This window comes from Atlanticothrix silvestris CENA357, assembly GCF_016056295.1.
GTDB classification, from domain to species: domain Bacteria; phylum Cyanobacteriota; class Cyanobacteriia; order Cyanobacteriales; family Nostocaceae; genus Atlanticothrix; species Atlanticothrix silvestris.
Genome location: NZ_JAECZB010000002.1, coordinates 1 through 57671, shown reverse-complemented (window position 1 = coordinate 57671; position 57671 = coordinate 1). Strand labels below are relative to the sequence as shown.

The window sequence follows — 57671 nt, the reverse complement described above, 5'->3', positions numbered from 1 at the left end:
ACGTTAGAGTTTACGGTCAAGATTATGAGCAACGTCTAATTGATACTGGATTTAATGTAAAACGTATTGAAGTAAAAGACATTGTCAGTAAAGAGGAAATAGAAAAGATGAGGCTTAGGGAAAATGAAGATATTTTCTTGTGTACTAAATCATAGATCATGGTATTCATAACCTAATTTTAGGTTAGAGTAACTCTCTTTTGAGTAAGTATTAAACATTATTTCTTAAACATGGAATCACCGAAAAAACCATCAAGCTTACAACAAAAGACTGTTAAAGGTTTAATTTGGTCTGCACTTGACAGCTGGGGTCGTCAAGTCATTTCCTTAGGTGTTTTCTTTATACTTGCTCGTTTATTAGGACCTGAAGCTTTTGGCTTGGTTGCGCTGTCTAGCGTATTTTTAGCTTTTTTGCAGGTTTTTTTAGATCAAGGGTTTTCGACAGCAATTGTCCAACGTCAAAAACTAGACGCAGAACACTTAGATACCGCATTCTGGATAACCTTAGGAATTAGTTTAATCTTAACTGTATCCAGTGTAGCTTGTGCTGGATTAGCTGCTGATTTATTTCATCAACCACAATTAGTACCCATTATTCGCTGCTTATCAATAGGCTTCATCTTCAGTGGTTTGAACAGTGTACAGCAAGCAATTCTTCAGCGTCAGTTTGCTTTCAAAAGTTTAGCTATACGTTCATTAATAGCAGTATTAGTTGGAGGCACAGTTGGTGTAGTTATGGCTTTTCTAAACTTTGGCGTTTGGAGTATAGTGGGTCAACAACTATCCAATAGTTTTGTTCAAGTTTTAGTTTTGTGGCGAGTTAGTAATTGGCGACCAGGATTAAGATTTTCAACTATACATGCCAAAGAACTTTTTTCTTTTGGAATTCATGTGTCTGGATTCAATATACTCAATTTTTTTAATCGACGATCAGATGACTTATTGATTGGTTACTTTCTTGGACCAATTGCGTTGGGTTATTACTCTGTTGCTTACCGGATATTGTTAGTAATGACAGAAGTTTTAATCAGCACCACAACCAAGGTTACTATACCAATATTTTCTAGATTGCAGGCAGAGCCAGAACGATTAATAAAAGCTTTTTATAAAGCAACTCAGTTTGCTGGACTCATTGCTTTTCCTATGTTTATTATTGTACCAGTCTTGGCACCCGAATTAGTAAAAATTTTATTCGGTGATCAATGGAATCAAAGCGTTCCAGTAATGCAAATTCTATCGTTGATAGGTCCTATTCACCTAATTATTTTCTATAACAGTTCTGTACTCACGGCATTAGGCAAGCCTTCTTGGAGGCTAGGGATACATGTGATAAATACAGTTACTAATGTCATAGGTTTTGCTTTAGTAGTCCAATGGGGTATTGTAGCTGTTGCATCTTTTTATGTAATTCGTAGCTACTTGCTTTCACCTATTTCTTTACTAGCTATTAATAAACTAGTTAATATTAATATAATTAAATATCTAAATTTGTATGTAGTTCCTTTAATAGCTTCTGTAATAATGGTTGCAACAATGTTATCAATAAAATATTTAGCAATACAATTAATCGACATACGATTGCTAACAGCAATTTTAGTTTTGCTTGGTATTTTGACTTATGTTTTGGCTATTTCGTTAATATCACCCAGTTTGTTAGCAGAAATTGTTGATTTAGCTAAAAGCGTGAAATTAAAAGTAGCAGAAAAATCATAAAATTATTAAATGTTTTTATCTAAATTTTAAGTCTTAATATTACCTGATTAACTTTTCTAACTTAACTATCATTAAAGTAGCATTGAAATGAAATATAAAACAGACATGTATTTGTATTAAAGTGATTAAAATCCATAATTGATTCAAAGGAAGTAAATATGAAAATCGGAATTATGACTTTTCACCACATAGATAATTATGGAGCAACACTTCAAGCTTATGCTCTATGGAGCTTTCTCAGAGATCAAGGTTATGAGGTTGAAATAATAGATTATCGTCCTTATAAAGCAATACGCTATTATACTAAGGGTTTTAGCCCAATAACTGAAAATTTTCGTATTAACTTAAAGGTATTCACAAACATTTTAAGAAGTTGGAAAATGAGAAAATTTTTACTTTCTCATATAAAATTAAGTACGAAAAAGTTTTATTTGAAAAAAGCATTACAGCAAGTTTCTACCAAATATGATGTGATTATATGTGGCAGCGATCAAATCTGGTGTCTTGATTCTTTTAGAGGATTTAATTCTGCATTTTTCTTGGATTTTGCTAGTAATAAAACTACTCGTAAAGTTAGTTATGCAGCTAGTTTTGGGCATACTAAGACTTTAGGTAGTAATAGAGATAAAGTATGCAAATTAATAGAACAATTTCAAACTATTTTAGTGCGTGATTCGAATAGTTTACAAATCATTAAAAATCAGTGTAATAGAGAGGCAAAAAAAGTTCTTGATCCTACTTTTTTAATTCAGTACGATACGATTAACCAAGCTCCACAATTAAAAGATAACTATCTTCTAATTTATAACCAAGCTCCATTAAAGCAATCGGAAATAGATTTTATTAAATCAGTTGTAAGAGTCCGAAACTTAAATATAGTTGCGGTTGGTAAATACAATAAACTAGCACAAATAAACGTGGAAACTGCAAGTTTAAAAGAATGGATTGGATTATATAGTCAAGCATCCTACATTGTAACTAATACTTATCATGGAACTATCTTTTCAATTATATTTAAAAAGCCGTTCAATGTATTTATTGCTGGTAACAAAATAAATAAAATCAATGATTTGCTTGAGGACTTAGGATTAGAAAATCGTATTTTTTTGGCTGATTTAAAACCACAACTAGTGAGCGAACAAATATTTGATATTGATTATGATTCAGTCTTTAAAATTTTAGAATCGAAAATTAGGGAATCAAAAAAATACTTATTAGAAGCGATCATGCAGGAGCAAAAAGCCGATAGTTTTAAATAAAAAAGTAATAGTTATAAAGGATCATCATGTCTAATTCTCTAGTATCTACATCTAATAGTCCTAAAGTTTACTCTTTAACATCTAATAAATTTTCACATTTTAGAACTTTACATAACTTTAAGCAAGTAGCAGAGATTAACAATGTAGATGATCTACAGTACTACTGTAGTTGGGCTAAAGAAAATAAATCCAGTATTTATATTCTTGGAAATGGCTCCAACACATTGTTCGTAAGAAAGAATATAAAATCATTGATACTGAAAAATAAATTACCTAAGTATATCAACCCTCTATCTACTACGAGATTAGAAGTGTCTTCTTCAGTTTTAATTGTAGAGGTATTAAAGTATTGTTACCAAAACTCTTTAAATTCTTTTTATTATCTTGCATCTGTACCAGCAACTATTGGTGGTGCATTAGCAATGAATGCTGGTCGAGGTAAACAATATGAATGTACGATATATGACTTTATTGAAAAGATAACTTACTTTGAAGATGGATATATAAAAACACTTCAAAATAATCAAATTTTACGAAGTTATCGACAAACAATATTTACTGGCAAGCACTCAAAATTGATATTGAGTGCAGTTTTTAAGTTTGAAAAAATAAACTTCGATGAAAATCCCTTAACTACAAGACAAACTTGGGCTAAAGAACATCAAGATAATACAGCACCAAATTGCGGAACTGTATTTAAATTTGCTAATTCTAAAATCCTTGAAAGTCTCAAAGGAGTTTCAATTGGTAAAGCTATGTTTTCTACAAAAACAAGTAATTGGATACTCAATAAGTCACAAAGCCCATATTTTATAATTTTTCTGATTAACTTAGCTAAAATTTTACATCTTATAAGTTTCCAAAAAATTGCTGTCGAATTAATTACAATTGATTGACTACTATCAAGCAAGTAAATTTAGTATTTTGCTAGTGAATGTTAAACGTAATGAATAATCAGCCAAACAAATTTATAACCGTAATAGTTCCGGTGTTTAATGATTCCAAAAAACTAAAATTATGTTTGAACGCTTTAGAGAACCAAACTTATCCTAAGCACCTTTATGAAGTTATTGTTGTTGATAATGCATCCGAAGAAGATATTAAAAGTGTAAGTGTTTGTTTTGCACAAACTAAATTTTGTTACGAAGGTTGTCCTGGTTCATATACGGCTCGGAATAAAGGAATTTCACTTGCAAAAGGCGAAATTTTAGCTTTCACTGACTCAGATTGTATTCCTGCTTCTGATTGGATTGAAAAAGGTGTGAACAGTTTACTTAATATTCCTAACTGTGGATTAGTAGCTGGAAAAATAGATCTCTTTTTCCAAAATCCAGATAGACCAACATCTGTAGAAATATTTGAAAGTATTTATCTGAATTTCCCGCAACAAGAAAAATTACAGAATCTTCACTATGGTATGACAGCAAACATTTTCACGTTTAGACATATCTTTGATGATGTCGGTTACTTTGATGGTACTCTTAAATCTGGTGGCGATCGCCAATGGGGACAACGAGTTTTTGCAGCTGGTTATAAGCAAGTCTATGCAGACGATGTTCGTGTAGCACATCCTGCAAGACATTCACTTTCCCAGCTACGTAAAAGAGTTGCACGTCTTACTGGTGGAAAGTTTGACAGAATGATGAGCCACAATCCTTCAACAACAGAAATCGTAGGGGATTTAGTAGAAACTTTTAAGCCTCCTTTTAGAAGCTTGTATCATGCTTGGACTATTGAAGAGTTAAAAAATATTCAGCAAAAACTGCAATTTATTTTCATTATGTTGTTTGTTAGGTACGTAGTGATTGTAGAAAAACTACGTCTTTATTTAGGCGGTAATTCTCAAAGAGGATAGTACTAAACTAATAGTTTTTTGGTTTTAGTTAAACATTTTATTTACAAGTAGTAAAAATTGCTTTGAAAGTGATTGAAATTATATTAATGACTTATATCTAAAAAACTATAGTAATTATTCAATTAATTATCATGTCATTATCTACACCCGTTGCTTTATTAATATTCAATCGACCGGATACTACTGAGAAAGTATTTGAAGCAATTCGCCAAGCTCAGCCCTCTAAACTTTTAGTCGTTGCAGATGGTCCTCGCACAAACAAACCAGGAGAAGCAGAAAAATGTGCTGCTGCTCGTGCAATTATCAATCGTATCGATTGGGATTGCCAAGTTTTAACTAACTTTTCTGAAGTCAACCTGGGATGTAAAAAAAGAGTTGCTAGTGGATTGGACTGGGTATTTTCTGAGGTAGAAGAGGCAATTATTTTGGAGGATGATTGTATACCTGCCCAATCTTTTTTCCCTTTTTGTCAAACTTTACTTGATTATTATCGCCATGATGACAGAATTATGCACATTGCTGGCACTAATGTCCAGCCTGTTGTGAGAACAAATTACAGTTATTATTTTTCAAAATATAATACTTATTGGGGTTGGGCTACATGGCGTAGAGCATGGAAACATTTTGATATTGAAATGAAAACATGGGAAGAAATCAAGAAGCTAGATTTACTTGATTCCATCTGTGATGATCCTTATGAAAAGATTTTTTGGCTAGATACCTTTGATAAGGTTTATAGTGATTATGTTAATTCTTGGGCTTACCGATGGACTTACGCTTGTTGGGTTCAAAACGGCTTATCAATAATTCCTAACACTAATCTTGTTTCAAATATCGGCTTTGGACCTGGGGCTACACACACAAAAACTCATACTAGTTATGCAAATTTACCAACAGATGATGCTGGTAGTGAAACACTTAAGCATCCTCCGTTTATAGTCAGACATTATCTAGCTGATAATTATACATTTGACCGTCTAAATGGAGGAGCTTATATGAAAAAATATAGCCCGTTTGTAAGTATGATACGCCTCAAATTATCTCCAATTAAGAGACGTTTATTTTCTTTAATTGGCGATTAGCAAGTACTATATTCATTCTTATTATTTAGAGTTTATTTACTTTACATAAATAAGTTATTTGTAAAAAATTTAAATTACTTCTTAATTTTATGAATTAATCACCTCAAACATTTTAAAGTTTGCCTTTATCCAAATTAATACTATGATTGAGAAATTGACTTCAAAAAACACGTATATTATTATACCTGTCCATAATCGTAAAAATACAACATTGGCATGTTTAGAAAATCTCCAAAAATGTGGGGATCTCCAAAGTTACCATGTAGTGATTGTGGATGATGCTTCAAACGACGGTACAGCAGAGGCAATTTATTCTCTATATCCAAAAACCATAGTTTTACCTGGGAATGGAGACCTTTGGTGGACGGGAGCTATAAGCTTGGGGATGCAGTATGCCTGTGAGCAAGGTGCAGATTACATTTTTTGGCTTAATGATGACTGCTTACCTGAACTCGGTACTCTACCGCTAATGGTTAAATATATGCAGAGCCATCCGGATACGATCGTAGCTCCTACTTGTTACGTTGCGGAGGATAGCTCCTTCATACCTGCCAAAAATGGTTTTCGCGGTAGAACAACCTTGTCTGCTAGCTCTGGTGAGGTTATTCCTGTCGATGGGATGTCTGGTTGGTGTGTCGGTATGCCAGCTGTCGTCTTTCGCAAAATTGGTTTTCCAGACGCAACCAAGTACCCACACTACGCTGGAGATGATATGTATCTGCTTAAAGCAACTCGTTCCGGTTTTAAAGCTTGTCTATTGGGAGATGCAAAAGTCAATTTAGTCGGAGGTGTACGTATGACATCCAACTTTCAACACTACTTTCATCCTAAATTAACTATTACTGAAACTTTCAAACTTTTATTCTGGAGTAAAAAATCTCCCTACCGTTTACCTACACAATTTTTTCGTCATGTAGAAAGATATGGTACAGTTATAGGAATTTTACTGTTTTCAATTAAAGTAATTTCATGGCTGGGACAATGGGGAAAATATCAATTATTAAACTTGCTTCCCCGACCAACAGTTTAAACATCAAATAAAATTTTGAAGCTGGTCACATCTTCAATATAAAAGCCTGAAGGTATCTTTTGTTCATACATAAAGCTTGTATCTAGAGGCAATAAATGAAGATGAAAAGTAGAAAAGTTTTAGTTTCTGCCTACGCCTGTAGACCAAATATGGGATCAGAACCTGGAGTAGGTTGGAACACGGTTTGTGAATTAGGTAAATATCATAAAATATGGGTATTTACTAGAGAAGATAATCGCTCGTATATTGAAGCAGAGTTGAGCAATAATCCAATTCCGGGGCTGGAATTTGTATATGTTGATCTACCTGGGTCAAACTGGTGGAAACGTAGTCTTGGAGCAGTGCATCTTCATCACTATCTCTGGCAGATTAAAGCTTACTTGCTTGCTCGCAAGTTGCATAAAGAAATTGGTTTTGATGTTTCACATCATGTTACTTATGTTAGGTATTCATCGCCGAGTTTTATTTCACTCTTACCAATTCCTTTTATTTGGGGTCCTATAGGAGGTGGAGAATCAGCTCCCAAAGCGTTTTGGAAAGATTTCGGTTTTCGGGGAAAAATATACGAAATTATCCGAATAACGGTTCATAAACTAGGTGAATATGATCCATTTGTCAGGCTTACATTACGAAATAGTACTCTAATCCGAGCAACTACTGAGGATACTGCCAAGCGACTGTGGCAAATGAGTGCAATAAATTTGCAAATTTATTCTGAATCAGGCTTATCAGAACAAGAAATTCAACAACTTGCCCAATGCCCTATTCCTAATAGTGGTCAAATTCGGTTCATTAGTATGGCCAGATTGTTGCATTGGAAGGGTATTCATTTAGGGATCCAAGCTTTTGCCCAAGCCGATTTACCCGATGATACAGAATACTGGATTTTGGGGGACGGGCCGGAACGAAAACGACTACAAATTCTTGCAGAAGAACTCGGTGTTAGTAAACAAGTAAAACTCTGGGGTAGACTATCAAGGCCTGAAACTTTAGATAAGCTGAGTAAGTCCAATGTTCTAGTTCACCCCAGCCTACATGATTCTGGAGGATGGGTTTGCTTAGAAGCAATGGCAGCAGGTTGCCCAGTAATTTGTTTAGATTTAGGAGGTCCAGCTGTTCAGGTTACAGCAGAAACTGGCTTCAAAATCCAGGCATCTACACCTGAAGAAGCAGTTTGTGGACTAGCTGAGGCAATGGCTTGTTTAGCTCAAGATCAAGAATTAAGGTTGAGTATGGGTTATGCAGGACAAAAGCTAGTTGCCCAATCTTTTAACTGGAGTAAAAAAGCAGAACTGTTAGCGCAACTTTATGAAGAAACAGTTCAAGATAATGAATACATTGACAAAGCTTTAGCTTAAAGGCACGGTAACAGAAACCATGTATATACTTAGTATACATAATAACTATCAAATTCGTGGCGGCGAGGATGAATCTCGCGAATCAGAGGAACGCTTATTACGGGAGATGGGTCATGAAGTTGATGTTTACCAAGAGCATAATGATCGAGTAGCAGCTATTGGAGCTATACCAATGGCACTTAGAACCGTTTGGTCAAAAGAGTCTTACAACATAGTTAAACAAAAACTTGAACGTGTTAACTGCGATTTAGTCCATATCCAGAATTTTTTCCCTTTAATTTCTCCATCTGTGTACTATGCAGCCAAGTCAAAAGGCGTACCTGTGGTTCAGACTCTGCGAAATTACCGTCTCCTCTGCCCGAATGGTTTATTTTTTCGTGATGGACAAATCTGTGAAGATTGTATGGGGAAGTTCGTTCCCTATCCTGGAGTCTTACATAGCTGCTACCGCGAAAATCGCCCAGCAACGGTTGCAGTCGCAACAATGTTAACTGCACACCGTGCCATGCGTACTTGGACGGAGATGGTAGATGTTTATATTTCTCTGACTGAGTTTGCGCGACAAAAATTTATCGCAGGTGGTCTGCCAGCAGAAAAAATTGTAGTTAAACCTAATTTTGTAAATCCTGATCCAGGTGTGGGAGGTGGTTCTGGTGGTTATGCCCTGTTTGTGGGCAGACTTTCTACGGAAAAAGGACTAGATACTTTGCTGGCGGCTTGGCAACTTTTAGATGGAAAAGTCCCCTTAAAAATTGTTGGAGATGGCCCACTAGCCTCTGATGTTATGGAGTCTGTAAAAAAACTACCTCAGGTGGAGTGGCTAGGCCGTAGACCAATGTCAGAAGTACATCAATTGATGGGGGAGGCAATGTTTTTAATATTTCCCTCCAAATGGTATGAAACTTTTGGTCGGGTTGCAGTTGAAGCGTTTGCTAAAGGTACTCCTGTAATTGCTGCTAATATCGGGGCGATCGCAGAATTAGTAGATGCTGGTCGAACAGGACTTACTTTCTCTCCTGGTAATCCAGAGGATTTAGCTGCCAAAGTAGAATGGGCTTTAGCAAATCCAACTTTATTAGCTCAGATGCGTCAGCAAGTAAGATTTGAATTTGAGGCTAAGTATACTCATAAGGAAAACTACCGCAGGCTAATGGAAATTTATGAAATTGCTTCTAATTATTAGAGTCTAAACAGGTTAACTAAGACAATTAGAAACTAGAGAAAAAATTATGAATGTAGAAATAGTTTCTCGTAATAAAGTAGAAGGATATATTAAACTTTCAACCTTAATAATAATAACATTTTCTACCGCTTTTTTTGCTCGTCTTCTTGACACTATAGGTTTACCTTCATACATAAATTTTCTGCATTTTGTTACTGTTCCAGTAACTTTTGGGATTGTGCTAGTCACAACCAAAACAAAAAATAGATATCAAATAGTAACTACATGGACTCTTTTATTTGGGCTGGTGATCCTGATAGGGGTAATGTTAGTTAGTGCCCTCTTGAATCAAGCAGGATTAATCAATGTAATCATGGATTTTTTGCTAATAGCAGAATCTTTTTTGCTATTAGTGGCAGTAATTAGTCTTAATATGTCTCCCAAAACCTTGGAGCGGCTGCAAACTTGGATAGTACGTTTTTGTTTTATTAATATCTTTCTTGCTTATTTACAACACTATCTTATAATACCTCTTTTTTATAGTTCTTTAAATACTACCCTTGGTACTTTTGATCTTGTTCAGGGAGTTTTCTATATATCTGGAGGTGGTAACACCTTATCAGCTAGTATTTCAATGTTTTTTGGAGTGTATTACTTTCAGAGTGCTAACAAATCTCCATTGTGGCTGCGGATAGCTGTGATTATGGCCTCATTTTGGCAGGTGATAATTAGCGATTCCAAACAAGTATTAGTGGTATTTATATTAGCATGGACTATTTTGGCACTGACTAAAGTTAGGGACGTTAAAAAATTACTCTTATCTGTTATGGGCATAGTTCTGATCATAGCTATAATTCTTTGGTGTGCTGAAAACTTAGAAGCCTTCCGCCCTTTTAAAACTTACCTCGATCCTGAATGGTACGATCTTGATAGTCGTACTATGCAAATTAAATTAGCCTCAATGCAAATCATACCTTCTTACTATAAGTCGCCCCTGAATTGGTTTTTTGGATTAGGCCCTGGTCATACAGTTGGACGTTTAGGGGGGTGGATGCTTAAGGATTATGATTACATGTTAATCCCCTTGGGAGCTACAGTTCATCCTGCTAGTCAAGCTGTTTGGGATAGGTTCTCCTCACTTGCATTTGGTGGAATTGTAGGCACTATCAGTACCTTTTTCGCTCCTTTTTGGGGATGGGCTGGTATTTGGGGAGATATAGGATTTGTAGGTTTGGGAGCATACCTATATTTAGGATACTTGGTGTGGAGTAGGCTTTGTAGAGATGATTTTTCTAAGTTATTATTGCTTAATGTAGCAATCTTCGGTTTTATTTTCACTCAGTTGGAAGAACCAGCTTATATGCTTTCTATTGCTATGTTCATTGGTCTACGCTGGCATGAAAATAGGCTAAAAAATTATAATCTAAACGAAAATTTATCAGTTTAGCCTATTAATAATGCGTGTAATATGAGAATTCTCATCTCTGCATACGCCTGTGAACCTGGTCAAGGTTCAGAGCCAGGGGTAGGCTGGAATGTCGTTCGGGAAGTAAGCAAATATCATCATGTCTGGGTTTTGACATCAAACTGCCACCGTCAAGGTGACTATTACATTGGAAAGGATTTCATTTAAGATTAGCTGCATTTGCTCAAGCGATGATCTGTTTGGTTCAAAACCCAGAGTCAAGATCATGTATGTGTCATGCTGGTCAAAAAAGGGTCAAAGAGGTCTTGAATTGGGAAATTCAAGGCTTTGTTATCTCCGAACTATATAAGAAAGTTGGCATTTACTAGTATCTGGCGTTTACAACCTCGATCATGTTGATTAAATGTGTGATTACAAGAAAAATTTAGTTATGACTTATGTATCTTTATAACTACGGTAATAAGTAGCATTATTGCTACTACGGTAAAAGTAATTTATCATATCAAGTTATAATGAAGATATTGAAAAAACATTCTGTCATTTTGCGTATAATCAAGGGGTATCTGCTAAGCCTATCCGTTTGAGATTTGTTGCCCCCAATGCTTTTTGTGTGGGTAAAATTTATCAATCGGGCAAAAGCGAAATACGAGCTAATATGGTAATTACCTTCATCTGATTAATTGCAAGATATGCTGCCTATTCTTGACAGAAAAGACGATAAATCTCAATTTAATCCTCTGGAGAAGTGATGTATTTGGCACATTCATTCATGAGTGATGAAAAGAAGCACAGCATTCGGCAACCACTAGTTCTGGCGGTAGAAGATCATGATGATAGTCTACTGTTAATGAGTTATGCTCTTGAGTCACTTGGTTGTAGATTCATTTGTCAATCAGATAGTTATGCGACGGTGTTAGTGGCAAAAGAGTATCAGCCAGACTTGATTATGTTAGATATTTTGTTACCAGGTTTAAGTGGAATTGATGTTGTGCATCATCTCAAGCAAGAACCTCTAACTTGTGAAATTCCAGTAATTGCAGTCACAGCTTTAGCTACTAGAGAAGATAGAGAATGTATCTTGAGGGCAGGTTTTAATGACTATATCAGCAAACCTTATATGATTGAAGATTTAGAGACCATAATTCGTCATCATTTACAGGGTAGATTTCATGCTCAACCGACTTATGAATTGTGTCACGATTAGCAAAGCTAATCAGAGTTGGGAATAGAGAATGAGGAATAGGTGTTTTTATACTTGTTGAAATTGTTGATTAGAAGAAGAACTTAATCGTGCTTTGGTAATCGCACTATGAATGTAGTACCTTGTCCTAGTTCAGAAGTAACTGCGATCGCACCACCATGCGCTTCTACAATTCGGCTCGATAAGTGTAGTCCTAGCCCACTGCCTGAGCGTTTATTTCTACCTTGGCGAAATCGCTCGAAAACGTTGGGCTGATCTTCGGGAGCAATCCCATAACCTGTGTCTTCAACTTCTATAATTACCCAATCTTGAGTTTGAGAATTGCCCGATTTTTCGGAAATCCGAATTTCTATACCTCCTGTATCTGTAAATTTGATGGCGTTGCCAATCAAGTTATTAAACACGCGCCTGATTTCTAGTGCATCTCCCATCATCACACCACCGTTTTTTCCTAGTTGCTCTAACTCACTAGTATTTATTTTCAGAGTCAAACTCTTCTCACTAGCCAAGGGAGATAGTTCACTGACCACTTCTTGAATTATTTCCCGCAAATTGCAGCTTTCCCAATTCAAGGTTTTTTTGCCTGCCTCAAAACGATAAACTTCTAGCAGGGTATTCACCATTTGCATCAAATTTTGGTTACTGCGAATCATAACCGCGATCGCTTGTTTCATTTCTGGGGAAATCTTGCAGAAGGTTTCTTGTTCAAACAAACCCAGCATTCGATCAGCAGCTACTAAAGGAGTGCGTAAATCATGAGTGAGACGCGAAACAAAGTCTTCTCGTTGACGTGCCATCTTTTTTTGTTCGTCAAGACTATGTTTGAGGCGTAGTAGCGATCGCACTCGTGCCAATAATTCATCTGTATCAAATGGCTTGCGAATAAAATCATCAGCACCAGCGTCTAATCCCTCGACAACGCTGGATTCGTGAAAAGCAGTGATTAGCAAAATCGGAATATAGTTGAGAGCAGGGTTCTTGCGAATGCGACGTGTAACTTCGTAACCATCCATCCCTGGCATCATTACATCTAAAAGAATTAGATCTGGTGGTGATTGTTCTACATGCTGTAGAGCTGATATACCATCTGCCGCTAAATCAATCTCATACCCCTCACTTTCTAAAATAGTCTGAACCAAAATGAGATTATCTCTAGTATCATCAACGGCAAGAATGCGATCAATTTTAGAATTTTCTACAACAGACATGATTTATCAATTTTTATCTACTTAATTGAAATTAATTTATAGTTTGCGATGAGGATAACTCATCGATGCTTTGCTGGATTGATGAGGATTTTGAGCAGAACAAACGATGCTATCACCACCCGAATGAAAAGCTGAAATATTTGTGGCTGTGATTGGTAAGGAAATTTGCCGTGGTATTTCAATCTTGAACATTGACCCAGCCCCTAATTGACTTTCTAAAAAAATTTGACCACCCATCATTCGTACCAGCGAATTGATGATTGCCAAACCAAGTCCTGTACCAGGATATTTGCGAGTAATACTTTGATCGACTTGTCGAAAGGCTTCAAAAATATGTTTAAAATCTCTAGAAGCTATACCAATACCTGTATCCCGAACTGCGATCGCCACTCGATTGCCTGGAAGTTCTTTGACTTCAATCCAAATGCTGCCAGATTCTGTAAACTTAATAGCATTTGATAAAAGGTTGACTAAGATCTGACGCACGCGCACTGAGTCATTGTACAATACAGAATTTTGTAAATCAGCTTGAACTATTAAAGATAAATTTTTTGCTTCAGCCAGAGAACGCATTTCTGTGACTGTAGAATTTATGACTTTTAATAAATCAAATAATTCTGGCTTTAATTCTAATCGTCCTGCTTCTAATTTAGAGAAGTCGAGAACTTCGTTTAATAGCATTAATAAATGTTTTCCATTATTGAGGATACGCTCTACCATATCTGCTTGTTGATGGGTAAGTTGAGCAAATTTAGGGCGCAATAATATTTGGGAAAAGCCAATAATGGCATTCATAGGAGTCCGCAATTCATGAGACATAGTTGCCAGAAACTGGGATTTGAGCCGCGACGCTTCTGATAACTTTAAATTTTGTAACTGAATTTGTTGTCTTTGTTTCTCCAGTTCTTGATTTTTGCGAATCAGCTGCTCGTTACTTTCTCTAAGCTGTTGGTTGGCTAAAGCAGCTTGCATTTCAGCACGATGTACCCGAATTGCATTCCGTAAAATCCGTGCCAAAGTTTCTGAAGATACTCTAGACTTAGAAAGGTAATCTGTTGCCCCAGCCTTCATCAATTCTACAGCAATTTGTTCATCTCCTTGAGCAGTGAGAACTACTAAAGGAACTTTAATTTGCAAGGAGCGTAGCTTTTGAATTAGGGTTAAACCATCTTGGTCTGGTAAACGATAGTCGAGAAAAACACAGTCATAGTTAGTATTCTTCAGACTAGAGAGCGCATGATTGCCGTTACACAATTCAGATAGTTCCATTCGCACACCTGCTTTAGTCAGGGCGCGGCGCACTGCCATGCGGTCTACTTCATCGTTGTCTACAACCAAAATTTTCAGCGTCTCTTCCATCGGTTTTTATTTTCGCTGCCAAATACAGGTTGATGTATAACATTGGTATTTTCAAACTATCCAACTAAATAATTTTAGATTTTTAGATGGGGTTTTGATTAATGCTTACCCCTGACTTGATTGGGCTTTTCTACCTCTAGTCTACAATAATTCTAGTATCTCGAACTGAAGCATTAATTAACTAAGGTATTTCGCACAATATCGAATACTTGTTGAGCGTTGCTATGCTCTCAAAAAAACTAGTAAAGCTTCCGGTCTTCAAGATCTAGCCAGTAAGGTTAGTAATATGAACTTTCTTGAATATGCAATTGACATTTATGACATTTGTCTTTTCCTCAATATAATAAGTATGTTGATAAACTTTTATTGCATTTACTTGGATTGGATTCAGTTTGTAAATTTATCCTCAATCTATTTAAGAAACTAAAATATTTGAATTAAAATTAGAACTGTTAGCTCATTTTTAAGGTCAACAATCAATAGTCAAAGCCCAATTATAAATTAGCCAGCAAAAAATGGCTTCAGCCAAATTGGATGGAACTGAATACAAAGTAAAATAAAATACTTTATCAAGCTTCATCACAATTGTAAATGAGCGAGTTAACGCCCGTCCTCAGCCATTAGTGAGAGTTAAAGACTAACATTGTGTACCATAAGCTTGAGCAATGTTACTTCTTTGATTCTTTAGGCTAAGTAAAACTGAAATTACTGCCAGTTTCTGAAATAGAATCCAGAGTAATCTTACTTTCTCCCGTTTCCATAATTTGTTTGGCGATCGCCAAACAAATGCCAGTATTTTTTGGGAAATGCAGGCTTCCATAGTTTGAAAGATCACAAACCCTTTGTGGTGATGTTCCGAGAGGATACCATACCTGTCATCTGCAACGGAAAAATTGTCGTATTTTCCCTGGTGTTGTACAGAGAGTTTCACCCAAAGTCGGTCGCAAACTCCATCCCCTGGTGGGCAAACAGAGACAGTCGCCCGCTGATTTGAGGCATTATTTTTCATGGCATTATCAATTTGCTTTCTAGATGAATAACGCCGACCAAAAAGTGTTCCAAGGTATGGCAAAATTTTTTTTGCTCTCTCGCAGTGCTGGCAATGCTAGTTGAGTCTGTTGTGAGATTATCCACAAAATATTTTTCCCAAAAGGACTACTGATCACTTGTGTGCCGATGGCTTCACTAAAATTCAATGCTATTCTATTGATTTCAATAAAAATGTCATCTATTTTTATAAATCCATCAATTTCAAGGCTGGATTAAAGATGGTACACAAGCATTGGTCACTTTCTTTGATGGCATCTTTAACTCGTTCATATTTATCCATTTTTTCAGCTTTTTTCAAAGCTTGAGAATAACTAACTTCAGTTATGATTCCTATGTAACAGCTAAAGAATGGCCAAATTTGGATTTCGTCACCAATATTTCACGTTTTCTTGTAGAATAGCCATATATCCTCAGCTAGATTTTTAACTCTATCTAGATGGAAAAGAGAGAGAGTTAATTATTTCTATCGGTGGATGCAGGCTTGTTAATAGATCATCTATCTTTGGTTTGGGAAAATCATAGAAGCTGCTTAAAAAAGGTCGTAGTTTGCAACATGCAACAAGAAAGAGTGAGTGTAGCGATGAGCGAAATCAGCATTATTTTAATTGAAGATCATGACCTTACCAGAATGGGGCTAAGAGCTGCATTGCAGTCTTACAGCGGGTTGAAAGTAATTGGTGAAGCAGCAAATGCCACCCAAGGACTAAAACTTCTGGAAACGGCTAAGCCGGATGTGGCAGTTGTAGACATTGGCTTGCCTGACATGGATGGTATTGAACTCACCCGCAAATTTAGACGCTATCAAGCAGAGAGTGGGCAATCAGCAACAAAGATTCTCATCCTGACGATGGATCACACAGAGGATGCAGTACTTGCCGCTTTTGCAGCAGGAGCAGACTCTTATTACATGAAAGAGACTAGCATCAACAAGTTAACAGAGGCAATACAAGCGACTCACGAAGGTAACTCTTGGATTGATCCGGCGATCGCTAATGTAGTTTTGCAGAAGATGCGCCAAGGTATTCCTGGAGAAAGCCAAGCATCTGATAAGCCAAAAACAGTCAAGATTGAGGCACTGGCGACGGAATACGAGCAAGTTTTAGAAACTTACCCTCTGACTCAGCGCGAACTGGAAATCCTGGAATTAATTGTTGCTGGGTGTAGCAATGGACAAATTGCTGAAAAACTTTACATTACCGTTGGTACAGTCAAGACTCACGTTCGCAACATCTTGAATAAACTCTGTGCCGATGACCGTACCCAAGCTGCTGTTCGCGCCTTGCGTTCTGGCTTAGTAGCCTAAAAGAGGCAGGGGAGCAGGGAGCAGCACTTCGGCTACGCTCAGTGACCGGAGCAGAGGAGCAAGAATTTCCCCATGCACTATGCCCCATGACCCATGCCCAATCTTTCTTGCAAACAGTCAGCGATGCGTTGTGCTGCTCCTGGTTTACCCATTCGCCGCACCCCGTTTTCGGCAATTAATTGCAAACCGTCCGGATTTTTGAGTAGCGATGGCAACACTTTCGCTACTTCTGCTGGCTGCTCGACTAAAATTAAAGACGGGCCCAAAAGACGGCTTTGAGCTTCAGCAAAGGCAGGGTTATATTGGGGGCCACCACCGGGAATAGCGATCGCAGGTTTACCTAAACCAATAAACTGTTCTGTAGCTGTACCTGCCATAGCGATCGCTACATCTCCCCAATGCAAACATTCGTTATAAGCTTGTTGTGTTAACAACAAATATGCATCTTTTTGTTTAAAAATTAAAGCATTAGGATCAGAAAGTGGTACGGGAGATTCTGGGTAAATTTGCCAGCCTTGAGATTGAACAGTTTGGCACAAAATTTTGCAATCTAAACCAGGCGCGATCGCTCCTAAAAATATCACACTTTTGGAAGTATTAATTGCTGCATCTTGCTTTTGCAAACTAGCCATCAATGCAGACACGGCAATCATCATGATTTTCCAATTGTTATATGCTTCTGGTGTACGAGAACCAGGAAGCAGAGTCACATTTAGAGGTCGAGCTAATTCCTGTTGTTGAACATCAGCACAATAAAATCTTTGAGATGAGAACGTAGTTTCAAGACCATCCATCATCGGATTACCCAAATCAAAAGCTGGGATAGGCCACTGCTGTAAGATTTTCGTCGTTAGTGAATCTCTGGGAAACACCGCCCGACAACGGCGGCGACTCATCAACCAACGTTCCCAAGGATGGTAAATAGAACCAGAAAAGTTTTCCCAATCAGCAGCTTTTGATTTTCTGGCTAATAATCCCGCTTCATTCCGCACGTGATATTCTGATTTCGCTGTCCCGACAAAAGCATAGTTAGCACCGCTGAAAGCGGCAAACAACAGCGGTACAATATCTCCTACAGCTAAAATAGCTATCTTGTTGCCTAAACGTTTTTGGGAACTTACCCAACGACGCATAGCTTTAATTTGGCTCCAGGTAAGTTGCAGTAAACCGCCGTGGACATCTCGCATCAGCTGGCGGTTATCCATATAAATAAAGCCACCAGAAGGCATAGTGCGTACTGAACCAATGTACGGAATACCCAACTTTTGGTAAGCGCGTCCTTCACCCACTAGAGGCAAAGCAAAGATTTCTGGTGGGTTGGATTGTTGTTGGAGTTCTTCCAAAATCCGAACAGCAATCATGTCTTCACCATGACCATTACTTAAAACCAGTAATTGCCAATTTGGGGTTAGGGATATGCGCGATACATTGCTCATTTTGACTAATGTCTGCCGTAGGTTTCAGTACCAGGAACAAACCCGGTCTCTTTGAGCAACAGTCGTAGTTGTGCGTGACGAAGTTTCGTGTCCTTTTTGGTATTTTCCCACATCTCAGCAAAGAAGTCTTGCATCAGCGCAATGATGCTGCGGTATTTAACAATGCTAGCAACATAGAACTCATCTAACTTCATAATTCCATCTGCATGTATCTGCTCGATGTTGTCGAGTAATATAGACCGCAGTTCATAAGGTTTTAAGCCTTCTTTTATACCATATTTTTCCATAATCCTGCGTTTATCGTTCTCTGAACATGAATCATAGGGTGATTGAATCAGATGACCAAGATTCCGCAAAACTTCACCGTAGTCGTAAAATGTGTTCTGCTCAAAGAAAAATTCTTCATCTTTAGTCAACGTGAAACTCTTGTCAAGTACCAATCCAAAATCAGTTAAATAAGTCTGTTCGCCGTCGGTGAGGATGTTGCGAAAATGTGCGTCGAAGTGGATAATTCCCTTTGTCCTCAAAAAGTCAATCGTCGTGCGTAAGTCATTTAGAGGTTGCTGAAGTTTATTAGGGTTTTCCCGCAGCCATGTCTCTAGAACATGCGGTATGCACTCCAGGAAAAGAACTAACTCATAATTAGCGTTCGCTCTATCTAAAAAATAATTCCCGGCGTTCTCACTATTGCCCCAGTACTCCACATAAGCTTTTAGACGTGACCTATCCACATCCGCACGCCGCCCAAAAAACGGCATAATCCGATAATGATACATCAGTGGGAAAGTAGCGATCGCCCCCTCTAATACCCAGTTGGTTGTCTTGATATGGGTAACAAGTTCCCGGAAGACCCCAAAACCAGTAGAACCGAAGCCGTAATTACAATAAGTCGGCAAGTCATAGAGGTTTCTGGTGGAGAATAGATTTTCAAATTCGATGTTCGTAACCGGAACATGTTTCACAAAGACCTTAGATTCCCCAAGGACAATGGTGTGATTTATCCCCCAACCCGTACTCGATTCATTCGACTTACTATTTTCAAACAGAGAACGCAATTGTACATTATCCAACTGAGCGATTTGTGAACTGAGCTTGAAGTATTTCTTTTTTCGGCGTTGCATACATTAGGGATGAATTAAAATTTTTGACCAAAGTTAAAGACTGATTCTTCGCGCCTTTGCGCCTACCCTGCGGGAAGCCGAAGAAGGCGCGTCTATGCGCGAAATAAAATTTATGCACGATATACCTCTCTTCGGTGAGCCACTTTCACGACTGTCACTAACAACAATTCATCCTGAATCTGATAGATAATCCGGTACTTGCCTAAGCGAACTCGATATAGTGATGCAGCACCTTCTAACTTCACAACTTTATCTGGACGTGGTTCTAAAGCTAACTCTTCTAGCTTCAGTACCACCTTTTGTTGAATGTCAGGTGGTAATTTTTTGATTTGGCGTACAGATGCTGGTGTTAAATCAACTTGGTAACTCACAAACCCAATTCTCTTTTGAAATCATGAAGAGATATTGTACCTGCGACAGCCGCCTCCTCTAGGGCTGCACATGCATCCTCCACATCTGCTTTATCTTCTTTGGCTTTCAAAAAGCGCAAAAAATCTAAGACCTCTACTAATACTACTTCCGGCGTTTCCTCTAGCTCCTGGATAATTATTTGTTTAGTGTTCATAAAATATCAAGGTAATATTAAGTACTAAGTGCAATCATTCGGGCGATCGCTTCTAGTGTAAACTTGCTATGATTACTAACGCCAAGGCAATTAAACAAATCCACGCTACATCACCCAAAGTATTTTAATAGAAACAAAATATCAAAATTAATTGTCTCTTGAACAAAAGGTATAAATAGGGATAGCAATCGGCAAAGCAGCTGGAAGTTAGTATTATCCCTGTTAGCCAACCTTACTAAAGCTAACTCCCAGTTATTAAATTAAATATTATGCGAATTTCTTCTGCTACGCTTTTTACTTTAGCTACTTTAGCGGCTAGCAATATTACTCAAAAAGTTATGGCTGCAACTGCCACAACTGCATCTGAGAATGAACAAACTGAGAACTTTATAGTTCCAGCGATCGCAGAAACGCCTGCACAAGTCAAGACTATATCATCCCCAGAAATTGTAGTTGCTCAACAATTTTCACCCAATTCTGTAGAACTAACCCCGAAGGTTCAGGGAAATTCTCCCGTAATTCTTCCACCATCTCCCACGCCTCCTGTTACCCCATCTTCACCCAAAAACCCCGTAATTGAACAAGACTTAGTGGTTACAGCTACAGATGTGCAGGTAGTGGGAGCCACTGAAGAATTACAGCAGATTATCCGTAAAATCATTAAAACCCAAATAGGTGGAGAAACCAGTCAAAACCAACTCCAAAAAGATGTAGCGGCAATTTTAGAAACTGGTTTATTTGCCAGTGTTAACGTTAATAGCCGCAGCACCTCAACAGGATTAAATGTAGTGTATCAGGTGCAACCAATAGTAGTGCGATCGCTGGAACTTTCTGGTGCTAAAGCACTCACCTATCAAGTAGTTCAAGAACGTTTTCAATCTCAAGTCGGTAAACCCATTAGTCCCGCAGGACTCCAGCAAGCAGTACAACAAGTTAACAAATGGTATGCCGACAATGGTTATAAACTTGCACAGGTGCTATCTATTAAACCCAACCGTCAGGGAATCCTCACCGTTAATGTAGCTGAAGGCTTAGTGGGTAATATCAAATTCCGCTTTGTTAACGACGAAGGCAAAACCTTCGATAGTAAGGGCGAACCAGTGGCGGGACGTACCAAAACAGACTTTTTACAACAGCAATTAAAGCTTAAACCTGGTCAAATCTTCCAAGAAAATACTGTCCAGCAAGATATACAGCAATTGTATAGTACTGGCTTATTTGAAACTGTGAATGTGGCTTTAGAAGGAGATGCCAATAAAGTTGATTTGGTCTACGAACTCAAAGAATATGGGGCGCGTGCGATTAACGTTGGTGGTAGTTACAATGCCGATCAAGGGTTAATAGGTACTTTAAACTATAAAGATCAAAATATTAATGGTGCTAACGATACTTTGTCTGCAAATCTGGGTTTGAGTGCCCGTGATTTCCAATTTGATACCAGATTTACTAGTCCTTATCGCTCAACTAATCCCGATCGCTTGGGGTATAGTGTAAATGCCTTTCGTCGTCGGGAAATCTCAGAAACTTTTGATGATGATATCAAGCTAGCTAACGGCGATAAAGTCCGCGAAGGTCAGATTGGCGGTAGTATTAGCCTGCAAAGACCAATAGATGACTGGGATACTTCCCTAGGATTTAACTATACTCGCACCAGTATTCGCGATCGCGATGGTAATGTTACCCCAACTGATGCCCAAGGCAATCCTTTATCTGCAAGTGGCACTGGCATTGATGATTTGACTACTGTATCTTTCAGCGCCACCAAAGACCAAAGAAATAACCCCAACAATCCCACTCAAGGCTCGTTACTGAGTTTGAGTACAGAACAATCTGTACCCATCGGTCAAGGTAATATCTCTCTCAATCGCCTCCGGGCAAATTACAGTCAATATACACCAGTCAAATTATTTAATAGTCAACAGCCACAAGTATTCGCCTTGAATCTCCAAGCTGGGACAGTAATTGGTGATTTGCCACCTTATGAAAGTTTTAACTTGGGTGGTTCCAATTCAGTCCGTGGTTACGACTCTGGTGATGTAGGCAATGGTCGCAGTTATGTCTTAGCTTCCGCAGAATACCGCTTCCCTATTTTACCTATAGTAGGGGGTGTGTTATTTGCTGACTTTGCTTCTGATTTAGGTTCTGGCGATACCGTCTTGGGAGACCCCGCAGGTGTGCGGGATAAACCAGGTTCTGGCTTTGGTTATGGGGCTGGGGTACGTTTAGACTCACCTTTGGGCTTAATCAGGGCTGATTATGGTGTTAATGACCAAGGAGAAAGCAGAGTGCATTTAGGTATAGGGCAGCGGTTTTAACATGCATTGAGTTCTGCCCCTTGTTCTCTTATTTGACTCTACAAAACTACAATTTTGCCTCTTATTTGCTCCGCATTTTTAAATACACTCTTTTAAGTGAGTGATGTGGTCAAACATGCACAATAAACTGCAACTAGTGTCAAAGTGGAAGCTTGAGCGAGGCAATGCAAGCATTACCATCCTGCAATTAGCAGGAGTCTTTTTTATCTTATGTTTGTTCTTTACCCTACACCGTTACTATAGTTTTTACGCTTCCTTTGACCAAGGGATTTTTAACCAAGTTTTTTGGAATAATCTCCACGGTCGCTTTTTTCAAAGTTCCCTTTCTTCTAGTCTTTCTACTAACGTTATCCACGCCGGAGAAGTTCCTACAGTTTTTTATCATCGCCTTGGTCAACACTTTACCCCAGCCTTATTGCTGTGGTGGCCAATCTATGCTTTATTTCCTTCTCCCGCGACTTTAACAGTCCTACAAGTCACACTGATCACCGCTGCGGGTGTAGTTTTATCTATATTGGCACGGCAATATTTACAGCCACCATTGGCAGTGATGATTACTGCCAGTTTTTATGCTGCTAATGCGGTTATTGGCCCGACCTTAAGTAACTTTCACGACATTAGCCAAATTCCCCTCTTTGTTTTTACCCTCCTCCTGGCAATGGAAAAGCGTTGGTGGTGGTTGTTTTGGCTGATGACAGTTTTGATTTTGGCTGTCCGGGAAGATTCTGGTGTGGGCTTATTTGGCGTGGGAATTTACATGATTTTGAGTAAACGCTTTCCCCGTGCTGGAATTAGTGTCTGCGTTCTCAGTTTTGGTTATATGTTGGTTCTCACCAACTTGATCATGCCGTTATTTTCTCAAGATATTTCCCAACGCTTTATGATAGAACGGTTTGGTCAGTATGCTGATGGAAATGAAGCGTCTACCCTAGAGATTATTTGGGGTATAGTTAGCAATCCGTGGCGGTTATTAGTAGAACTGGTAACGCCTGTAGACAGAACAATTAGATATTTAATCGCTCAATGGCTACCGTTAGCTTTTATACCTGCTGTTTCTCCTGCTGCTTGGATGATTGCCGGTTTTCCGCTTTTAAAATTATTTTTGGGTAAGGGAAGTTTGGTACTGGCAATTACAGTCCGCTACGCTTTAACTGTTATACCAGGCTTATTTTACGGAGCAATTCTTTGGTGGTCACAGCATCAGCACAAATTTAAACCTTCTGTTCGTCGCTTGTGGATTGGTTGTATTTGTCTATCGCTGTTTTTTAGCTTTACATCTAACCCTAATCGGACTTTTTATTTTCTAATCCCTGATTCTGTCAAACCTTGGGTATATGTATCGCTTCCTCAACAGTGGCAGCATGTTGCTAAAATGCGTCCCTTACTAGCACAAATTCCCCCAGATGCTAGCGTCTCTGCCACTACTTACCTTGTACCCCATCTTTCGGGTCGTCGAGAAATTCTGCGCTTACCTGCTTTAGAATTACGCAATGATGCTCAAGAAGTAACTAAAGTAGATTATGCGATCGCTGACCTTTGGCAATTACAACAATATCAAGTGGCATTTAAAGATGATCGCAGACAGTTACAAGATTTAGTAAAACTTGTTGATCAACTCAGTAATCATCAAGAATATGGAATAATCGGTTTTCAAGATAGTGTAGTCTTGCTCAAAAAAGCCGCCAGTTCAGACATGCAAGTAACAGCAGCTTGGTTACAATTCCAGCAACAGTTGCAAAAGTTCTAACGTCCCGCGGGTACGAAACACGGCTACTAAAAAGCCGGGGTCATGCCCCGGCTTTTTAGGTCTGTGTTGTATTGATTCAACAGCCGTCTGGTCCACAAAAACTGTGCCCGTACAGTACCTCTGCGTCACAGATATAGATCATGCCCGCAAAATCTAGGAAAAACTTCACTGCGACCTTATCCGCAATATCCTCGGCCATATCCCGATCCGGGGTGAGCACCTCGAATTTTATATTCGCCGTGGTGTCAGAAACGTTGGGTTGTCCCGACGAGCGCACGTTGCGACTACCTTTACCGCCAGTTTCCAGAACCGTATAACCGGTTGCCCCGGATTCTTCGATGATATTGGCGATTTTTTTCAGCAGAATCTTTTCCGTGACTATGACGAGCTTTTTGGCTGGCTTGGCCATGTTGGTTACCTCCTTACCGTAATTGATCTTATATATTGAGTCGCTTGGTCTGCCGGGTCAAGGTAGGGCCGACAGACTGCGACCCGTCTGGGATTAGCTGCCGCTGATCGCCTGGGCGAGTCCGAGGAAGAGTGGTATTGCCACGCCAATCGCAATGGGTGTACCGATAGCTGTGGAGGCACCAATGTAGGCAGATGGATTGGCCGACGGAATCCCGGCTCGCAATGTGGGTGGGCCTGAGATGTCTGAACTGGAGGCGGCGATGACGGCCAGAATCACAACACCGCCCATGCTGAATCCTGTAGTGTAGTGGGCAATCATACCGAGACCGAAGGCGATGAACCCATGCAGCAGCGGTGCCACTACGCTATACACGACGTACCACTGGGCTACCTTGCGCAGTTCGCCAAGTCTTGACCAAGCCTCCATACCCATGACCAGCATCAAGATCGAAAGCAAGCCGCGGAAGAGGGGGTCGTAGAAGCTTTTGTAGACACTTTCCGGCTGGGTGAACAGGCCAAGAGCAATGCCGAGCAACATTGCCGATAGGGCAGGACCCTGGAGGCTTTCCTGCACGATCGGCCATATTTTGACCCGATTATCCGCAGACTGCTGCTTTCTGAGATACTCTTGTCGGGTGCTGGGATAATCACCTGCGGGACTGGGATAATCGCCTGTGGTACTGAAAGACGTGCCTACGGGGAGAGATGGGCCTGCGGTACTGAAAGCCGGGCCTGCGGTACTGGTATATTCTCCTGCGGGACTAGAATACTCCTGCTTGCTGAGAGGCTCGCCTGCTGCCCTACGCTTCTTCTTGTGGTTGAGATAAATGTTGGCCACCACAATCGCCGTTACGAGCGCTGGGATATCCATGAAGGGATAGAGTGCGGCAGCCCATGCCTCGTATGGCATTTTTTGTTCTTCTAGTAGCGTCAGGGCGGCGGCCATGGTAGAGCCACTCACCGCACCAAACAATCCCCCGGTCGCAATCGCATCCAAGATTTTGACGTTCGGCAGCTTGGCCAACGTATAGCGCGCGATGAATACAACAAGAATTCCTACTGCTACAGCAGACGCTGCGGGTAACACCATCTCCGTCAGGTTGGAATTGCGGATCGCAATACCACCGGTCAGACCGATTTTGGTGAGCAACATGAAGACGATGATCTGACAAATCGCCTCTGGAATTACCAATTCGCTACCGAGAGCGGCAATGACCATACCACCAATCAAAAACCCGAGTGTTGGTGACTGCAACTGCTTAACGAAGTCCGTTAAGAACAAGGACAAAAAATCCATGAATACCTCCTTCTGCCTCCTCTAAAAAAGAGCTATTATTGTGATAAGTGAGCTTTAAGAAGTAAGGGTGCAGCGCTTCAACCCTGCCGACAGGTTTTAGGCGAACACCTGTCGGCAGGGGGGCTCAAAGATGGCCGCTCTCCGAATGGGCTGGAAGGTGTTGCTGTCCCACAGTAACTTCTATAGATCAATATCTATTAAGACCCAAAATTCTATGTAATTAAGTCATATATTTAAATTCGCACAAATTTGCGATTGTTTAACATGGATATGCCAAGTAATTTCCAATTCAAATCATAAGTTTTCCTTTTATTTTCAGAAAACCCGTATATCTCTGGTCAGTGTAAATTGCGATCGCAGATTTTCTACTCATCATCAGGTATAAAAATACATTACGCTTAAAATCTGGGCAGCATGGTACCCGTACCTGCATCTTTTTTAAACAACGAAGATGTCTTGTGATCCAGTTCTATCTCGCGGTACTTGCCACCTTTGCCCCGAAACTTAATCGTCTAAATAACCCCGCTGTTTATCTTTGGGCAACGGGTCTGGCTGCTATTTAAAATTGCTCCGATATAACCCCGGATAATCTTCTTTGGGTTGCCCAGGTTCATCACGGGGAACATAGACAGTTATCAGTTATCAGTCATCTATCAGTTTTCACTGTTAACTGTTAACTGCTCACTACCCCCTGCTATGAGCCTACAAGTATTTTTGCAACAATAACTTCAACTTCTCTTTTGTTGCCTGTGGTGCTTTGTCTAATTGAGTCAAAATTGCATACTTTAAAGCGGAATGTGCATCACTAGACGGGGGATTTTTACTTAAGCGTTTGACAGTTTCTTGAATTACTTTTTGAGCATTAACGGCATTGCGCTGCAAATTACCAATCACCATTTCTACCGTCACGCTATCATGGTCTGGATGCCAACAATCATAATCTGTCACCAGCGCTAAAGTTGCATAAGCGATTTCTGCTTCCCTGGCTAACTTCGCCTCTGGTAAATTCGTCATCCCAATCACTGTTGCATCCCAGCTGCGATAAAGATTTGATTCTGCTTTAGTAGAAAAGGCTGGCCCTTCCATGCACACATAAGTACCGCCGCGATGTAGGTTAACTTCTGGTAAATTTAGAGAAGCGATCGCATCTGCTAAAACTCCAGCTAAATTTTGACAAATCGGGTCGCCGAAGGCAATGTGAGCAACAATTCCTTCACCAAAAAACGTCGAAACTCGATTTTTCGTCCTGTCAATAAATTGATTGGGAACCACCATATCCAGTGGTTTTGCTTCTTCCTTCAAAGAACCTACGGCACTAGCTGAGATTAAATACTCCGCACCTATTTGCTTCATGGCATGAATATTGGCACGAAACGGTAACTCAGAAGGCAACAGAGTATGATTACGACCATGACGCGCTAAAAAAGCTACTCGTGTTTCATTCAAGGTTCCCAAAATCAAAGCATCAGAAGGCGAACCAAAAGGTGTTTGCACTTGCACTTCTTCCACATCTTTGAGTGCATCCATTTTGTATAGACCACTACCACCAATAATCCCAATACTAGCTTGAGCCATGATTATTAAGCTGTTTTTTGCTGAGTTGCCAAGTTATTTTACCGAAAAGAGGAGTAGCAGATATCAAAACTACTTGATCCGCCTATCCTTGCGGGAGAATATCTGGTACAACATTTGCAGACGACTAAATATTAATTTGTAATTACAGCAGTTTTATTTCATCTATTTCGACCATATATTTATTCCTTTGCGCCTTTGCGCCTTTGCGTGAGATAAAAAATATGAAAACCTACGACTGGATTGTTGTTGGTGCTGGAATTACAGGTGCCGCACTCGCTTACGAACTGACCAAAAAAGGTTTTGCTGTGTTGTTGTTAGAACAAAATCAAACACCACAAAATGCAACTCGCTTTAGCTATGGTGGGCTGGCCTATTGGTCTGGAACTACACCACTGACTCGCCAATTATGCCAGCAAGCGCGCGATCGCTACCACATCCTACCTCAAGAATTAGACGCTGATATTCAATTTCGAGAATTAGATTTATTGCTAACCATTGCAGCGGATAGCGACCCAGAAGCAACTGCCGCGTCATATAGCCGTTTTGGCATACCGCCCCGTTTACTCAACCCTCAAGCAGCTTGTGAGTTAGAACCACTGCTAAACCCGCAAGCAATATCTGGGGCTTTAACTGTCAAACATGGTCATATTCACCCAGAAAAAACTGTCCAAGCCTACATTCAAGCTTTTATGAGGGCTGGGGGCGAAATGCAGATTATCCAAGTACTGCAAATATTAACAGACGGTGTTAGTACAACCACTGCAACTTACCACAGCGCTAACGTTGTGATTTGCGCGGGTGGACTTAGCCGAACCTTACTAAAATCAGCTGGTATTCCTATCAAACTGTATTTTACCCACGCAGAAATCATTGAAACCCCACCTGTTGATTTGCAGTTAAGCACCTTAGTTATGCCAGCTCATTTGCAACGGTTTCAATTAGAAGCTGAATCTACACAAGTTGATGAATTGTGGAACGAATCTGGTAATGAATTAGTACCACCGATTTTAGATGCAGGTGCAGTTCAATTTCCAGATGGTAGCTTACGCTTAGGACAAATTAGCCGTATTCTTACGAATCCTCATGCCGAGGTAAACTCTCAAGAAAGTGAAAAGTGGTTACGAAAAAGTGTTGGGCAAGTTTTACCAGCGTTGAAGAATTTACCAGGAACTTGGCATCATTGCTTGGTGGCATTTAGTAACAATGACCTTCCCTTAATTGGTGCTATCCCAGGATTTGAAAGCGTTCATATTTTCTCTGGGTTTAGTAACCCTCTGGTGATTGTACCACCCTTGGCAGAACGCTTTGCGAATTTTGCAACTGGCAAGTCAGATGAGATTATTATTCAGCTATCTAATAACAGCTGGTAATAACTTTACATATTAATTTTTATTAACGTGGTTAATTTTTGGTTAACTAAACGCAGCAAAATGTATCAAAAATAACTTTTTGATTGTCAATTATCACACTAATATCACATTCTAAAGGTTGATATTGTCAGCATCCTATGAACTAGCTGATTAATTTAAGAGGAAAATTTACAAAAATTATGGGTAAACGATTTAACCGCCGGAAGTTTTTGATTGCTGGTTCTGTAAGTCTCGGTAGCACCATTTTTCTGAAGGCTTGCGTGAACAACTCACCAACGGCTACTAGCACACCAGCAGGCTCTCCCAGTGCTTCTCCTGTCGCTGCTGCTGGTGACACCATCAAGGTAGGTATTTTGCACTCCCTCAGTGGCACAATGGCTATTAGTGAAAAAAGCGTTGTTGATGCTGAAAAACTAGCCATCAAAGAAATTAATGCGAATGGTGGTGTTTTAGGTAAACAAATTGAAGCAATTACCGAAGATGGTGCTTCTAACTGGGATACTTTTAGGGAAAAAGCCACTAAGCTCATTGATCAAGATAAAGTCGCTGTAGTATTTGGTTGTTGGACTTCTGCTAGTCGCAAAAATGTCAAGCCAGTATTTGAGAGCAAAGACCACATGCTCTGGTATCCAGTGCAATATGAAGGTCAAGAATGTTCTAAAAATATTTTCTACACTGGCGCTGCGCCAAATCAACAAATTGAACCATCTGTTGATTGGTTGTTGAAAAATAAGGGAAAAGAATTTTTCTTAGTTGGCTCTGACTACGTTTTTCCCCGGACTGCTAACACAATTATTAAAGCCCAACTAGAAGCATTAGGCGGAAAAACAGTCGGAGAGGATTATTTACCGCTGGGTAACACAGAAGTTACACCAATTATTACTAAAATCAAGCAAAATTTGCCCAATGGTGGAGTGATTTACAATACCTTAAATGGAGACAGCAACGTTGCTTTCTTCAAACAATTGAAAGGTGCTGGATTAACACCAGACAAATATCCCTCCATGTCTGTAAGCATCGCCGAAGAAGAAGTCAAAGCAATTGGTGTAGAGTATCTCAAAGATCATTATGCTGCTTGGAATTACTTTCAAACGGTAGACACACCTGCTAACAAGAAGTTTGTCGCCGCTTTCAAGAAAGAGTACGGCGAAAATCGAGTCACAAATGACCCAATGGAAGCAGCATACATCGCAGTTTATTTATGGAAGCAAGCAGTAGAAAAAGCTGGCACAACTGATTTAGCTAAAGTGCGTGCGGCGGCATCCGGTCAAACTATAGATGCGCCCGAAGGTAAAGTGACAATGAACGCCAATCATCATATATCTAAAATTGTGCGGATTGGTCAAGTCAGGGACGATGGTTTGTTTGATATCGTTTATGCTACTCCTGCACCAGTTGAGCCAGTTCCCTGGAATCAATTTGTGAAAGAGACCAAGGGATTTGCTTGTGACTGGACTGACCCAGCGAAAGGTGGTAAATACAAGAAAGTTTAAGTTCAGTAGTCAGTGGTCAGTGGTCAGTGGTCAGTGGTCAGTGGTAAAGACAAAACAACCATAGGAATATGATTTGATCAATCAAATTATTTACTTAGGTAATCAAGAGGCAATGCTTCTCAAAAATCAAATACTAGTCTTATAACAACTAACAACTGACAACTGACAACTAACAACTAACTAATAACATTTAGGAGAAAAAGTGTTAGCAGGTTTCTTAGAAGCAGTATTTAATGGTGTTAGTATTGGCGCTGTATTATTAATAGCTGCCTTGGGACTAGCGATTATCTTTGGCTTGATGGGTGTCATCAATATGGCGCATGGTGAATTGATGATGTTTGGTGCTTATGCCACATTTGTTGTGCAAAATATATGTAAGCAATTGGGTGGAGTATGGTTTGAAGTCTATATATTTTTGGCTTTGATTATCGCTTTTGTTTTCACAGCTACTATAGGACTGATTTTAGAAAAAAGTGTAATCCGTTATCTCTATGGGCGACCTCTAGAAACTCTCTTGGCAACTTGGGGAGTAAGTTTGATTTTTCAACAGTTTGTCCGCAGTGTAAATTGGGTATTGATAATTGGCATAGCGTTATTTTCTCTATTATTTTTTGGAGGTTTATGGATTTTAAATTCCCGCATAGATTTGGGAAGAGTTGGTAACTGGATTGTAGCGGTGATATTTTTACTATCGCTGGGGCTGACAATCACAACGGGCAATTTATTAAGCCAAACTTATCAGCAAGCAGTGACTCAACCTTGGTTTGGCGCTCAAAATGTAGATGTCACAGCACCAACATGGTTGCAATCTGGGATGTCTTTAGGTGGCGTACAATTGCCTTTTGCTAGGCTGTTTATTATTGCTTTAACAATAATTTGTGTAGCAGGTATATACATATTTTTACAGCGTTCTAGCTGGGGTTTAAGAATTAGGGCTGTGACACAAAACCGGAGTATGAGTGCTTGTTTGGGTATCCCAACTCAAAAGGTTGATGCGATTACTTTTGCACTAGGTTCTGGTTTAGCTGGTGTGGCTGGATGTGCGATTAGTTTACTGGGTTCTGTAGGGCCAAATACTGGACAAAACTATATTATTGATACGTTTATGGTGGTTGTTGTTGGGGGTGTGGGCAATTTAGCTGGGACGATTGTGGCGGCGTTGGGGATTGGTACGGCTAATTTTTTAATTGGTTCTGGGACTCTGGCTTTGTTGTTGACTCCTGTGAAGCCTTTGGCTGATTTATTTACTTTTTTTGCGACGACGAGTATGGCGAAGGTGATGGTATTTGCGCTGATTATTGTGTTTTTACAGTGGAAGCCTGGGGGGATTTTTCCGCAGAAGGGACGTACTGTTGATGTTTAAATCTCACGCAGAGACGCGGAGGCGCAGAGAATGAGGAAGAAGGGAGGATTATTAATTGAGGTGGGGGTGGTGGTTGCGATCGCACTCTCCCTTATAATTGTTATGCCAATGGTGCTGTCGGAGTTTCGGCTGAATTTGTTAGGGAGATTTTTGGCGCTGGCGATTGTAGCTTTAGGTATCGATTTGATTTGGGGTTATACTGGTTTACTAAGTTTGGGACATGGTATTTTCTTTGGTTTGGGTGGATATGCGATCGCAATGTACCTAAAACTGCAAGTTCCCACTGGCGAATTGCCTGATTTTATGGGGCTTTATGGTGTTACGGAACTTCCCACATTTTGGCAACCTTTTTATTCTTTTCCTTTGACAATGGCTGGTGTGGTACTAATTCCAGGTTTGTTGGCGGGATTATTAGGATATTTAGTATTTCGGAATCGCATCAAGGGAGTTTATTTTTCTATCTTGACTCAAGCGGCAACTATTGTATTTTTTAACTTCTTTAATGGTCAACAAAAACTTTTTAATGGCACAAACGGGCTGATAGATTTTACAACTTTGTTTGGAGCAACAGTCAGCGATGCCAAAACGCAATTTGTTTTCTACACCCTGACAGTAATGTTTCTTGCAGCCACTTACGGGATTTGTCGCTGGTTGACAAGTGGGCGCTTTGGCAGATTGTTGATAGCCATTCGTGATGATGAAAGTCGGGTAAGATTTTCTGGCTACGACCCTACAGATTTTAAGGTGTTAGTGTTTGCAGTTTCAGGTGCGATCGCAGGCATCGCAGGAGCATTTTACACCATCCAAAGTGGTTCTGTTTCACCCAGAGCAATGGATATTGCCTTTTCAATTGAAATGGTGATTTGGGTAGCTGTAGGAGGACGCGCTACTTTAATTGGCGCGATTGTGGGAACTTTGTTAGTAAATTATGCCCGTACTTTTTTAAGCGAACAATTTGCTGAAATCTGGCTATTTTTCCAAGGCGCACTATTTTTGATAGTCGTCACAGTCCTTCCTGACGGCATCGTGGGATGGTTGCGTAGTCAAAATATTTCTCTTTTCCAACGCCCTCAACAAATTGCTACATATCCCACCTTGGAAGAAGACCCAGAAGTGAAACATGAACGCGAAAATATTGGAAACTGAAAACGTAACTGTTAGTTTTGACGGGTTTAAGGCTTTAAACCAGCTTAACTTTAGTATGGATGTGGGTGAATTGCGGGTAGTAATTGGCCCTAATGGTGCGGGAAAGACAACATTTCTGGATGTGATTACTGGGAAAGTGCAGCCAACCGTTGGGCGAGTTTTATTCAAAGGAAGAAACCTGCGTTCTTTACCTGAATATAAAATTGCCCGATTAGGAATTGGGCGCAAGTTTCAAACACCCCGAATTTACTTAAACTTAACGCCCCGCGAAAATCTAGAAATTACCATTAACAAGAATAAAAATGTCTTTTCTACTTTGTTTGAACGTTCTAATGCTGTTGAACAAAATAATATTAAAGGATTGTTAGAAACCATCGGCTTAACGCCAAAAGCTGACATCAGAGCAGGTTTACTTTCCCACGGTGAAAAGCAGCGTTTAGAAATTGGGATGTTAGTGGCACAGTCACCTGATTTGTTACTCGTTGATGAACCTGTTGCAGGTTTAACAGATGAAGAAACTCATAACATCGGTGAACTACTTTTAGCATTATCGCAGAGTCATTCAATTTTAGTAATTGAACATGATATGGAATTTGTGCGTCAAATTGCCAAGAAAGTAACAGTATTACATGAAGGTTCGGTATTGTGCGAAGGAAATTTTGAAGAAGTGCAAAATGACTCTCGTGTGATTGAAGTATATTTGGGAAAACAAGAAGACTAAATTTTTTCTCAAAAGCTCGACATGGTACCCTATATTTAAGGTTCTTATATATAGAGTTTGACATGACCGTAAAGACAATAAAAGATATTAGCAATCCTGATACCTATAAAGGTATGTATTCTTTTCACAAATACTGGGGTAAAAAGCCAACTGAAAGTATTGCTTTTTTTATACAAAACTATACAAATGAATCAGATATAGTTCTTGATCCATTTTTAGGTTCAGGCCTTATCAGTAGAGAATGTTTGTACCAAAAAAGACGATTTATTGGAATTGATATTAATCCTTTTGCAATTGAACATACCAACTTCTTGTTAGAACTTCCAAAAGCTTCGGTATTTCAATCAGCCTTACAAGAGATTGAAACAAAAATTAAACAGAAAATAAATGAAACATATTTTACCGACAATGGAGAAATAGCATCGCATTATTTATGGAGTAGTAGTGAGCTTTTAAAAGTATGGATGAAGCCAAAGGTTGGTAGAAGTAGAATTGAGATAGAAACAACAAGCTTCGATTTAGAAAAAATTGAATCCTTTTCTCAATATTCAATACGGAACATTAGAAAACTCACTTTTTTTACAAACTCAAGAATTAATTCAAGTATAAAATGTCTATCTACGATTTGTTTACTCGTAGAGCTTTGCATAATATTGATTTAATACTAGATGAAATTAAATTATTTCCAGATGTAATTCAAAAAGCTTTATTATTAACTCTTACTTCTTCATCAGGGCAAATGTCATCTATGGTGTTTGCAATCACCAATCGAGGAAAAACCAAAAATCAAATGTCTAATAAAATTGAGGTCGGCAGTTGGGTGATTGGCTATTGGAGACCAGAATTACATTTTGAGATTAATGTTTGGAATTGTTTTGAGAGTAGAGCTAAAAAACTCTATAAAGCATTAATTGATATTAGTAATCATAAATATCTTAGACATGAATCAATAAGTGCGCTCTTAAAAAGTAAACAAGGAGCATTAATTATTAATGATGATTGTATAGATGTAATGCAAAAGATACCAGAAAAATCTATAAAACTGATTTGCACAGACCCACCACATAGTGATCGAATACCATACCTTGAATTAAGTGAAATATGGAATTCTATTTTAAATAAAAATGTTAATTTTGAAAAAGAAATAATTGTTTCTAACGCCAAAGAGAGAAATAAAAAAAAGAACGAGTATATTGAAAAAATGAAATTGTTTATAAGTGAAGCTAGTCGCCTTCTTACTGATGATGGAATGTTTTTAATATACTTCAATGCCCGCGATCAAGAAAGTTGGAAATTCTTAGAAATGCTTGAAAATAATTCTGATTTACAATTTATTGGGTCTTTCCCTATGGAATATTCTGCAAACTCAGTAGTGCAAGACAATAGAAAAGGTGGAATGAAAACAGATTATGTTCTTGTTCTCAAAAGAAAAGGGTGTTGTACTAGTTACAAGCATAAACTTGATAAAATACCAGGCTGGTCAACTTTAGTACCCCAAATAGCATCGGCAACATAAGATGAAAACATTTAAAGATTTGTCATGAAAGATTTTTATTATTGGAAAGAATTATATGACAGCGAGCATTTAACAGAATTTAATACGGATTATGCAGGTCAATTGTGGTTAAAAACTAAATCAATCATAAGAAAAGAATTAATTTCAGAATTTGTCAAAAAATATTCATTGGTCTTAAATGCTAGCAGCTTAAATGGACAATTTGAAGAATTATTTCTACTTTTGCAATCCAACCTACCTCAGTCTCATCAACAATTAGATTTATATATTAAGGAAAAGAATGTACAAATATTAGAAGCCTTAAATAAGGAAAGCCTCGTTTCGGAGTTATATAAATTGAAAGTATTTGAATGGGGAGGTGATTATCAAAATTCATTGTAAAATTTTAATATCTACGTAATTTATAATGCTAAAAATCTCCAACCTAAACGTTTACTATGGCGAAAGCCACATTCTCCGCAATGTAGATTTAAGCGTACCATCTGGGCAAATGATATGCCTGATTGGACGCAATGGTGTAGGGAAATCTACTTTACTCAAAACAATAATGGGCTTACTCAAACCCCGCAGCGGTACTATTAACTTAGCTGGAGAGTTAATAAACTCCAAATCTCCAGACCAAAGGGCAAAGTTGGGAATTGGTTACGTCCCCCAAGGACGAGAAATTATCCCCCGTTTAACAGTCAAAGAAAATCTGCTGCTGGGGTTGGAAGCTAGACGCAAACAAGTAAAAAAAGCAGAAATTCCAGAGGAAGTTTTTAGCTTATTTCCGGTGTTAAAAACCATGCTTTCGCGGATGGGTGGTGATTTAAGTGGTGGACAGCAGCAACAATTAGCGATCGCACGTGCTTTAATGGGAGAACCTCAATTACTCGTCTTAGATGAACCCACTGAAGGTATTCAACCCTCCATCATCCTAGAAATTGAAGCCGCAGTCCGTCGTATCGTCGAAACTACAGGCATTTCTGTTTTATTGGTAGAGCAACATTTACACTTTGTTCGTCAGGCTGATTATTATTACGCTATGCAAAAAGGCGGTATTGTCTCCTCCGGTTCTACCAGCGAACTTAGTCAAGATGTGATTCAACGGTTTTTAGCGGTTTAATTGTTGGTATTTTAATCTCGGTAGAGTCTGAAGCAATCAAGTCTGCGGCTTCTTGCAAAAGTTCATTCTGTTCCTGCTTGATTACTTCTAAGCGGCTGGATATTTCTGCCAATCTTTGCTGCTTATATTGATAAATAGTTTGAGAATTAGTAGATAACAAAGAAGAGGTATTATTTGTTGTTTGAGTACCTTTAATTTTTTGAATAGCAAAGCTGCTAACTTTAGGCAAAGATAGAACAATTGTTTGAATTAATGCCTGAATTAATCTTAATGGTACTTGCAATATCGACCAACTAGCTTTTTCAATCAAGCGCATAATTGCTTTAATGATGCTCCATACTAGAGCAATTCCAAAAAGCAAAATCACTATACTAATGATTGGGTGATTAGCCGCCCAACCTAGTATTTGAAATAACTGCAAAAACACAGGATGTCGTGTCAGCCAATCATGAAAAGAAGCAGCGATAGCACTTTGAACTGCTGCCGATGTTGTATTCTTAACTTGCTCAGCTGTTTGCCAACTTTGTTCTAAAGAACCTTTAGCTTGGTCAAGAGTAATTGTAACTGTATCAACTGCTTTATCGGCCGTTATAGTTGCTGTTTCCCCCAAAGACTCCCTAACTTGCTGTGCTGAGTTAGTCAAAGAGTTAATGCTTTCGTTTGCAAAATCTTTCACATTTTGCAAGTGTTGTAAAACTCCGTCAGGCAAATGTATATGTGTTTGAGGTGTCATAGGACATTTCACCGAGGTTGAAATCGAACCCGTAGCCCATCTTTGGGGTGATTTATGGGAAGCCGTACTGTATCTAAACTTTGATTGGGCAAGATTTCCCAATGATAGCTGCGTAGAAGATGGGCAGCAACAATTTTCATTTCCATTTTGGCAAAGGCTATGCCAATACAGACGCGTGGGCCACCGCCAAAACCAATTAAGCTAAAAGGATACTGTTTATGTTCTTGGCGTTGAGGACTAAAACGGTCTGGGTCAAAACGTTCTGGTTCAGGGTAAATTTCTTCAAGGCGGTGAGTTACTACTATGGAATACAGGACTTGCCAGCCAGCGGGAATATGAAAACCATTAAATTCAAACTCTTTCACAACGCCACGAAAACTTCCGCCAACTGGTGGGTGAAGTCTTTCAACTTCCCATAAAACTTGCTCTAAATAAGGCATTTGCCCCAATTGTACTAAATCCAAAACACCTTTATTTGCAAGTTGTAGTTGTTCTTCCCTAGCTCGATGTAATATTTATGGATGGCGAGCTAATTCTACACACAACCAAGTCAGCATTGAAGTTGTAGTTTCATGTCCTGCAAAGAGTAATAGCACTGCTTGGGCGACAAGCTCCTTTTCACTTAAGCTATTACCATCTTCATCTTTAGCTTGCACTAACAAACTAATAGCATCTTTGGTTGGATGTTGCTGACGTTCCCTGACAACTTTGGTAACATGTTCTAAAATTTGATTGCGAGCTGCCACAGCTTTACCAAATTTAGTAAATGGTAAAGGAAGTGAGTTTATGGCAAAAAAACCATTTGTCAGTTCTTTAAATAATTGACTAAAACGATTATTTTCAGAATCAGGATTAGTGCCTAAGAATAAGTGACTAGCAATATCAAAGGTTAATTGTTTAAATTCTTCAAACCAGGTAAATTGCTGTTTCTGCTCCCACTTTTTCAGATAACTGTGTGTAATATCTTCCATTGTAGCTACATAATTTGCCAATGCTGGCCCATGTAAGGCTGGCATCATTAGTCGGCGATTTTTGCGGTGTTCCTCTCCATCTTGCAAAAAAAGTGATTCACCCAACAAAGTCTTGAAATTTTTGGGCCATCCCTCGCGCCAAGAAAAATTCTCCATTTGGCTAGAAAGAATGAACTCAACTGCCTCTGGCCCTACCATCACTACAGTTGGTCTACCAAAAATATTACTTTTAAATATAGACCCATATTTACGATAGCGATCGTTGACAAAGTTATAAGGGTCGAGAACAAAAGAAAATGTCTCACCTATTACAGGTAGACCAAAGTTTCCAGGAGGTAGTTGATAACTTTTCATGCGTCAAACTATTTTCTGAAAATAATAGAAGTTGGGAAATGTAAGGATTAATTTAAAACTAACAATCCCACGGCTACGCTAACGCAGTTATCCGTGGGATTGTCAAAGATTCAACAATACTTGTATGAAAGCTATGCAACCACAGTAATATTGGTACTAGCGATCGCAGCTTGATTAGATAACTGAGCTATCTGAACTTTTGCAAGATTGCCAACTCCATCTTCATCAAAGAACAGACTACCTGTAGTTTGGTCGTAGATCAAGCGATCGCTTCCTATCATCGCACTGCTACCAAGACGGAATAGACCAGGATCAAGTGTACCCAAGACTTGGCTAAGTTTAAACTCTGACTTAGAGATCAAGATTGTATCTTGCCCAACCTTAAAGTCAGTAATCGTATCAAAATCTCCAATACAAGTATCACTCAGAATGAAGCGATCGCTGCCGTTACCGCCAGTCAATAAATCGCGTCCCTTACCACCAATTAGCAGATCATCAGCATTACCACCGATTAAAGTATCATTGCCGTCACCACCATACAAGGTGTCGTTTGCGTTACCGCCATCAAGGTAGTCATTGCCATCACCACCATACAAGATATCGCCATCGTTACCACCGAGTAAGGTATCGTTGCCTCTGTCACCGTAGAGAGTATCGTTACTATTTCCTCCCTCCAACAGGTCATTGCCATCGCCACCATACAAGATATCGTTACTGTTACCACCCCTCAAGGTATCATTACCACCCAGACCCCGGATAATATCATTGCCCGTAGTACCGATGAGGTTATCGTCACCAGAAGTGCCAACAATCCCACCGCCGACAGCTTTGATAGTCACAGCAACGGATGCGGTGGCAGTACCACCCTTACCATCGTTGATAGTGTAAGTAAAACTATCATTACCGACGTAGCCGAGATCCGGGGTGTAAATAATAAAGTCATCAGCAAAGTTGCTCGGCGTATCATTGTCATCAAGAACGGCAATACCGTTAGCGGAAGTAGATACCAGACTTACTTGCAGAGGATCACTATTGAAATCACTGTCATTAGCCAAGATATTAACGTTGATGGCAGTATTTTCATCAGTAATAGCGATGTCGTTGATGGCTACAGGGGCAGTATTCAGGTTCAGCCCCACAACCACTGGGTCATGGTCTGAGGAACGGAAAGCATCAGGATTGTATAAGCTGTTGATCTGTGTTGCTGATTTGAAGTTGGTGTTGTAGTCAAGGACGTTGGGTTCATCAGCATTAATATGCCACTTAGCAGCGCCAGATACTTGTGATGTTAAAGAACCATTGGCTAAAGCATGGTCTAAGGAACCCCACTGACCATCGAAAACGTAGGAGTAAGAGGTATTTGGTACTAAGTTGTTATATCCTACATTTTCCAAAGCCTTGATTGGATCTTCTTGAGCGTAAGCGTTGAGGTCGCCCAGAATTAGGTAATCTGCGTCAGTATTTCCTGTGGGATTTGTCGCTAACCATGCTGCCAAATCTTCAGCAGCACGAGTCCGCGTACCATTAGATAAACCTTGACCGTCGCCAGCATCAGCATCACCAGGATTCCCAGAACTTGAACCTTTTGATTTGAAGTGATTAATTACGGCTGTGAATTGTTCACCAGTCGAGTTTTGGAGGAAAGTTTGAGCTAAAGGTTTACGGTTATTGTTATCAAATGCACTTTGACCAAAGCCATCAGGAACTGTAACTGCTGCACCTACTGAGGTAACATTACCGGGTTTGTAAATAAAACCAACAGCGATCGCATCCGTACCTAACTGAGGAAGTCCTGGATTAATAAAGGCATAAGTACCAGCACCCGCAACAGCATTCAAGCCGTTGACTAAATCTTGAATGGCACTATTAGCACCGTAACCATCATTCTCGATTTCAATCAGACCTACAACATCGGCATTTAATCCTAAGATGGCAGCAATTGTTTTGTCGCGCTGACGGTTGAACTCAGTTAAATTTTCTGCACCCCGTTGTTCAGGACTGGTGAAGCCGCCACCAGTACCGTTACCGTTGAAGTAGTTAAGAACGTTAAAGCTGGCAACTTTGAGGGTACCGCCAACATCGGGTGTTGCTTCTGGACGGGGATTAGCTGGGGTAAAGTCTACACCAGTAGAGGTTTGAACGCGATAACCTTCAAAACGTTGGTCTAAAACACCAGTAATGTTAGCAACGGTATCGCCGCCGCGTAGGGTGTTAGTAGCACTTAAAGGTTCACCACCACGACCAAAGATAATTGGCTCAGGGTTTTGCGTGGCTCTACCGTCATCGAGGATAATCCGTCGTGTGGTAATTTCATCTAAATAAGCAGAGTAGCCAGCAACACTGGGGTCATTGAATTGAGTATATTGTTCTAGTCTCGCGTCTGTACCAAGTTGGTTGCTAGCATCAGTTGCTGAAAGTACAACTTGCCCAAAACGACCGAGTTGGAAATGTTCAGTAACAGTTAAATCGCCACTGGCGGCGCTGACGTTTACCAGCATCCCTTCATAGCGTTCTAACTCTGCAACGCTAGTTACAGGAAACTGAATGTTAGTGGCTGTGGGTAGAACTTCTGCACCCAAGTTGATGACGCTGCTGACTTGAGATAATTGGGTGAGGCTGCTAGTACCGCTAGTAAATTCGCTCACAGTTCCAGTTACCCGGACTTGATCACCAACGCTACCAGAGAACTGTCCTGTGGGGTCAAAAACAAAAATACCCTCGGAAGTTGCGGTGTCATTATCGGCATCTGCATCTTCTTCTTGAACAAAGAAACCACTCAGCCCAGAACCACCAGGGAAAGCCGCTACAACAACGCCCTCAATTGTGCGAATACCACCAAAGTTAGGGTTAAAGGCGGCACTACTACCTTGAATTTGGTGAATTTTGGTAATGGTGAGGGGAACATCATTATCAGTAATAGTTGCACTGACTGAACCAATGTTAATTCCGTTGTAGCTGGTATCGCTACTAGTTACTGTGTGAGTAATAACGCTTGTATGTGTGCCTTCTACTATGTCATCATCAACTGCGATCGCTGTCACTGTTTGGGGTGTATTCCAGTTAGCCGGGGTGAAGGTAAGGCTAGTGGCGCTAGTTGTAGTTTGGGAATCGGGGGTGATGGTGACAGTGACATCTGCTGTGGGCTGGGTATTCAGCACGATGGTGTAGGTATCCGTTGCACTGCCTTCGGTGAGGTTAGTGCTACCACCAGACTCAATTAAGGTGACACCAGGTAAGGCAACGGTAGAAACCTGTAAGTTATCAATTCCTAACCCATGATCAGCACCACCATCGTCCACATCACTCCAGCGCAACCAAATTTCTTCACCAGGAGCTAGGGAGAACCCAGTAATATTACCGGAGAGACTAACACGGTTACTGCTGTCGTTACCATTCAAAGCAGCTGCTGGGGTGGTAGCAACGGGGCCTGTGAAGTCTAGGGAATCAACATCAGTCCAAGTGCCAGAATTGACGCTAGTCGCTCCAATTTGGTAGGCAAAGTCTAGTTTTTGTGGTGTTGTATTGCCACCATTACGCCATTGTTCGCCAACATAGCTAATGGAGAGAGATGTTAAGGTAGTGCCAGTGTCGTTATAGAAACGCGCGCCGTATAAAATAGTTGTAGTAGTACCAGAAGCAACTGAACCTAAAGCTCGATCTGAGTTGCTAGCTGCACCAAAACTGTAAAGACTACCAGTGTTACTAGAACCAGTGCCGGCATTGATTGTGGTTCGGTTAGTGTACCAACCTGCAATAGTTTGATTATTTGTCCAAGCTGTGTTAGCAGTACTGAGGCTATTAAAGTCTTGGAAGTATGGGGTGTTGAGAGAAATTGCACCTGCTGGTAAAGCCACGATCGCATCTCCTAAAGTAATGGTTTAACTGCGGAATTTTTGGAAGTTATCTTGAGCTAAGTCTTTGGAAATTGTGCCGTTGTTGTACCAAACGGTATCGCCGTTATCTACCAGCAATTGAATCTGGGCGGAGTTGCTTAGAGACTCTGGCACTTCCACAATCGATTCAAAACTACCGTTAAGGTGAGTTCGACAGACCTCTCCCTCCCGGTCTCCCTCTCCTAAAAGGCGCGGAAAAATAATGGTTTTACTCCCCTCTCCTCGTAGAAGAGGGGCTGGGGGAGAGGTCAGAACAATACTCGTCGAACTCACGTACCGTTGGTTAGTATTCAATGCTGTTAAATCGGAAGCACGCAACACAGGCATATCGGCTGCATTACCATTTGCAAAAGTGTCAAGTAGAATGCACAAAGTGTCGACCTATGTTGAAATAGGGCGTACCGTGCTTAATATTTTTGTGTAAGATGCAGAGATTCAATGCACAGAAATTCTATTCGTGTCAATAAACACTCAAACTTTAATGAACTAAAGTTAATAAGAGACTAAGAATAGGTAAATTTGCTAAGTATTTATAAATACTGACAATGTGATTGTATTGACTAACAATGTGATTGTATTGACTAACAATGCGATTGTATTTACTGATAACGAAAGAAGCAGTCTGTCTCCGCCCAAAAGTAAAGCCGGAAACATTCTGCTTCTATTCCAGAGTTAATGACTAAAACAAGTCCAAATCCGTTACAGCGCCAAGGCTACTAGAAGATACCAACTTGGCATATTTCGCCAACACGCCTTTAGTGTAACGTGGTGCAGGTGGTTGCCAATTGACACGACGACGAGCCAATTCTTCATCAGATACATCTAACTGTAATCGACGAGCTGGTGCATCAATGGTAATACTATCGCCTTCTTGTACAAGAGCGATCGCACCGCCAACTGCCGCTTCGGGAGCAACGTGACCCACTACCATACCGTAAGTACCGCCAGAAAAACGCCCATCAGTAATTAATCCGACAGAATCGCCTAAACCAGCACCGATAATTGCGGAAGTAGGAGCCAACATTTCTCGCATACCAGGGCCACCTTTAGGCCCTTCATAACGAATGACAAGAACATCACCAGCTTTGATTTTACCTGCCAAAATTGCATCTAAACAGGCTTCTTCCGATTCAAACACTCGTGCGGGGCCAGTAATTACTGGCTTTTTCACTCCGGTAATTTTGGCAACAGCACCTTCGGTTGCCAAATTGCCCTTCAGAATGGCTAGATGTCCTTGAGCATACATCGGGTTATTCCAAGGACGAATTACATCTTGGTTAGCAGATGGTTCTGCTGGGATGTCTGCCAAGACTTCTGCAATTGTTTGACCACTAATGGTCAGAGCATCTGCATGTAATAAATCATGCACAAGTAACATTTTCATCACTTGAGGAATGCCACCAGCTTTGTGCAAATCTGTAGCTACATATCGACCACTGGGTTTTAAATCGCACAAAACAGGGACACGAGCGCGGATAGTTTCAAAATCGTCTAAAGTTAGTTCTACACCAGCCGCGCGAGCGATCGCCAAAAAATGCAAGACTGCATTTGTGGAACCACCTACTGCCATAATTACAGAAATGGCATTTTCTATAGATTGGCGCGTAATAATTTGACGGGGTAAGATTTGCTTCTTGATGGCTTTGACTAAGGCAAATGCCGATTTTTCTGTACTGTCGGCTTTTTCCGCATCTTCTGCTGCCATTGTTGAAGAATAAGGTAAACTCATCCCCATAGCTTCAAAAGCCGAAGACATGGTGTTAGCTGTAAACATGCCACCGCAAGAACCAGCACCAGGACAAGCCCGACGTTCGACTTCTAATAGTTCATCGTCATCAATTTTACCAGCGCTGCGTTGACCAACTGCTTCAAAAGAACTAACAACGGTTAAATCTCGTCCGTTGTATTGTCCGGGTTTAATCGTGCCGCCGTAAACAAAGATAGCCGGAATATTCATTCTTGCCATCGCAATCATTGCCCCTGGCATATTCTTATCGCAACCACCAATAGCCAGCACACCATCCATGCTTTGCCCTGTGCAGGCAGTTTCAATTGAGTCTGCAATCACTTCCCGTGACACTAGGGAATATTTCATCCCTTCAGTACCCATTGAAATGCCATCGCTAATAGTAATTGTGCCGAATAGTTGCGGCATCGCCCCAGCGTTTTTTACGCCAATTTCTGCCCTTTGTGCCAGTTGATTGATCCCCATATTGCAGGGAGTAATCGTGCTGTAACCATTGGCAATGCCGACAATGGCTTTATTAAAATCTTCATCTTTAAAACCAACTGCACGCAGCATAGCTCTATTAGGCGATCGCTGCACTCCTTGCGTTACAACTTGGCTTCTCAAATTGTCCGACATCTTTTTTCCTTCCCTGCCATCATCGCAATTGTTGCGATTGTATTACCTAATTTTCTCATGCATAGGCGGCACAATAGAGCTTTAGTCTCAGTTGGTAACAAGTTGGTAATAATTAAGCTTCAATTGCAGAGAGATTGAAAGAGGTGAATTTTATAGATTTTTTTTACCATAAAGCTTTAATGACAAGACTTTAAAGCTTATTAAAAAAGGCGATCGCCACATCAAAAGCTTACCTCAAAAGTTAAATGACAACAATTTAAATACCTTTTGTCAGGGTTTTTATACCAAAATAGTTGGCTATTACCAATTTAACTGGTAAACTTTCATCATTCTATTTGTTTTACCTCTTTTTACGTAATCCTACTGAAAAAGAATAAATTCTGATCATTGGAAAGGCCTTTACCATTCTGATGAGTTGTTTGTTTTCAGGATTGATTAGGCGAATGATGACATCGCAGGTAACATTTTTCTCAAACTTATGAACAGAAGAAGACTTATTGCTTGGATTACTACGGCAGTTGCCAGCATGATGCTGGTAATAGGCTTGCAGTTTATCTATTTATCGCCAGCAAGTTCCGTAACCACACTTAATGTGTATGCGGCTGTAAGCTTGACAAATGCACTCAATGCCATTAAGACTCAGTACCAAAATGCTAACCCAGGTGTCAATATTGTTTATACATTTGGTGCTTCTGGTACTTTACTGAGCCAAATACAAGCAGGAGCCACGGCAGATATTTTCATTTCTGCTGCCAATGACCAAATAGATGTCTTGCAGAATTCAAGCCCAAGTAAATTGGTTGCAGGTACCCGTAAAAACATTGTCAGAAACCGTCTAGTATTGATTACTCCGACGACATCTCCTAGTCCTGGCACTGCTGCTCTCAACAGCATCAATGGTTTGACCAATGCCAATATTAGAGGCATTGCGATAGGCGACTATACAGGTACTCCGCCAGTTGTGCCAGCAGGGGATTATGCCAGACAAGTTCTTACCAAGCGAGGTATTTTTAATAGTGTTAGTTCTAAATTATACCGTACAAGCAATGTGCGTAACGTTTTAACTGCTGTTGAAAACAAAACTCTTGTATCTGGCGGTGTAAGTAGGGCTATTGATGCAGGTTTTGTTTACAGAACCGATGCTCTTATTTCTAACAAAGTAAGAATCGCAGATACTGCTCTGACAACAGACAGCGAGACTATCGTCTATCCACTGGGTATACTCACCAGAACTACAGTTTTATCAACGGCACGGAGTTTTTCTAGTTACTTAAGTAGTAGTACTGCCCAAAATATCTTCAAAAATACTTATGGGTTTATTCTGCCTTAATCACCCAAAGTAAATCAATTAGTCGTTGTCATGAATTTTGAACTATTTGGAGTCATGTCTTGTGAAGTTCACTAAAAAACTCTCAATTATTGTTTGTAGTTTGATCACTGCTTTCTTTCATACTGCTGTGATTACCAATACTTATAAATCAATAGCACAAGCAGAAGGAGAAAGACAAGAACTGATTACGAACGGAAGCTTTGAAAACGACGATCTCGTAGATCCTAATGATCCCACTGCTCCAAATCTTAATATTACAGGTTGGATTAAGTCTGGTGCCCCAATGGATACATCAGGTATTAGAATCAGTAACTTTCCTAACACTGGTAATCAAGGTTTATCACTGAGTGGGTTTTCAGACATTAGCTACGTATCACAGACTATCCCTACAGTTAAGGGTCAAAACTACCAACTTAGTTACTACTTCGCCTCTATAGAGGAACCACCTGATCTGAGGAATAAATTTCAGGTTTTTATTAGTGGAAAGAAGGTTTTTGTCAATCAGAATACTCCTTTTCAACCCTACACGAAATACACCATATCTTTCAAAGCGAAAGGAGAATCCACAGAGATCAAATTTGGTTACATAGCTAAGGATGCGTTTTTATTTTTGGATGATGTGAGTGTCAAATCTACACTTTAATATCAAAGATAAAACTATGCGAATTAAGTCATAGATGATGGGTATGACTAAACCATAGGTATAAGCCCAAACAATATCTGGCTCTATAGTATCGATAATGCGATTGAAATTAATCTAATTAAAAAACTCCATCATGGGTTTATAGAGAGATCGTCTTGAGTAGATGAATCACTATTCATATCAATAGATAACTCTTATAAACCAAAATCAAGTGTCCAATTTTATTGAGACTACTTAGAGCCAGCATAGATGAAACCATCAACTTGTTGTAATTGTCGTGAGTTGGAATTATTTGGAGTCAAGTTTCATGAAGCTAATTAAAAAACTTTCAATTATTGCTTTTAGTTTTACTACTACTTTAGTCAGTACTGCTGTGATTACTGGTATTTATATTCCAGTAGCGCAAGCACAATACGATCCCAACTATGTTTTAAATCCTAAAGAGCTTGTTTTTAACGGAGGATTTGAACTCGATCCTCTTGTAGATCCTAATAATCCCGATACTGCAAATCCTAATGTTACAGGATGGACTAAGATTGGTGATGCGATCAATGCATCAGGAACTAGAATTAGTAATTTTCCTCAAAGTGGTAATCAGGGCTTATCACTTGGTGGATTTGTAGACCTAAGCTACATATCACAGACGCTTTCTACACAACCTGGGCAAAAATACGAACTTAGTTACTATTTAGCATCTATAGCAGAGTCCCCTGATCTTGATAATCAGTTCCAAACATTTGTAGATGGAAATAAGATTTTTGATCAAAACAACATTTCTTTTCAACCATATACGCCATATAAGTTCAATTTCACGGCAGACGCATCATCCACAGAGTTAAAGTTTGGGAATGTTGATAAATACGCATTTTTATACTTGGATAATGTGAGTGTAAAACCTGTGCCTGAGCCATCAACTATTGGAGGAATAGCAGTTGCAGTTTCATTAGGAATTTGGCTAAAGAAAAAGCGGTTGGCTATTAATATCAAGTCAAGTAAATAAGATAACAATTTCACCCACATTTCTCACAGGCATTACCCAAACCTTTATCGGGCGACGCTGCACAAATCACACACTTGCAAAAGAATCTGTGTAGCGACTTTGAAGATAGTCGCTACATACGTTTCGTAGAAAATCGGGGCGTAGCCCGGTAAATCGTTCCGCAATTAGGGACTTCCAGAAAATAAACTATTCCATTAACAATAATGATAATCATTTTAAAGGGGAATGAAGGGGCTGCCGACGGCAGCCCCTTCATTCCCCTTTTGTAGTAATTTGAATAATGATGCTTGTTTTTGAGTGTGGTAACTGGTGGCTATAGTATTAACTGATTCTCTCAAAAAGTTGTTAATTGGAACTGCATCTCAATTAAAAGGTGCAGCAAAACGTAAATTTATGGCACAGACAGTTCAGGGCTTAGGTTTAGGAGGGCAAAGGCTTGCACAATCAGAATTAGGATGGAATCGAGATACTATTAGGAAAGGAATGAGAGAATTAGAAAGTGGTATTACTTGCATAGAAAGAACATGGGCAATACTAGAAAATCATTGGAACGGCAGCATTTTAGATGAGCTAGAAAAAATGATTATCATTCTTGAGAAAACCTGTCTCTTGTTTTTCTTGGAATAATTTATTCTTTGGAAGTCCCAATTATGCAATGCCAAAAATTCAATTTCAAACAGACTTCTACAACAACCATGCAGCTTGGAAAAAGTCACGTTCGCAGAACATGGCATAACGATAAGTTGAGTGAATTAAGGTATTACCTGTAGCGTAATTGTTAACCAAGCTTGCTAATTGCTTCGACAACGGCTGAAAATCTACGCTGCTGTAAGTACGAATCCACTCAGCATACTGATGATTAGGAATGCCATTACTAGCGAGCTATTCTCCTAAAAAAGCATAAAGACTCATACAAGGAGACATAGCCGCAGCTGTTAAACCTACATCCCCACCCCAAGCAGTAGCTAACAAAAAATCAGTATAGCGGCGGGTAGCGCTTCCAGGTTCTACAGATTGCAAATTAACTCCCCACCGTAAAGCATAACTCTCATGCAGCCGCAGTTCTTCTAAAACTCCCGCAGCTAGGTGATGAAATGTGGTGAAACCTAACCAGTCTGGTGCTTTAGCTGCGGCGATGCTATAAGCACGGGCAAAAGCTTCTAAGAAAAAAGCATCTTGCCCGACGTAATAGGCGAACTTCGCTTGCTCAAGTGTACCGTTAGCAATGCCTTGAACAAAAGGATGTTCTAGACAAGCTTGAGCTAAATCTTGATTTGCTGCCCACAATTCGCTGGATAAAGTCATTAAGTTAGTTGTCAGTTGTCAGTTGTCAGTTGTCATTCAGCTTTTAAAAAGGCATAAATTGTAGCAACACTGAGCCAAGACTGCCTACAAAGTCGAAGAAACTAGGTTTACCAGTACTCACTTTATCGCTATAAGGTGTTTGCAATTCTTTCATAAAAGCCTGTGCTGTTTGAATGCCAGGGTCGTTGCTTTGGGATGTGAACAGTTTTTCAGCAATTTGAGCATCTTGAAATGCACCTTGGCGATCAAATATCTGATACCTAGCTACACCACGAGCTAAATAAGCACCAGCATATTCGGGTTTAGCTGTGATCGCTTGATTAAAATAATTAATCGCCTGTTGTTGGTTGCCTTTTTGCGCCTCTGCTACGCCCCAAGCATAAAACTCATCTGGTGTAGCAATTTGCAATGGTATACCCACTGCACCTTGAAAGTTAGCACCACTTAGATAAGCACTAGTAAATTCTGCATTTGTGAGATAAGTATTTCTTAAATCAGCACCTGCTAGATTTGCTCCACTGAGTTTAGCTTCGCTCAGGTTAACGCCAAATAAACCAGCACCACTCAAATTAGCGCCCCGCAAATCAGCACTGCTTAAATTGGCACGGCTGAGGTTAGCACCTGTAAGATTAGCACCACTTAAATTAGCTCCAGATAAGTCAGCCATGACTAAACCTGCACCACTGAGGTCACAGTTTTGACATTCTTTCGTTGCTAATAACTGTCTAAGTTGTTCAGAATTCGCTGCTTGGACGGATGTTGTAACGCTGATTGTGGTTAAAAATGCGGCTATTGCTAAAATTTGCCTTTTCATATTCGCTGTCGCAATATTTCTTACTCAATACTCAAACTGGACTAACAGATTTATACTTCAGCCTATGATATGAGTAATTTGAGTAATTTGCCCTCTGTAGTTACCTATAGCAGTTTTATATGGATGGAATACACTACTCTAAACCCCTAACCCCTAGCTCTTAGTTCCTTTTCGCTACGAGAGGAATGTACTGCATACAACTCACAAGCGCTACATATTACTTATAAAGTTGAGTTAGGGCAAAAATTCCTTGGTCAGGCAAGTTGATATTTTTCGTTCTCTGACTTGAAGATGGCCAACTCATCTGTGTAAACAAGCTCAGGCTCAATGTCAAAATAGCCGCCAGCGAAAGTTTTTCCCACATCATAATCACCTCCTCACAACCACCCAGTTCTGTTACCTTAAAGGTATAATTTATTTTCCAGAGAATCTAAGTGATCGCAGAGACTAGCGTCAGTGATTTAGATCCAACACTTTAGTGATGCTTGTCACTATAAAACATCAAAAACCTTGATTAAAGGTAATTAAAAGCCTGTTCCTAGGCGTTTACTACAAAACTGCGCTTTGAGAAGAACTTGACTATGTTCTTAGCCTTGAATACCGTGGGCGACAGGGGCTTCCTAAGCAAACTTGTCCAGGAGGCATGGAAGTAAAAACACTACTACGAGCGCCAATCACAGCATTAGCTCCAATTTCCACTCCTGGCCCCACGAAACAATCTGCTGCTACCCACGCCCCATTACCAATAGTAATACTTGCTGTTTTTAACCCAAAAGCAGGGTCTTGGACATCATGGCTACCAGTACATAAGTAACTTTTTTGGGAGATTACACAATGTTCACCGATGTTAATCTCATCTAGGCTATATAAAACTACATCATCTCCAATCCAACTGTAGTCGCCAATGGTGATTTTCCAAGGGTAAGTGAAGCGGGCGGTAGGTCGAATTAATACACCTTTGCCAATACGAGCGCCAAATAACTGTAGTAGAGAGCAACGCAATATACTTAAAGGCTGAGGAGTCAAGGGAAAAGCGATCGCCTGCACCAACCACCATAACAAAATATACCAACCAGAACGCCCTCGATCAAACCAAGATTGGTCATACTTGCGTAAGTCTACAAAAGGTTTGTCTGTTGTCATTAGTTATTAGTCAGTGGTTAGTTGTTATTCTTCTACTTTCCCTGCTCCCCTGCTCTAACTTACTGTTTGCCCAATTTCCTGAGTTAGAGATGAGGTTACAGACTTAGATGTAGTTGTATTAAGTTGACCGCCACAACTGCGTAATTCATATAATTTGACTCCAATTTGGTATTCATATTGACTCAGCAGGCGTGCATAAATATATCCAGCTTTGCCATCTAAAAAACCACGTTGAATAACGTAAAACAAAACAAATCGCAAAAGTGGTTTAAAGGGCAAACGCACCCATACTTTTTTCAAAAAGCGCTTGCGTTGCACTGCATCACCAAACAAATTTGCACCAATGGTTCCGCTGTCGTCTTTACCTGTTAGTAAATTGAAATACACACGAGCTTCCCAGTTGGAATAACGATTATGCCGTTCTAACCAATGGAAAAGGTCACGAAAATCTTCATGGAGCATATCGTTTTTGAGATACCCGACTTGTCCAGATAAAATAACGTGTTCATGAACTTCATTATCCCCAGTGTTGGGAATATCTTCAGTATTCAGGTTTTCGTAGCGCCCTAGTTTATGCTTAAACAAGCGTAGATTCCAATCTGGATATTTACCACCGTGGCGAATCCATTTTCCTAAGAAAAATACCCGGCGATTGAGGTAATAGCCTGTGTATTGCTCATTTTGAATTGCTTGGGCAATTTCTTCCCACAATTCGGGAGTAATGCGCTCATCACAATCTACAATCAGCACCCATTCATTGCGAAAAGGCAGATTATCTAAAGACCAATTTTTCTTTTTCGGCCAACGCCCATTGAAGTTGAATTGCACGATATTTGCACCGTATTTTTGAGCAATTTCGGCGCTTTTATCAGTACTTTGAGAATCTACAATAAATACTTCATCTGCTCTCTGCACACTAGTGAGACAAGCGGGTAAATTTGCTTCTTCGTTTTTTGCAGGAATAAGTACAGAAACTGGGATTTTAGATAACATATTATTATTGATTATTTCTTATTTGATGTAAACAACAAACCTTGAATAGCAGCATTTAAATAACCCACTTGACCATAAGCATACACAAGTTTGTCAAAGCGTTCCGCTGGGTCAGAAAAATATTGTAATGCCTTATATAAGCCTCGTAAAAATCGTTCGCCACCCCGCTGCAATTGACCCATACCAGCTTTACCGGCAAGTTGTTCTCGATAGCACTCACTAATTCCTTGCCACCAGCCTCGATTTAAAAACCAAGAGCGTTTGAGACGCTCTGGAGCTACATTGTGAGCGACTAAAGCTTCAGGTAGATAAGCAACTTGCCAACCCCGCTGGAGGGCAAACTCGGTCATTTGCAGTTCTTCATTGGATAACAAGTTTTTTCCCACCCGCCCCAAATGAGGATCAAAACCACCAATTTCTTCTAGAAAACTGCGGCGTATAGAATAATTTAAACCTCTGGGAGTTAAACCTGGTTGTTCGATATATGTCATGCTGTCTCCCAAGTCGTATGCACCCAAATTGGCAGCTAGTCCAGGAGATAACCATCGCGGTTGTTGAATACCTTGGGGCCACAAAAGGGTGACTTTGCCACCTGCGATCGCTAGTTTAGAGTTATTTTGATAAGCAGAATCCAAAACTTGCAACCAGTGAGTACTAGCTACTGCATCATCATCTAAATAAGCGAGAATTTCAGCCTTAGCAACTTTAGCGCCAGTGTTACGAGCTACAGATAAGCCGATAGTAGGTTCATAGACATACTTTAGCCGAGAATTGCCCGCCCTTTGTTCTACAACTTCGCGGGTGCGATCGCTAGATCCATTATCCACTACCACAATTTCAAAGCTAGCTGCAAAATCTTGCGCCAAAAGGCTATCAATTGCAGCGCCTAAATAGGTATCTCGATTGTGAGTACAGATAATGGCAGAGATTTGGGTGTCTGGCATAGGATGGGTTGTAAATTTGATTACGCTACACGAGTCAGTTGTCAGTGGTCAGTTGTCAGTTGTCAGTGGTCAGTGGTCAGTTATCGCCATCTCTTTCCCATCTTCCCGTGCTTCCCACACTCCTCATGTTCCCTTTCCCCTTGTGCGTGGTCTTAAAACATCTTGTTGAAAAGTTCTCTGGGGGACTATCCCCCAACAGATTTTTCGCTTTACTACTGACTACTAACCACTGACAACTGACTATTTATTAATGGCAACATCCAATAATCGCCTACTGCCTGCTAATCTATACCAAAATTTTGCAACCCACCAACCGCGTTTTTTCGGAAATACCCATGAAAACTTCAAATTTGTTGGATATGACTGTGTAAAACCACTAAAGTTTCAGCCAGTTGACCTAGGTGAGCTTCTAAGTGTTGTTTGCGACCCAAAAGTTGACGTAATTTTTGGTGACGGGCAATTGCCATACTCACAGTAGGTAATTGCTCTGGTGGACAGGGACGCGACCAGACTTTACCAGAAGTATCCAAACCGCAGAGGCGATAACCAGTCCGAGAAGATTGATAAGATACCTTACCGCTAGTAGTGCAAATTTCTTCTACATAGTCCATGAGGCGGTCAACTTCTGCATGGCGCAGTGTTGCTGTTCCTCCCTGTTCTGGTTCTTGGGGATTGGACTCTAACCAACCATTGACAATTGGGCCTTCTAAATAAATATCTTGTATTTGCTGCAAGATTGTTTGTAATTCTGTTTGCCACCCAGCCACATGTTCTTGAATTTCTTGCAAGATATTCATTGCTAACGCTGGATTAGCTCCGTGGCGATGGCTACTAAAGGTAGGATTTTTGAACTTTGGTAGGCTGGGTGTTTTGTTACCGCTATCTTGTGCAGGAAATGTTTGTACGGAGCTATGCTGGGGAAATAAATTTTGCTCAGGAGCATATTCACTTGGGGAATTTGTCTCTAGATCTAATGTCTTGATTTCCTTGTCAGCTGAATTATCTATATCTGTTGCACTTTCACTAGTTGCCACACTAATTCTAAAAGAGAAAGGCCGCTTAGTGGTATCGCCAGTTTCGGTGGTTTCTGTACTGCGATTCCCTAAATCGTGTAGAGTTGCTTCAATGCGTTTTATACCTGATTTCATAAAAATAACCTGAATTTGCTGTCCCCAATAGTGTGGAATAATTCCTTATGGGGTTGTTGGGATTTTAGCTTTTGCCAATTTTGGCATAAACAATGCTGGTGCTAATTTTATCTCTTAAAAGTTATTTACGCCCAACTATCTCATGACTGAAATAAAAAATTATGTCTAGTTTTACAACTTCAATTTCAAGATACTAATACTTGAAGTTGCATTCGGTTGTAGTAGAAAGTAATCAGGAGACAGAAAACAACTGTGGGTAAAGTTATCTTAGTCACAGGTCCAGCGAGATCAGGTAAAAGTGAATGGGCAGAAATCTTGGCAATGCAATCAGGAAAAACTGTTGTTTACGTAGCAACAGCTACTGAAAACCCAGCGGATGAAGAGTGGCATCAACGTATTCATAAACATCAACAACGCCGTCCCCAAGATTGGGTAACACTTTCTGTGCCAATGGAACTTTCTGCTACTCTTGCTGATGCCAAGCCAAATACCTGTCTTTTAGTTGATTCTTTGGGAACTTGGGTCGCTAATCTTTTGGAACAAGATGAGGTGGACTGGGAAAATACGCTGTCAGAATTTTTAGAAACAGTACAATTAGTTGCTGCTGATATGCTATTTGTAGCGGAGGAAACAGGCTGGGGCGTAGTACCAGCTTATCCTCTAGGTAGGAGATTCCGCGATCGCTTGGGTTCTTTGGTACGTCAGTTAGGCACAATTTGCGAGGTTGTCTATTTAGTTACAGGTGGACATGTTCTCAATCTCAGCGTTATTGGTTCACCTTTGCCAGCACCAAAGTCTTAATTCAAAATTAAGCATTCAAAACCCAAAAATGCCCATCTAAAATTTAAAATTATGGTATGGCAACTAAACAAGAAGTAAAAAAATATCTTGCCTACTGGTTTCAGCTAGGGAAGAAGGTAGTAACAAATAATGGTAAGGCAAGCTTTTTGCCCCAACCAGTATTCCAAGGTGATCGTTATAGCGATGAATTTGAAACCTGCTGGCAGAAAATTCTTTTGCCTGAATCTGGTGACTGTTACCTAGAAGGTACTCATGAAACCATTGCTGAGTTATTAATGCCGACATGGGAACTAGCGCCTTGCAGTCGTTGCAGTATGCCAGTAGCTATGCGAAACGTGGGTATGCCGGCTTTATTGTGTCCTTGCAATGATTTACCCAATTGGCCTAATACCGAACTGCCAGCACCCAGAAATCCAGTTAGTACCAAAGAACAACTATCAGCAATTCGCGATCGCCTTGCGAATGCCCAATCACCTACAAACAACTGAGATTTAAGAATAGTGAATATAAATATAGCAGGGTAGCTGTGCTACCGTGCTTTGTGTTGCTTAGACAACTCGCGGTTAAACCAACGTGAGTTCGATGAACCTCTCACTCACTCCCTCCCTTTCCGTTTCGGAGAGGGAGGAGCCAACGAAAAATTCAGCTTTTTGCTCCCTTCTCCTTGTCGGAGAGGGGTTGGGGGAGAGGTCAAATAAGACTTGTCGAACTCACGTTAAACCAAATTCAAATCAGGATACTCCGCCAAGACATCATCAGATGTCAGGGTATCGCCTTCAGCTTGAGGAGTCCAAAGAACTTCTATTGCTAGAAGTTGCTCGCTGGGCATACCACCAATTTGCCGCAAGGCTTGACGTAAGTCATCAGCACTATTGATTGTTGGTATTTCAAACTTGCCTAGGGTTGCTGCTAAGAGGGTGACAATAATGTACTCTCCAGGGCCTTCAGCAATTAAACGAGTTGGATTGTCGAGTTCACCAGCAGCGGGTAAAGCATCTTTTCTCTGAGCTTCTTTCAGCTGGTTGTTGACGTTAGAAAGAGTTTCTTCGCTAAATTTGCTGCGTTCTGCTAGTGACAGACGGTTAAACTGAGATTCAGCTGAATTTAACTTTGCTTGTTGTGTACCACCACCTGCATATACCCAGTATTCTGGATGGCGCAGCAAAGCTAGGCTAACTTCTTGCAAAACTTCTGCTCTGCCTTGGGGAGAATTGGTATCGGCAACTTCGGCAATTTGATTGAGTTCAGTTTGCAGATCACGAGCTTGAGCTAACAAACCAACTTGCAAACGAGTTACAGAAACAGAAGGGTTGCTGCTGTAAGCTACTTCTTCTTCACCACCACCGACACGGCGGAAAGTTTGCAGTAAAAAATTAGCGATCGCTAAGAAAATTAAGATACTGAATAGACCACCAAAGCCTCCTCCAATACCCCAGAAGGGAATTAAAAAAGGAAAGCCAAAACCACCACCACCAGGATAGTATCCCCCACCACCAGGATAGTATCCCCCTCCGCCAGGAGGCGCATAGGTACGGCTAGAAGGCGCTCTAAATGATCCGCCGCCAATTCTACCACCACTACCACGGGCAGCTAAGGCTCCATCGGCATGACTCAACGCTAAGCCTAAAATTAGACTTAGCACAAAGAAAGTTTTTAACAGCGGTTTGATTGTTTGTTGTAGTTTTTTACGCATAGCACAGTCGCTTGAAAAATGGTATTGCTAATGGTTGCTTCCCATGCTGGCAAGGATGTTTCGGGGTGTGAGTTGTACTAGCCCGCAACAAGTCAGCGAGTTTTTGATTGGTTGTAGCTTTTTGTAACATTCATCTTTGACGGCTACATATCCAATTTACCGCGTCTGATCTTGGTTGGACAGCAAGCGCAGGGGGGATTTCTGTAGTAGATAACCGTACCTTAGAAGGTATTCCCTATCGTGAGAACTTTGGAATTAATTAATTATTTATGTCTGAAGATACTTATTCAACTACCTAATTGCACAAATTTTGGAGTATTATTTTGAGACTTGATTTTTGAGTAATCAAAGACATTTACAATTACTGGTTATATTTTTGACTAACATTTACTGCGATCGCCATGATCTATAACTTAGTATTTAGAGATATTTTTAGTTATGATTATCTGTAGAAGGTAGTATTAGCTCCAAACTTGTGCATCCACCAATTTATCTTCTTGAATAAATTTATAGTGTAGAGTGAACAGCACGTTTAACAATGTAAATTAGTAATTTAAACTACAAAATTATAAATATTTAGCTAATTAATAATCAATAGTGAATAACCCCAAGCATTTCTGTTAATAAGTACTTTTGAAAGTTAGTTACCAAGAGGGGGTAAAGGGTAATACCAATTCGCAATTCGCAATTCGCAATTCGCAATTAAAGAACTTAGATGCAGCAAATTTTTCAGGGTTTACATCTGTATGAGATTTTTAGTGAAATGGTATAAGGGGTAAAGAAATTAAAGTTAAAATTTTTCCCCAGATGGTATAAAGCGCGCGAAGCTCTTTGGGCAGAATCCTCTGTCCGGAAGACTTCGCCTATTTTTAAACATGGGGTTCCCTTTCCCCTTTCCCCCTTCCCCTTTTCCCTTCTTCATCATCCTGATCGAATAATCAGCAATCATTATGATTGTCATAGTACTGTCTTTTCCTGCTCAATACATAACACTCGAATTTGACAAGATAATAATGGATTAAGTACCACAATTACTAGCTTTTTGGCATTTTGGCACAACACGTATACTGATTCAAGATAATCTATTAAAATGAATCTGCTTTTAGTTATTTTTGTAGCAGTTTATTTTTAATTTATTTAAATAAATTTGCCGATCTTTAACTCTTCATCGCTATTTTTATCGGAATATCTTTTTCAAAGATGGCAAATTATGAGTCAAATATACAATTAACAAACACTTCACATAAATAATAAGAATATCTCTATATTGAATGTCATAAAATATTATTTAAAGCTTGCTAATTTATTGGTTCAGAAAAATATGGTTAATATTTTTTTAAAATCTATGTATTACA

The 57671-nt window shown here is 39.9% G+C and carries 50 protein-coding genes and 3 pseudogenes (1 of these 53 running past the window's edge); 31 read left to right on the top strand and 22 right to left on the bottom strand.

All coding sequences use genetic code 11. The annotated features are described in order from the left end of the window. The 12 genes from I8751_RS01525 to I8751_RS01470 all read left to right on the top strand — a co-directional run. Window positions 1-155: the end of a class I SAM-dependent methyltransferase gene (locus I8751_RS01525; protein ID WP_214437407.1), read on the top strand. The gene continues 580 nt to the left of window position 1, outside the view; only the last 155 of its 735 coding nucleotides appear in the window; its start codon lies beyond the left edge, outside the window; the stop codon is at window positions 153-155. Window positions 156-230: 75 nt separating this feature from the next. Further along, entirely contained in the window at window positions 231-1712 is a 1482-nt protein-coding gene (locus I8751_RS01520) for a lipopolysaccharide biosynthesis protein (RefSeq protein ID WP_214437406.1), read from the top strand. 158 nt (window positions 1713-1870) lie between these two features. Then, complete coding sequence (locus I8751_RS01515; RefSeq protein ID WP_214437405.1) at window positions 1871-2971, top strand: polysaccharide pyruvyl transferase family protein; 1101 nt, start codon at window positions 1871-1873, stop codon at window positions 2969-2971. A 26-nt stretch (window positions 2972-2997) separates the two neighbouring features. After that, window positions 2998-3867, top strand: coding sequence for an FAD-binding protein (locus I8751_RS01510; RefSeq protein ID WP_214437404.1), 870 nt, complete (start codon window positions 2998-3000; stop codon window positions 3865-3867). 50 nt (window positions 3868-3917) lie between these two features. Then, the gene (locus tag I8751_RS01505) at window positions 3918-4826 is read left to right on the top strand and encodes a glycosyltransferase (protein WP_214437403.1); all 909 of its coding nucleotides are present in this window, start codon (window positions 3918-3920) and stop codon (window positions 4824-4826) included. Between the two features lie 131 nt (window positions 4827-4957). Continuing rightward, window positions 4958-5908, top strand: coding sequence for a glycosyltransferase family 2 protein (locus I8751_RS01500; protein WP_214437402.1), 951 nt, complete (start codon window positions 4958-4960; stop codon window positions 5906-5908). Between the two features lie 154 nt (window positions 5909-6062). Further along, entirely contained in the window at window positions 6063-6938 is an 876-nt protein-coding gene (locus tag I8751_RS01495; RefSeq protein WP_225893898.1) for a glycosyltransferase family 2 protein, read from the top strand. 101 nt (window positions 6939-7039) lie between these two features. Next, on the top strand, window positions 7040-8296 hold the full coding sequence (locus I8751_RS01490) for a glycosyltransferase family 4 protein (RefSeq protein WP_214437400.1): 1257 nt from the start codon (window positions 7040-7042) through the stop codon (window positions 8294-8296). 19 nt (window positions 8297-8315) lie between these two features. Then, on the top strand, window positions 8316-9479 hold the full coding sequence (locus tag I8751_RS01485; RefSeq protein WP_214437399.1) for a glycosyltransferase: 1164 nt from the start codon (window positions 8316-8318) through the stop codon (window positions 9477-9479). 46 nt (window positions 9480-9525) lie between these two features. Further along, window positions 9526-10905, top strand: coding sequence for a hypothetical protein (locus I8751_RS01480; RefSeq protein WP_214437398.1), 1380 nt, complete (start codon window positions 9526-9528; stop codon window positions 10903-10905). A gap of 21 nt (window positions 10906-10926) precedes the next feature. Beyond that, on the top strand, window positions 10927-11091 hold the full coding sequence (locus tag I8751_RS01475) for a hypothetical protein (protein ID WP_318780277.1): 165 nt from the start codon (window positions 10927-10929) through the stop codon (window positions 11089-11091). Window positions 11092-11632: 541 nt separating this feature from the next. Further along, window positions 11633-12088: a response regulator gene (locus I8751_RS01470; protein WP_214437397.1), complete on the top strand. Its 456-nt coding sequence runs from the start codon at window positions 11633-11635 to the stop codon at window positions 12086-12088. Between the two features lie 80 nt (window positions 12089-12168). Here the strand turns inward: I8751_RS01470 and I8751_RS01465 are convergent, their stop codons facing one another. The 3 genes from I8751_RS01465 to I8751_RS01455 form a co-directional block, all read right to left on the bottom strand. Beyond that, window positions 12169-13293 carry a sensor histidine kinase gene (locus tag I8751_RS01465; protein WP_214437396.1) on the bottom strand — a complete coding sequence of 375 codons (1125 nt, stop codon included), beginning with the start codon at window positions 13291-13293 and terminating at the stop codon, window positions 12169-12171. Between the two features lie 36 nt (window positions 13294-13329). Further along, window positions 13330-14652, bottom strand: a complete 1323-nt coding sequence (locus I8751_RS01460) for an ATP-binding response regulator (protein WP_214437395.1) — start codon at window positions 14650-14652, stop codon at window positions 13330-13332. Between the two features lie 637 nt (window positions 14653-15289). After that, window positions 15290-15724: a hypothetical protein gene (locus tag I8751_RS01455; protein ID WP_214437394.1), complete on the bottom strand. Its 435-nt coding sequence runs from the start codon at window positions 15722-15724 to the stop codon at window positions 15290-15292. Window positions 15725-16282: 558 nt separating this feature from the next. Here I8751_RS01455 and I8751_RS01450 point away from each other — a divergent pair. Next, complete coding sequence (locus I8751_RS01450) at window positions 16283-17005, top strand: response regulator transcription factor (RefSeq protein ID WP_214437518.1); 723 nt, start codon at window positions 16283-16285, stop codon at window positions 17003-17005. Between the two features lie 77 nt (window positions 17006-17082). Here the strand turns inward: I8751_RS01450 and I8751_RS01445 are convergent, their stop codons facing one another. From I8751_RS01445 to I8751_RS01430, 4 genes are all read right to left on the bottom strand, one after another. Further along, a complete protein-coding gene (locus I8751_RS01445; protein ID WP_214437393.1) occupies window positions 17083-18441 on the bottom strand; it encodes a lipid-A-disaccharide synthase-related protein in 1359 nt (452 codons plus the stop codon). A 5-nt stretch (window positions 18442-18446) separates the two neighbouring features. After that, window positions 18447-19403, bottom strand: a complete 957-nt coding sequence (locus I8751_RS01440) for a hypothetical protein (protein ID WP_318780276.1) — start codon at window positions 19401-19403, stop codon at window positions 18447-18449. 269 nt (window positions 19404-19672) lie between these two features. Next, window positions 19673-19933: a type II toxin-antitoxin system RelE family toxin gene (locus I8751_RS01435; RefSeq protein WP_214437391.1), complete on the bottom strand. Its 261-nt coding sequence runs from the start codon at window positions 19931-19933 to the stop codon at window positions 19673-19675. Then, the gene (locus I8751_RS01430; RefSeq protein ID WP_214437390.1) at window positions 19930-20127 is read right to left on the bottom strand and encodes a DUF2281 domain-containing protein; all 198 of its coding nucleotides are present in this window, start codon (window positions 20125-20127) and stop codon (window positions 19930-19932) included. The genes I8751_RS01435 and I8751_RS01430 overlap by 4 nt, the downstream gene beginning before the upstream one ends. A 269-nt stretch (window positions 20128-20396) precedes the next feature. Between I8751_RS01430 and I8751_RS01425 the strand changes: the two genes are divergently transcribed. Together I8751_RS01425 and I8751_RS01420 are read left to right on the top strand one after the other, a co-directional pair. Next, window positions 20397-22442, top strand: a complete 2046-nt coding sequence (locus I8751_RS01425; protein WP_214437389.1) for a BamA/OMP85 family outer membrane protein — start codon at window positions 20397-20399, stop codon at window positions 22440-22442. 103 nt (window positions 22443-22545) lie between these two features. After that, the gene (locus tag I8751_RS01420) at window positions 22546-24189 is read left to right on the top strand and encodes a DUF2079 domain-containing protein (RefSeq protein ID WP_214437517.1); all 1644 of its coding nucleotides are present in this window, start codon (window positions 22546-22548) and stop codon (window positions 24187-24189) included. A 76-nt stretch (window positions 24190-24265) separates the two neighbouring features. Here the strand turns inward: I8751_RS01420 and I8751_RS01415 are convergent, their stop codons facing one another. The 3 genes from I8751_RS01415 to I8751_RS01405 form a co-directional block, all read right to left on the bottom strand. Beyond that, complete coding sequence (locus I8751_RS01415; RefSeq protein ID WP_214437388.1) at window positions 24266-24598, bottom strand: P-II family nitrogen regulator; 333 nt, start codon at window positions 24596-24598, stop codon at window positions 24266-24268. Between the two features lie 93 nt (window positions 24599-24691). Further along, entirely contained in the window at window positions 24692-25897 is a 1206-nt protein-coding gene (locus tag I8751_RS01410) for a sodium-dependent bicarbonate transport family permease (RefSeq protein WP_214437387.1), read from the bottom strand. Between the two features lie 702 nt (window positions 25898-26599). Beyond that, window positions 26600-27472: an S-methyl-5'-thioadenosine phosphorylase gene (locus tag I8751_RS01405; RefSeq protein ID WP_214437386.1), complete on the bottom strand. Its 873-nt coding sequence runs from the start codon at window positions 27470-27472 to the stop codon at window positions 26600-26602. A 221-nt stretch (window positions 27473-27693) separates the two neighbouring features. Here I8751_RS01405 and I8751_RS01400 point away from each other — a divergent pair, with 221 nt between their 5' ends. The 9 genes from I8751_RS01400 (at window position 27694) to urtE (ending at window position 36186) form a co-directional block, all read left to right on the top strand. Beyond that, window positions 27694-28842 carry an NAD(P)/FAD-dependent oxidoreductase gene (locus I8751_RS01400; protein WP_214437385.1) on the top strand — a complete coding sequence of 383 codons (1149 nt, stop codon included), beginning with the start codon at window positions 27694-27696 and terminating at the stop codon, window positions 28840-28842. Between the two features lie 179 nt (window positions 28843-29021). Further along, window positions 29022-30335 carry an urea ABC transporter substrate-binding protein gene (gene urtA / locus I8751_RS01395; protein ID WP_214437384.1) on the top strand — a complete coding sequence of 438 codons (1314 nt, stop codon included), beginning with the start codon at window positions 29022-29024 and terminating at the stop codon, window positions 30333-30335. A 202-nt stretch (window positions 30336-30537) separates the two neighbouring features. Next, on the top strand, window positions 30538-31698 hold the full coding sequence (locus I8751_RS01390) for an ABC transporter permease subunit (RefSeq protein WP_214437383.1): 1161 nt from the start codon (window positions 30538-30540) through the stop codon (window positions 31696-31698). 30 nt (window positions 31699-31728) lie between these two features. Further along, window positions 31729-32844 (top strand): urea ABC transporter permease subunit UrtC, encoded by a 1116-nt coding sequence (gene urtC, locus I8751_RS01385; RefSeq protein WP_214437382.1) that lies wholly within the window; start codon window positions 31729-31731, stop codon window positions 32842-32844. Next, window positions 32819-33565, top strand: coding sequence for an urea ABC transporter ATP-binding protein UrtD (gene urtD / locus I8751_RS01380; RefSeq protein WP_214437381.1), 747 nt, complete (start codon window positions 32819-32821; stop codon window positions 33563-33565). Before urtC ends, urtD begins: the two co-directional genes overlap by 26 nt. Window positions 33566-33627: 62 nt before the next feature. Continuing rightward, on the top strand, window positions 33628-34227 hold the full coding sequence (locus tag I8751_RS01375; protein WP_214437380.1) for a DNA methyltransferase: 600 nt from the start codon (window positions 33628-33630) through the stop codon (window positions 34225-34227). Then, window positions 34176-35081 carry a hypothetical protein gene (locus I8751_RS01370; RefSeq protein WP_214437379.1) on the top strand — a complete coding sequence of 302 codons (906 nt, stop codon included), beginning with the start codon at window positions 34176-34178 and terminating at the stop codon, window positions 35079-35081. The genes I8751_RS01375 and I8751_RS01370 overlap by 52 nt, the downstream gene beginning before the upstream one ends. A gap of 24 nt (window positions 35082-35105) precedes the next feature. Then, window positions 35106-35462 (top strand): hypothetical protein, encoded by a 357-nt coding sequence (locus I8751_RS01365; protein WP_214437378.1) that lies wholly within the window; start codon window positions 35106-35108, stop codon window positions 35460-35462. 25 nt (window positions 35463-35487) lie between these two features. Further along, window positions 35488-36186, top strand: coding sequence for an urea ABC transporter ATP-binding subunit UrtE (gene urtE, locus I8751_RS01360; protein ID WP_214437377.1), 699 nt, complete (start codon window positions 35488-35490; stop codon window positions 36184-36186). Here the strand turns inward: urtE and I8751_RS01355 are convergent. The 5 genes and pseudogenes from I8751_RS01355 to ilvD all read right to left on the bottom strand — a co-directional run bounded on the left by I8751_RS01355 (window position 36149) and on the right by ilvD (window position 44502). After that, window positions 36149-36919 (bottom strand): hypothetical protein, encoded by a 771-nt coding sequence (locus I8751_RS01355; RefSeq protein ID WP_214437376.1) that lies wholly within the window; start codon window positions 36917-36919, stop codon window positions 36149-36151. The genes urtE and I8751_RS01355 overlap by 38 nt on opposite strands. A gap of 8 nt (window positions 36920-36927) precedes the next feature. Next, window positions 36928-38244: pseudogene (locus I8751_RS01350) on the bottom strand (cytochrome P450). 131 nt (window positions 38245-38375) lie between these two features. Beyond that, window positions 38376-42098: an ExeM/NucH family extracellular endonuclease gene (locus I8751_RS29390; protein ID WP_318780275.1), complete on the bottom strand. Its 3723-nt coding sequence runs from the start codon at window positions 42096-42098 to the stop codon at window positions 38376-38378. A gap of 24 nt (window positions 42099-42122) precedes the next feature. Further along, a complete protein-coding gene (locus tag I8751_RS29385) occupies window positions 42123-42509 on the bottom strand; it encodes a hypothetical protein (RefSeq protein WP_225893896.1) in 387 nt (128 codons plus the stop codon). A gap of 307 nt (window positions 42510-42816) precedes the next feature. After that, on the bottom strand, window positions 42817-44502 hold the full coding sequence (gene ilvD / locus I8751_RS01340; protein ID WP_214437375.1) for a dihydroxy-acid dehydratase: 1686 nt from the start codon (window positions 44500-44502) through the stop codon (window positions 42817-42819). A 526-nt stretch (window positions 44503-45028) separates the two neighbouring features. On the opposite strand from ilvD, the gene modA reads away from it, so the two are divergent. The 4 genes and pseudogenes from modA to I8751_RS01320 all read left to right on the top strand — a co-directional run. Next, entirely contained in the window at window positions 45029-45832 is an 804-nt protein-coding gene (modA, locus tag I8751_RS01335; RefSeq protein ID WP_225893895.1) for a molybdate ABC transporter substrate-binding protein, read from the top strand. Window positions 45833-45893: 61 nt separating this feature from the next. After that, window positions 45894-46475 carry a DUF642 domain-containing protein gene (locus I8751_RS01330; RefSeq protein ID WP_214437373.1) on the top strand — a complete coding sequence of 194 codons (582 nt, stop codon included), beginning with the start codon at window positions 45894-45896 and terminating at the stop codon, window positions 46473-46475. Window positions 46476-46782: 307 nt separating this feature from the next. Continuing rightward, window positions 46783-47475, top strand: a complete 693-nt coding sequence (locus I8751_RS01325) for a PEP-CTERM sorting domain-containing protein (RefSeq protein ID WP_214437372.1) — start codon at window positions 46783-46785, stop codon at window positions 47473-47475. 315 nt (window positions 47476-47790) lie between these two features. Next, window positions 47791-47994 (top strand): annotated as a pseudogene (locus I8751_RS01320) (ISAzo13 family transposase); the annotation flags it as partial. Window positions 47995-48159: 165 nt separating this feature from the next. Here I8751_RS01320 and I8751_RS01315 read toward each other — a convergent pair. From I8751_RS01315 to I8751_RS01295, 5 genes and pseudogenes are all read right to left on the bottom strand, one after another. Beyond that, window positions 48160-48780: pseudogene (locus I8751_RS01315) on the bottom strand (TenA family protein). Window positions 48781-48823: 43 nt separating this feature from the next. Then, window positions 48824-49594 (bottom strand): pentapeptide repeat-containing protein, encoded by a 771-nt coding sequence (locus I8751_RS01310; protein ID WP_214437371.1) that lies wholly within the window; start codon window positions 49592-49594, stop codon window positions 48824-48826. A 579-nt stretch (window positions 49595-50173) separates the two neighbouring features. Further along, window positions 50174-50737 (bottom strand): hormogonium polysaccharide biosynthesis acetyltransferase HpsU, encoded by a 564-nt coding sequence (hpsU, locus tag I8751_RS01305; protein ID WP_214437370.1) that lies wholly within the window; start codon window positions 50735-50737, stop codon window positions 50174-50176. A gap of 54 nt (window positions 50738-50791) precedes the next feature. After that, on the bottom strand, window positions 50792-51730 hold the full coding sequence (locus I8751_RS01300; RefSeq protein WP_214437369.1) for a glycosyltransferase family 2 protein: 939 nt from the start codon (window positions 51728-51730) through the stop codon (window positions 50792-50794). An 11-nt stretch (window positions 51731-51741) separates the two neighbouring features. Next, window positions 51742-52674 carry a glycosyltransferase gene (locus I8751_RS01295; RefSeq protein WP_214437368.1) on the bottom strand — a complete coding sequence of 311 codons (933 nt, stop codon included), beginning with the start codon at window positions 52672-52674 and terminating at the stop codon, window positions 51742-51744. Here I8751_RS01295 and I8751_RS01290 point away from each other — a divergent pair. Then, window positions 52664-52843 carry a hypothetical protein gene (locus I8751_RS01290; protein WP_214437367.1) on the top strand — a complete coding sequence of 60 codons (180 nt, stop codon included), beginning with the start codon at window positions 52664-52666 and terminating at the stop codon, window positions 52841-52843. The genes I8751_RS01295 and I8751_RS01290 overlap by 11 nt on opposite strands. A 175-nt stretch (window positions 52844-53018) precedes the next feature. Here the strand turns inward: I8751_RS01290 and I8751_RS01285 are convergent, their stop codons facing one another. Further along, window positions 53019-53822, bottom strand: a complete 804-nt coding sequence (locus tag I8751_RS01285) for a hypothetical protein (protein WP_214437366.1) — start codon at window positions 53820-53822, stop codon at window positions 53019-53021. A gap of 252 nt (window positions 53823-54074) precedes the next feature. On the opposite strand from I8751_RS01285, the gene cobU reads away from it, so the two are divergent. Together cobU and I8751_RS01275 are read left to right on the top strand one after the other, a co-directional pair. Continuing rightward, window positions 54075-54623, top strand: a complete 549-nt coding sequence (cobU, locus tag I8751_RS01280) for a bifunctional adenosylcobinamide kinase/adenosylcobinamide-phosphate guanylyltransferase (protein WP_214437365.1) — start codon at window positions 54075-54077, stop codon at window positions 54621-54623. A 56-nt stretch (window positions 54624-54679) separates the two neighbouring features. Continuing rightward, the gene (locus I8751_RS01275) at window positions 54680-55111 is read left to right on the top strand and encodes a hypothetical protein (RefSeq protein ID WP_214437364.1); all 432 of its coding nucleotides are present in this window, start codon (window positions 54680-54682) and stop codon (window positions 55109-55111) included. Between the two features lie 227 nt (window positions 55112-55338). On the opposite strand, the gene I8751_RS01270 is transcribed toward I8751_RS01275, so the two are convergent. Continuing rightward, window positions 55339-56316, bottom strand: a complete 978-nt coding sequence (locus I8751_RS01270) for a DUF1517 domain-containing protein (RefSeq protein ID WP_214437363.1) — start codon at window positions 56314-56316, stop codon at window positions 55339-55341. Window positions 56317-57671: the final 1355 nt, after the last annotated feature.

Coding starts and splice junctions, on each gene's coding strand:
- I8751_RS01520 (WP_214437406.1), top strand. CDS start 231: ATGGAATCACCGAAAAAACCATCAAGCTTACAACAAAAGACTGTTAAA.
- I8751_RS01515 (WP_214437405.1), top strand. CDS start 1,871: ATGAAAATCGGAATTATGACTTTTCACCACATAGATAATTATGGAGCA.
- I8751_RS01510 (WP_214437404.1), top strand. CDS start 2,998: ATGTCTAATTCTCTAGTATCTACATCTAATAGTCCTAAAGTTTACTCT.
- I8751_RS01505 (WP_214437403.1), top strand. CDS start 3,918: ATGAATAATCAGCCAAACAAATTTATAACCGTAATAGTTCCGGTGTTT.
- I8751_RS01500 (WP_214437402.1), top strand. CDS start 4,958: ATGTCATTATCTACACCCGTTGCTTTATTAATATTCAATCGACCGGAT.
- I8751_RS01490 (WP_214437400.1), top strand. CDS start 7,040: ATGAAAAGTAGAAAAGTTTTAGTTTCTGCCTACGCCTGTAGACCAAAT.
- I8751_RS01485 (WP_214437399.1), top strand. CDS start 8,316: ATGTATATACTTAGTATACATAATAACTATCAAATTCGTGGCGGCGAG.
- I8751_RS01480 (WP_214437398.1), top strand. CDS start 9,526: ATGAATGTAGAAATAGTTTCTCGTAATAAAGTAGAAGGATATATTAAA.
- I8751_RS01475 (WP_318780277.1), top strand. CDS start 10,927: ATGAGAATTCTCATCTCTGCATACGCCTGTGAACCTGGTCAAGGTTCA.
- I8751_RS01470 (WP_214437397.1), top strand. CDS start 11,633: ATGTATTTGGCACATTCATTCATGAGTGATGAAAAGAAGCACAGCATT.
- I8751_RS01465 (WP_214437396.1), bottom strand. CDS start 13,293: ATGTCTGTTGTAGAAAATTCTAAAATTGATCGCATTCTTGCCGTTGAT.
- I8751_RS01460 (WP_214437395.1), bottom strand. CDS start 14,652: ATGGAAGAGACGCTGAAAATTTTGGTTGTAGACAACGATGAAGTAGAC.
- I8751_RS01450 (WP_214437518.1), top strand. CDS start 16,283: ATGAGCGAAATCAGCATTATTTTAATTGAAGATCATGACCTTACCAGA.
- I8751_RS01445 (WP_214437393.1), bottom strand. CDS start 18,441: ATGAGCAATGTATCGCGCATATCCCTAACCCCAAATTGGCAATTACTG.
- I8751_RS01430 (WP_214437390.1), bottom strand. CDS start 20,127: ATGAACACTAAACAAATAATTATCCAGGAGCTAGAGGAAACGCCGGAA.
- I8751_RS01425 (WP_214437389.1), top strand. CDS start 20,397: ATGCGAATTTCTTCTGCTACGCTTTTTACTTTAGCTACTTTAGCGGCT.
- I8751_RS01420 (WP_214437517.1), top strand. CDS start 22,546: ATGTGGTCAAACATGCACAATAAACTGCAACTAGTGTCAAAGTGGAAG.
- I8751_RS01415 (WP_214437388.1), bottom strand. CDS start 24,598: ATGGCCAAGCCAGCCAAAAAGCTCGTCATAGTCACGGAAAAGATTCTG.
- I8751_RS01410 (WP_214437387.1), bottom strand. CDS start 25,897: ATGGATTTTTTGTCCTTGTTCTTAACGGACTTCGTTAAGCAGTTGCAG.
- I8751_RS01405 (WP_214437386.1), bottom strand. CDS start 27,472: ATGGCTCAAGCTAGTATTGGGATTATTGGTGGTAGTGGTCTATACAAA.
- I8751_RS01400 (WP_214437385.1), top strand. CDS start 27,694: ATGAAAACCTACGACTGGATTGTTGTTGGTGCTGGAATTACAGGTGCC.
- urtA (WP_214437384.1), top strand. CDS start 29,022: ATGGGTAAACGATTTAACCGCCGGAAGTTTTTGATTGCTGGTTCTGTA.
- urtC (WP_214437382.1), top strand. CDS start 31,729: ATGAGGAAGAAGGGAGGATTATTAATTGAGGTGGGGGTGGTGGTTGCG.
- urtD (WP_214437381.1), top strand. CDS start 32,819: ATGAACGCGAAAATATTGGAAACTGAAAACGTAACTGTTAGTTTTGAC.
- I8751_RS01375 (WP_214437380.1), top strand. CDS start 33,628: ATGACCGTAAAGACAATAAAAGATATTAGCAATCCTGATACCTATAAA.
- I8751_RS01370 (WP_214437379.1), top strand. CDS start 34,176: ATGTCTATCTACGATTTGTTTACTCGTAGAGCTTTGCATAATATTGAT.
- I8751_RS01365 (WP_214437378.1), top strand. CDS start 35,106: ATGAAAGATTTTTATTATTGGAAAGAATTATATGACAGCGAGCATTTA.
- urtE (WP_214437377.1), top strand. CDS start 35,488: ATGCTAAAAATCTCCAACCTAAACGTTTACTATGGCGAAAGCCACATT.
- I8751_RS01355 (WP_214437376.1), bottom strand. CDS start 36,919: ATGACACCTCAAACACATATACATTTGCCTGACGGAGTTTTACAACAC.
- ilvD (WP_214437375.1), bottom strand. CDS start 44,502: ATGTCGGACAATTTGAGAAGCCAAGTTGTAACGCAAGGAGTGCAGCGA.
- modA (WP_225893895.1), top strand. CDS start 45,029: ATGATGCTGGTAATAGGCTTGCAGTTTATCTATTTATCGCCAGCAAGT.
- I8751_RS01325 (WP_214437372.1), top strand. CDS start 46,783: ATGAAGCTAATTAAAAAACTTTCAATTATTGCTTTTAGTTTTACTACT.
- I8751_RS01310 (WP_214437371.1), bottom strand. CDS start 49,594: ATGAAAAGGCAAATTTTAGCAATAGCCGCATTTTTAACCACAATCAGC.
- hpsU (WP_214437370.1), bottom strand. CDS start 50,737: ATGACAACAGACAAACCTTTTGTAGACTTACGCAAGTATGACCAATCT.
- I8751_RS01300 (WP_214437369.1), bottom strand. CDS start 51,730: ATGTTATCTAAAATCCCAGTTTCTGTACTTATTCCTGCAAAAAACGAA.
- I8751_RS01295 (WP_214437368.1), bottom strand. CDS start 52,674: ATGCCAGACACCCAAATCTCTGCCATTATCTGTACTCACAATCGAGAT.
- I8751_RS01285 (WP_214437366.1), bottom strand. CDS start 53,822: ATGAAATCAGGTATAAAACGCATTGAAGCAACTCTACACGATTTAGGG.
- I8751_RS01275 (WP_214437364.1), top strand. CDS start 54,680: ATGGCAACTAAACAAGAAGTAAAAAAATATCTTGCCTACTGGTTTCAG.
- I8751_RS01270 (WP_214437363.1), bottom strand. CDS start 56,316: ATGCGTAAAAAACTACAACAAACAATCAAACCGCTGTTAAAAACTTTC.